The organism is Amycolatopsis sp. NPDC054798 (assembly GCF_053611505.1).
Map to the genome: position 1 here is coordinate 1 of NZ_JBSHAM010000019.1, position 54,852 is coordinate 54,852.

At 70.3% G+C, this 54,852-nt stretch carries 58 protein-coding genes (1 of these 58 only partly in view); 32 read left to right on the forward strand and 26 right to left on the reverse strand.

Annotated features, from left to right (window positions below):
- Positions 1-426 precede the first annotated feature (426 nt).
- Positions 427-1,020, reverse strand: coding sequence for a TetR/AcrR family transcriptional regulator (locus ACWGIC_RS14415; RefSeq protein WP_452076373.1), 594 nt, complete (start codon positions 1,018-1,020; stop codon positions 427-429).
- Positions 1,021-1,111: 91 nt separating this feature from the next.
- Between ACWGIC_RS14415 and ACWGIC_RS14420 the strand changes: the two genes are divergently transcribed.
- Positions 1,112-2,281 carry an MFS transporter gene (locus ACWGIC_RS14420; protein ID WP_452076374.1) on the forward strand — a complete coding sequence of 390 codons (1,170 nt, stop codon included), beginning with the start codon at positions 1,112-1,114 and terminating at the stop codon, positions 2,279-2,281.
- A gap of 1 nt (position 2,282) precedes the next feature.
- On the opposite strand, the gene ACWGIC_RS14425 is transcribed toward ACWGIC_RS14420, so the two are convergent.
- Genes ACWGIC_RS14425 through ACWGIC_RS14435 form a run of 3 tightly spaced genes read right to left on the reverse strand, consistent with a single transcriptional unit; the run spans position 2,283 to position 4,836 of the window.
- Positions 2,283-2,741, reverse strand: coding sequence for a hypothetical protein (locus ACWGIC_RS14425; protein WP_452076375.1), 459 nt, complete (start codon positions 2,739-2,741; stop codon positions 2,283-2,285).
- Positions 2,738-4,147, reverse strand: a complete 1,410-nt coding sequence (locus tag ACWGIC_RS14430; RefSeq protein ID WP_452076376.1) for an ATP-binding protein — start codon at positions 4,145-4,147, stop codon at positions 2,738-2,740. The genes ACWGIC_RS14425 and ACWGIC_RS14430 overlap by 4 nt, the downstream gene beginning before the upstream one ends.
- The gene (locus tag ACWGIC_RS14435) at positions 4,144-4,836 is read right to left on the reverse strand and encodes a response regulator (protein ID WP_452076377.1); all 693 of its coding nucleotides are present in this window, start codon (positions 4,834-4,836) and stop codon (positions 4,144-4,146) included. The genes ACWGIC_RS14430 and ACWGIC_RS14435 overlap by 4 nt, the downstream gene beginning before the upstream one ends.
- Positions 4,837-5,035: 199 nt before the next feature.
- On the opposite strand from ACWGIC_RS14435, the gene ACWGIC_RS14440 reads away from it, so the two are divergent.
- Positions 5,036-5,587, forward strand: coding sequence for a D-alanyl-D-alanine carboxypeptidase (locus ACWGIC_RS14440; RefSeq protein ID WP_452076378.1), 552 nt, complete (start codon positions 5,036-5,038; stop codon positions 5,585-5,587).
- On the opposite strand, the gene ACWGIC_RS14445 is transcribed toward ACWGIC_RS14440, so the two are convergent.
- Positions 5,584-6,792, reverse strand: a complete 1,209-nt coding sequence (locus tag ACWGIC_RS14445) for an RNA polymerase sigma factor (RefSeq protein ID WP_452076493.1) — start codon at positions 6,790-6,792, stop codon at positions 5,584-5,586. The two genes, ACWGIC_RS14440 and ACWGIC_RS14445, sit on opposite strands and share 4 nt — an antisense overlap.
- On the reverse strand, positions 6,789-7,160 hold the full coding sequence (locus ACWGIC_RS14450; protein WP_452076379.1) for a YciI family protein: 372 nt from the start codon (positions 7,158-7,160) through the stop codon (positions 6,789-6,791). Before ACWGIC_RS14450 ends, ACWGIC_RS14445 begins: the two co-directional genes overlap by 4 nt.
- Positions 7,161-7,257: 97 nt before the next feature.
- Here ACWGIC_RS14450 and ACWGIC_RS14455 point away from each other — a divergent pair, with 97 nt between their 5' ends.
- The gene (locus ACWGIC_RS14455; RefSeq protein ID WP_452076380.1) at positions 7,258-7,803 is read left to right on the forward strand and encodes a dihydrofolate reductase family protein; all 546 of its coding nucleotides are present in this window, start codon (positions 7,258-7,260) and stop codon (positions 7,801-7,803) included.
- Between the two features lie 15 nt (positions 7,804-7,818).
- Positions 7,819-8,187 (forward strand): VOC family protein, encoded by a 369-nt coding sequence (locus ACWGIC_RS14460; RefSeq protein ID WP_452076381.1) that lies wholly within the window; start codon positions 7,819-7,821, stop codon positions 8,185-8,187.
- A 181-nt stretch (positions 8,188-8,368) separates the two neighbouring features.
- Here ACWGIC_RS14460 and ACWGIC_RS14465 read toward each other — a convergent pair whose 3' ends face one another.
- Entirely contained in the window at positions 8,369-8,875 is a 507-nt protein-coding gene (locus ACWGIC_RS14465; RefSeq protein ID WP_452076382.1) for an EXPERA domain-containing protein, read from the reverse strand.
- A 51-nt stretch (positions 8,876-8,926) separates the two neighbouring features.
- On the opposite strand from ACWGIC_RS14465, the gene ACWGIC_RS14470 reads away from it, so the two are divergent.
- The 4 genes from ACWGIC_RS14470 (at position 8,927) to ACWGIC_RS14485 (ending at position 11,863) form a co-directional block, all read left to right on the forward strand.
- Entirely contained in the window at positions 8,927-9,751 is an 825-nt protein-coding gene (locus ACWGIC_RS14470) for a DUF1295 domain-containing protein (protein WP_452076383.1), read from the forward strand.
- A 121-nt stretch (positions 9,752-9,872) separates the two neighbouring features.
- Entirely contained in the window at positions 9,873-10,241 is a 369-nt protein-coding gene (locus ACWGIC_RS14475) for a hypothetical protein (RefSeq protein ID WP_452076384.1), read from the forward strand.
- 1 nt (position 10,242) lies between these two features.
- On the forward strand, positions 10,243-11,280 hold the full coding sequence (locus tag ACWGIC_RS14480; protein ID WP_452076385.1) for a hypothetical protein: 1,038 nt from the start codon (positions 10,243-10,245) through the stop codon (positions 11,278-11,280).
- Position 11,281: 1 nt separating this feature from the next.
- Entirely contained in the window at positions 11,282-11,863 is a 582-nt protein-coding gene (locus ACWGIC_RS14485; protein WP_452076386.1) for a YbaB/EbfC family nucleoid-associated protein, read from the forward strand.
- Between the two features lie 4 nt (positions 11,864-11,867).
- Here ACWGIC_RS14485 and ACWGIC_RS14490 read toward each other — a convergent pair whose 3' ends face one another.
- Complete coding sequence (locus ACWGIC_RS14490; protein WP_452076387.1) at positions 11,868-12,536, reverse strand: TetR/AcrR family transcriptional regulator; 669 nt, start codon at positions 12,534-12,536, stop codon at positions 11,868-11,870.
- 136 nt (positions 12,537-12,672) lie between these two features.
- Here ACWGIC_RS14490 and ACWGIC_RS14495 point away from each other — a divergent pair, with 136 nt between their 5' ends.
- The 6 genes from ACWGIC_RS14495 (at position 12,673) to ACWGIC_RS14520 (ending at position 18,572) form a co-directional block, all read left to right on the forward strand.
- The gene (locus ACWGIC_RS14495) at positions 12,673-13,524 is read left to right on the forward strand and encodes a 3-hydroxybutyryl-CoA dehydrogenase (protein WP_452076388.1); all 852 of its coding nucleotides are present in this window, start codon (positions 12,673-12,675) and stop codon (positions 13,522-13,524) included.
- A gap of 19 nt (positions 13,525-13,543) precedes the next feature.
- Positions 13,544-14,698 (forward strand): acyl-CoA dehydrogenase family protein, encoded by a 1,155-nt coding sequence (locus tag ACWGIC_RS14500; RefSeq protein ID WP_452076389.1) that lies wholly within the window; start codon positions 13,544-13,546, stop codon positions 14,696-14,698.
- A 636-nt stretch (positions 14,699-15,334) separates the two neighbouring features.
- The gene (locus ACWGIC_RS14505; RefSeq protein WP_452076390.1) at positions 15,335-15,805 is read left to right on the forward strand and encodes a hypothetical protein; all 471 of its coding nucleotides are present in this window, start codon (positions 15,335-15,337) and stop codon (positions 15,803-15,805) included.
- On the forward strand, positions 15,805-16,440 hold the full coding sequence (locus tag ACWGIC_RS14510) for a DUF3558 domain-containing protein (protein WP_452076391.1): 636 nt from the start codon (positions 15,805-15,807) through the stop codon (positions 16,438-16,440). The genes ACWGIC_RS14505 and ACWGIC_RS14510 overlap by 1 nt, the downstream gene beginning before the upstream one ends.
- Positions 16,440-17,813 carry a hypothetical protein gene (locus ACWGIC_RS14515; RefSeq protein WP_452076392.1) on the forward strand — a complete coding sequence of 458 codons (1,374 nt, stop codon included), beginning with the start codon at positions 16,440-16,442 and terminating at the stop codon, positions 17,811-17,813. The genes ACWGIC_RS14510 and ACWGIC_RS14515 overlap by 1 nt, the downstream gene beginning before the upstream one ends.
- A gap of 6 nt (positions 17,814-17,819) precedes the next feature.
- The gene (locus ACWGIC_RS14520; protein WP_452076393.1) at positions 17,820-18,572 is read left to right on the forward strand and encodes an ESX secretion-associated protein EspG; all 753 of its coding nucleotides are present in this window, start codon (positions 17,820-17,822) and stop codon (positions 18,570-18,572) included.
- Between the two features lie 30 nt (positions 18,573-18,602).
- Here ACWGIC_RS14520 and ACWGIC_RS14525 read toward each other — a convergent pair whose 3' ends face one another.
- Positions 18,603-19,010, reverse strand: coding sequence for a winged helix-turn-helix transcriptional regulator (locus tag ACWGIC_RS14525; protein WP_452076394.1), 408 nt, complete (start codon positions 19,008-19,010; stop codon positions 18,603-18,605).
- 85 nt (positions 19,011-19,095) lie between these two features.
- On the opposite strand from ACWGIC_RS14525, the gene ACWGIC_RS14530 reads away from it, so the two are divergent.
- The 10 genes from ACWGIC_RS14530 (at position 19,096) to ACWGIC_RS14575 (ending at position 28,609) form a co-directional block, all read left to right on the forward strand.
- Positions 19,096-19,947, forward strand: a complete 852-nt coding sequence (locus ACWGIC_RS14530) for an NAD(P)H-binding protein (protein WP_452076395.1) — start codon at positions 19,096-19,098, stop codon at positions 19,945-19,947.
- A gap of 297 nt (positions 19,948-20,244) precedes the next feature.
- Positions 20,245-20,601 carry an ArsR/SmtB family transcription factor gene (locus ACWGIC_RS14535; RefSeq protein ID WP_452076396.1) on the forward strand — a complete coding sequence of 119 codons (357 nt, stop codon included), beginning with the start codon at positions 20,245-20,247 and terminating at the stop codon, positions 20,599-20,601.
- Positions 20,602-20,634: 33 nt separating this feature from the next.
- Complete coding sequence (locus ACWGIC_RS14540; RefSeq protein WP_452076397.1) at positions 20,635-21,114, forward strand: NADH-quinone oxidoreductase subunit B family protein; 480 nt, start codon at positions 20,635-20,637, stop codon at positions 21,112-21,114.
- Complete coding sequence (locus tag ACWGIC_RS14545) at positions 21,111-23,111, forward strand: proton-conducting transporter transmembrane domain-containing protein (protein WP_452076398.1); 2,001 nt, start codon at positions 21,111-21,113, stop codon at positions 23,109-23,111. The genes ACWGIC_RS14540 and ACWGIC_RS14545 overlap by 4 nt, the downstream gene beginning before the upstream one ends.
- The gene (locus tag ACWGIC_RS14550; protein WP_452076399.1) at positions 23,108-24,070 is read left to right on the forward strand and encodes a respiratory chain complex I subunit 1 family protein; all 963 of its coding nucleotides are present in this window, start codon (positions 23,108-23,110) and stop codon (positions 24,068-24,070) included. Before ACWGIC_RS14545 ends, ACWGIC_RS14550 begins: the two co-directional genes overlap by 4 nt.
- Entirely contained in the window at positions 24,067-24,705 is a 639-nt protein-coding gene (locus ACWGIC_RS14555) for a hypothetical protein (RefSeq protein ID WP_452076400.1), read from the forward strand. Before ACWGIC_RS14550 ends, ACWGIC_RS14555 begins: the two co-directional genes overlap by 4 nt.
- A complete protein-coding gene (locus tag ACWGIC_RS14560) occupies positions 24,705-26,177 on the forward strand; it encodes a proton-conducting transporter transmembrane domain-containing protein (RefSeq protein WP_452076401.1) in 1,473 nt (490 codons plus the stop codon). Before ACWGIC_RS14555 ends, ACWGIC_RS14560 begins: the two co-directional genes overlap by 1 nt.
- Positions 26,174-27,628, forward strand: coding sequence for a hydrogenase large subunit (locus ACWGIC_RS14565; RefSeq protein WP_452076402.1), 1,455 nt, complete (start codon positions 26,174-26,176; stop codon positions 27,626-27,628). Before ACWGIC_RS14560 ends, ACWGIC_RS14565 begins: the two co-directional genes overlap by 4 nt.
- A gap of 25 nt (positions 27,629-27,653) precedes the next feature.
- Entirely contained in the window at positions 27,654-27,833 is a 180-nt protein-coding gene (locus ACWGIC_RS14570) for a hypothetical protein (protein ID WP_452076403.1), read from the forward strand.
- A complete protein-coding gene (locus ACWGIC_RS14575) occupies positions 27,830-28,609 on the forward strand; it encodes a hypothetical protein (protein ID WP_452076404.1) in 780 nt (259 codons plus the stop codon). Before ACWGIC_RS14570 ends, ACWGIC_RS14575 begins: the two co-directional genes overlap by 4 nt.
- Here ACWGIC_RS14575 and ACWGIC_RS14580 read toward each other — a convergent pair.
- From ACWGIC_RS14580 to ACWGIC_RS14595, 4 genes are all read right to left on the reverse strand, one after another.
- Positions 28,606-29,841, reverse strand: coding sequence for a pentapeptide repeat-containing protein (locus ACWGIC_RS14580; RefSeq protein ID WP_452076405.1), 1,236 nt, complete (start codon positions 29,839-29,841; stop codon positions 28,606-28,608). The two genes, ACWGIC_RS14575 and ACWGIC_RS14580, sit on opposite strands and share 4 nt — an antisense overlap.
- A 94-nt stretch (positions 29,842-29,935) precedes the next feature.
- The gene (locus ACWGIC_RS14585; protein ID WP_452076406.1) at positions 29,936-30,481 is read right to left on the reverse strand and encodes a DUF6069 family protein; all 546 of its coding nucleotides are present in this window, start codon (positions 30,479-30,481) and stop codon (positions 29,936-29,938) included.
- Between the two features lie 44 nt (positions 30,482-30,525).
- Positions 30,526-31,119, reverse strand: a complete 594-nt coding sequence (locus ACWGIC_RS14590) for an HdeD family acid-resistance protein (protein WP_452076407.1) — start codon at positions 31,117-31,119, stop codon at positions 30,526-30,528.
- Positions 31,120-31,205: 86 nt separating this feature from the next.
- Entirely contained in the window at positions 31,206-32,351 is a 1,146-nt protein-coding gene (locus tag ACWGIC_RS14595; protein WP_452076408.1) for a cytochrome P450 family protein, read from the reverse strand.
- An 87-nt stretch (positions 32,352-32,438) separates the two neighbouring features.
- On the opposite strand from ACWGIC_RS14595, the gene ACWGIC_RS14600 reads away from it, so the two are divergent.
- On the forward strand, positions 32,439-33,509 hold the full coding sequence (locus ACWGIC_RS14600) for a TetR/AcrR family transcriptional regulator (protein ID WP_452076409.1): 1,071 nt from the start codon (positions 32,439-32,441) through the stop codon (positions 33,507-33,509).
- Between the two features lie 7 nt (positions 33,510-33,516).
- On the opposite strand, the gene ACWGIC_RS14605 is transcribed toward ACWGIC_RS14600, so the two are convergent.
- The 5 genes from ACWGIC_RS14605 to ACWGIC_RS14625 form a co-directional block, all read right to left on the reverse strand.
- A complete protein-coding gene (locus tag ACWGIC_RS14605; protein WP_452076410.1) occupies positions 33,517-34,722 on the reverse strand; it encodes an MFS transporter in 1,206 nt (401 codons plus the stop codon).
- Positions 34,723-34,861: 139 nt separating this feature from the next.
- Entirely contained in the window at positions 34,862-36,031 is a 1,170-nt protein-coding gene (locus ACWGIC_RS14610; RefSeq protein WP_452076411.1) for a S8 family peptidase, read from the reverse strand.
- Between the two features lie 61 nt (positions 36,032-36,092).
- Positions 36,093-36,563 (reverse strand): thioredoxin family protein, encoded by a 471-nt coding sequence (locus ACWGIC_RS14615; protein ID WP_452076412.1) that lies wholly within the window; start codon positions 36,561-36,563, stop codon positions 36,093-36,095.
- Positions 36,564-36,573: 10 nt separating this feature from the next.
- Positions 36,574-38,256, reverse strand: coding sequence for a cytosine permease (locus ACWGIC_RS14620; RefSeq protein WP_452076413.1), 1,683 nt, complete (start codon positions 38,254-38,256; stop codon positions 36,574-36,576).
- Positions 38,253-38,936: a tRNA-dependent cyclodipeptide synthase gene (locus ACWGIC_RS14625; protein WP_452076414.1), complete on the reverse strand. Its 684-nt coding sequence runs from the start codon at positions 38,934-38,936 to the stop codon at positions 38,253-38,255. Before ACWGIC_RS14625 ends, ACWGIC_RS14620 begins: the two co-directional genes overlap by 4 nt.
- A gap of 229 nt (positions 38,937-39,165) precedes the next feature.
- Between ACWGIC_RS14625 and ACWGIC_RS14630 the strand changes: the two genes are divergently transcribed.
- Entirely contained in the window at positions 39,166-40,116 is a 951-nt protein-coding gene (locus ACWGIC_RS14630; protein ID WP_452076415.1) for a LysR family transcriptional regulator, read from the forward strand.
- Positions 40,092-41,033 (forward strand): LysR substrate-binding domain-containing protein, encoded by a 942-nt coding sequence (locus ACWGIC_RS14635; RefSeq protein ID WP_452076416.1) that lies wholly within the window; start codon positions 40,092-40,094, stop codon positions 41,031-41,033. The genes ACWGIC_RS14630 and ACWGIC_RS14635 overlap by 25 nt, the downstream gene beginning before the upstream one ends.
- A gap of 60 nt (positions 41,034-41,093) precedes the next feature.
- Here ACWGIC_RS14635 and ACWGIC_RS14640 read toward each other — a convergent pair whose 3' ends face one another.
- The 3 genes from ACWGIC_RS14640 to ACWGIC_RS14650 form a co-directional block, all read right to left on the reverse strand.
- Positions 41,094-44,456 carry a S8 family serine peptidase gene (locus tag ACWGIC_RS14640; protein ID WP_452076417.1) on the reverse strand — a complete coding sequence of 1,121 codons (3,363 nt, stop codon included), beginning with the start codon at positions 44,454-44,456 and terminating at the stop codon, positions 41,094-41,096.
- A gap of 243 nt (positions 44,457-44,699) precedes the next feature.
- Complete coding sequence (locus ACWGIC_RS14645; RefSeq protein WP_452076418.1) at positions 44,700-45,923, reverse strand: MFS transporter; 1,224 nt, start codon at positions 45,921-45,923, stop codon at positions 44,700-44,702.
- Positions 45,920-46,558, reverse strand: a complete 639-nt coding sequence (locus ACWGIC_RS14650; protein ID WP_452076419.1) for a GntR family transcriptional regulator — start codon at positions 46,556-46,558, stop codon at positions 45,920-45,922. Before ACWGIC_RS14650 ends, ACWGIC_RS14645 begins: the two co-directional genes overlap by 4 nt.
- A gap of 93 nt (positions 46,559-46,651) precedes the next feature.
- On the opposite strand from ACWGIC_RS14650, the gene ACWGIC_RS14655 reads away from it, so the two are divergent.
- Positions 46,652-47,536: an ornithine cyclodeaminase family protein gene (locus ACWGIC_RS14655; protein ID WP_452076420.1), complete on the forward strand. Its 885-nt coding sequence runs from the start codon at positions 46,652-46,654 to the stop codon at positions 47,534-47,536.
- On the opposite strand, the gene ACWGIC_RS14660 is transcribed toward ACWGIC_RS14655, so the two are convergent.
- Genes ACWGIC_RS14660 through ACWGIC_RS14670 form a run of 3 tightly spaced genes read right to left on the reverse strand, consistent with a single transcriptional unit; the run spans position 47,529 to position 49,539 of the window.
- The gene (locus ACWGIC_RS14660; RefSeq protein ID WP_452076421.1) at positions 47,529-48,317 is read right to left on the reverse strand and encodes an ABC transporter permease; all 789 of its coding nucleotides are present in this window, start codon (positions 48,315-48,317) and stop codon (positions 47,529-47,531) included. The two genes, ACWGIC_RS14655 and ACWGIC_RS14660, sit on opposite strands and share 8 nt — an antisense overlap.
- A complete protein-coding gene (locus tag ACWGIC_RS14665; RefSeq protein WP_452076422.1) occupies positions 48,314-49,195 on the reverse strand; it encodes an ABC transporter ATP-binding protein in 882 nt (293 codons plus the stop codon). The genes ACWGIC_RS14660 and ACWGIC_RS14665 overlap by 4 nt, the downstream gene beginning before the upstream one ends.
- On the reverse strand, positions 49,192-49,539 hold the full coding sequence (locus tag ACWGIC_RS14670) for a hypothetical protein (protein ID WP_452076423.1): 348 nt from the start codon (positions 49,537-49,539) through the stop codon (positions 49,192-49,194). The genes ACWGIC_RS14665 and ACWGIC_RS14670 overlap by 4 nt, the downstream gene beginning before the upstream one ends.
- Before the next feature lie 58 nt (positions 49,540-49,597).
- Between ACWGIC_RS14670 and ACWGIC_RS14675 the strand changes: the two genes are divergently transcribed.
- Genes ACWGIC_RS14675 through ACWGIC_RS14685 form a run of 3 tightly spaced genes read left to right on the forward strand, consistent with a single transcriptional unit; the run spans position 49,598 to position 51,767 of the window.
- A complete protein-coding gene (locus ACWGIC_RS14675; RefSeq protein ID WP_452076424.1) occupies positions 49,598-49,993 on the forward strand; it encodes a GntR family transcriptional regulator in 396 nt (131 codons plus the stop codon).
- The gene (locus tag ACWGIC_RS14680; RefSeq protein ID WP_452076425.1) at positions 49,990-51,102 is read left to right on the forward strand and encodes a DUF1648 domain-containing protein; all 1,113 of its coding nucleotides are present in this window, start codon (positions 49,990-49,992) and stop codon (positions 51,100-51,102) included. The genes ACWGIC_RS14675 and ACWGIC_RS14680 overlap by 4 nt, the downstream gene beginning before the upstream one ends.
- Before the next feature lie 32 nt (positions 51,103-51,134).
- Positions 51,135-51,767 (forward strand): class I SAM-dependent methyltransferase, encoded by a 633-nt coding sequence (locus ACWGIC_RS14685; protein WP_452076426.1) that lies wholly within the window; start codon positions 51,135-51,137, stop codon positions 51,765-51,767.
- A gap of 396 nt (positions 51,768-52,163) precedes the next feature.
- Here the strand turns inward: ACWGIC_RS14685 and ACWGIC_RS14690 are convergent, their stop codons facing one another.
- The gene (locus ACWGIC_RS14690) at positions 52,164-52,421 is read right to left on the reverse strand and encodes an antitoxin (RefSeq protein WP_452076427.1); all 258 of its coding nucleotides are present in this window, start codon (positions 52,419-52,421) and stop codon (positions 52,164-52,166) included.
- A gap of 208 nt (positions 52,422-52,629) precedes the next feature.
- Between ACWGIC_RS14690 and ACWGIC_RS14695 the strand changes: the two genes are divergently transcribed.
- Complete coding sequence (locus ACWGIC_RS14695) at positions 52,630-53,724, forward strand: CaiB/BaiF CoA transferase family protein (RefSeq protein ID WP_452076428.1); 1,095 nt, start codon at positions 52,630-52,632, stop codon at positions 53,722-53,724.
- 160 nt (positions 53,725-53,884) lie between these two features.
- Here ACWGIC_RS14695 and ACWGIC_RS14700 read toward each other — a convergent pair whose 3' ends face one another.
- On the reverse strand, positions 53,885-54,852 hold the 3' portion of the coding sequence (locus ACWGIC_RS14700) for a cytochrome P450 family protein (RefSeq protein WP_452076429.1). It continues 253 nt past the right edge of the window; 968 of the gene's 1,221 nt are visible here — the last part of the coding sequence; the start codon falls outside the window, past its right edge — the gene reads right to left on this strand; its stop codon occupies positions 53,885-53,887.

The following is a 54,852-nucleotide window of genomic DNA, read 5'->3' on the forward strand; positions in this document are numbered from 1 at the left end:
ATGCCTTGACAAGCACCCCCGAACCGCAGGGGAGGCTTCGTATCGGGGTGCAGGGCCGGGTGTGGCTGCCTGGGTGTTTTGAGTGTGGTGGCGGTGGTTTGGTGCGCGGCTTGAGTTGTTGGTCCGGCTGGGGCGGGCGGCGGCGGGATTGGCGCGCGGCTTGGGTGCTGGCCCGGTTGGGTGTGCGGGCGGCGGTTGGGGGGTGGGTGGGGCTAGCGCCCCAATGTGGCATTGGGTGCATCCCACGCACCCAATGTGGCGTTCGGTGCATCTGACGCACCCAATGCCACATTGGGGCGCACCGGGGCGGGGCGGCTGGGCGGGCTGTGAAGGGTCCCCTGCGGGAATCAGGGTCCGTGAAGGGTTTTCTCACGGAACGGGGGCGAATCGGCGGCCATTTGGGCGAGATCTCCGGATTTCGCCGGGTTACGGGAACAGCGGGACGGTCAGGAGAGTTTGCAGGGAGAGGCGGAGGGAACCGACTGCATCGACTTGCGTGGGGGTGGTGAGCCACTGGACCTGGAGGCCGTCCATCAGGGCGACGAAGGTGAGTGCCGCCAAGTCCGGGTCTACGCCGGGGCGAAGCTCGCCTGTTTCGGCGAGCGCGTGGAACGACTGGGCGATGCTGTCGCGGGCCTCGCGGTAGTGGCGGGCGAAGTAGGCGTGCGCGGGGTGGTCTTCGGAGATCGCCTCGGCGGCGAGGCGCGAGTACAGCTCGACGATGCCCCGGTGGCGGACGTTGTGCTCGGCCAGCGCGATGAAGCGGCGCAGGACGGCCAGACCGGGGGGAGCGGTCAGCTGTTCGCGCACGGCGTCTTCGGCGTCGCGGCGTTCCAGGACGGCGGCGAGCAGTGCTTCCTTCGTGGGGAAGTGGTACAGCAAGCCAGCGTGGGTGATACCGGCTCGTTTGGCGATTTCCCGCAGCGACGATGCGTGGTAGCCGGTTTCGCTGTACACCGCGGCGGCCGCCGAAACGAGGTCGTCGCGGCGGATTCTGCCTTTCAGGTAGCCCTCGCTCACGGGGCGGCGACCGGTTCGGCTTCCACCCGCCCATCATGCCCCAGCCCGATTTTTCCTGCCTGGACCCGACCCCGAAGAGGAGCCGAGCCCGATGACTGAGCTTTCCCCGCCGGCGGTGCTGCCCCGTGCGGCCCGCGTCGCCACCTGGATCGTGTTCGCGCTGTGCGGGTTCGCGGTCGGCATGTGGGTGGTGCACATTCCGGTGATCGAGCGCGCGACCGGCGTTTCGCACACCGCGCTCGGGGCGCTGCTGCTCGTGCTCGGCGGCTCGGCGCTGATCGGGATGCAGGTCACCGGGCCGCTCGCGGACCGGTTCGGGCATCCGCGGGTCGTGTCCGTCGCGGGAGTGCTGGTCGGGGTCGCGGTCGTGCTGCCGGGGCTCGCGGCGAACTGGTGGACGCTCGGGCTGGCGCTCGCGGCGTTCGGGTTCTTCAACGGCTCCCTCGACGTCGCGATGAACGCGCACGCGGTGGTCGTGGAACGCGCCTACCCGCGGCCGATCATGGCGGCGTTTCACGCGATGTGGTCGATCGGCGGTGCGATCGCGGCGGTCGTCGGCGCGGCGGTGCTGAGCGCGGGCGTGCCGACGCTGGTGTCGCTCGGCGGCACCGGAATCCTGTGCATTGTGGTGTCGCTGGTGGTTCGCCGGTATCTGCTTGATTCGTCCGAAAACACTGCCGAAGAGACCGAGGAAGAAGCCAAGCCTGCTCGCACCCCGACGCGCGTGGTGTGGTTGCTGGGGCTGCTCGCTTTCGCGCTGATGCTGTCCGAAGGCGTCGCTAACGACTGGGCGGCGCTGTATCTCCGGGACGGGCTGGGGACGTCCGAAAGCACCGCCGCGCTGGCCTACGGTTCGTTCGCGGTGGCGATGACGGTCGGCCGGTTCGCGACCGACCGGGTCGCCGCGCTGGCCGGGCCGGTCGCCGTGGTGCGCTACGGCAGCGGGCTGGCGGCGCTGGGGCTGGCGATCGCGTCGCTGGCGCCGTGGGTGCCGTTGTCGTTGTGCGGCTGGGCGTTGTTCGGGCTCGGGCTGTCCGGTGGCGTTCCGCAGTTGTTCACCGCGGCGGGGAATCTGGACAAACGCGCGTCGGGGGCGTTGATGGCGCGCGTGGTCGGCGTCGGGTACGTCGGGCTGCTGGCCGGTCCGGCGATCATCGGCGGGCTGGCGCACTGGGTGCCGTTGAACGTCGCCTTCCTGCTGCCGCTGGCGTTGTGCGTGGTGGCGGTGGTGTTGGCGCCCGCGATGAAGCCGCGCGGCTGAGTCAGCCGCCGCACGCCCGGGGCTGCAATGTCTGGCCTCCGCCGGAAAGCGTGATCGTCCCGGACGTCCCGCCGCCGCCCGCCGCGAGCACCGTGCACACGAGCTGCGCGACCGCGTTCGGCGACAATTCCCGGACGTTGACCCCGATCGCCGCCTCGTTCACCCCGATGGCGATCGGCTCGAACGACGGCGGAAGCTCCGTCGTGTAGCCGCCGGCCCGCTCGTCCTCGTCCGGCCCGCGCTCCAGAGCCCGGACCCGGTCCGCGGCGACGTCGCCGGCCCCGGTGCGCACCACCGGCACGACGCGGTCGTTCAACACGAAATACACCGTCGCCGTGTGCCCGGCGTTCCCGTTGGGCGGGCCGCTGGGCGCGTTCTCCCCGATGATCACGCCGCTGGGCCGCACCCCGCAGCCGGCCGCCAGCACCAGGACCGCGATCAACCCCAGCAATCGCTTCACTGCCACACCTCCCGAGGCAGCTGCAAAGTGAACACCGCGCCGCCCCCGGGCCGGTTGCCCGCGGTCAGCTCCCCGTGATGCAGCCGCGCGTTCTCCCACGCGATCGCGAGCCCGAGCCCGCTGCCTTCGGACCGGCTGCGAGCGGTGTCCGCCTTGTAGAACCGGGCGAACACGTGCGGAAGCACCTCCTCGTCCAGTCCGGGGCCGGAATCTTCGACCGAAAGCGTGATCGCCGCCTGGTCGCCGCGCAACCGGACCGTCACCGGTTCCGCGCCGTGCCGCAGCGCGTTCCCCACGAGATTGGCCACGATCACGTCGAGCCGGCGCGGATCGACCCGGGCGCGGATCCCGTCCGGCAGATCGGTCTCCACCGAGAAACCCCGCACTCGCAGCGTCGCCCGGACCGCCTCGGCCACGTCGACGTCGTCCACCTCGAGCGAAGCGGTGCCGGAGTCGAACCGGGTGACCTCGATCAGGTCGTTCACCAGCCGCGTCAGATTGTGCGTTTCCTGGCTGACCAGCCGCACCGCCTCGCCCGCCGCGTCCGGCAGCCGCTTCGCCTCGGCGTCGAGCATGTCGGTGACGGCGGTCATCGCGGCCAGCGGCGTGCGCAGTTCGTGCGACACGTCGGCGACGAACCGCCGGGCGTCGGCTTCCATCCGGCGCAGTTCGCTGACGTGCCGCTGCAGCGAGGCGGCGGTCGAGTTGAACGTCTCGGCGACGCTGGCCAGTTCGTCGCTGCCGCGGACGGCGATCCGGGCGTCGAGGTCGCCCGCGCCGAGCCTGCGGGCCGCGCGCTGCAGTTCGCCCACCGGCCGCAGCACGCTGCCCGCGGCCAGCACGGCGAGCACCAAAGCCACCACCAGCGCGGCCCCGCCGAGAAGCCACGCCTCCCGGGCGAGCCGGTTCACCGCCTCGATTTCCGCGTCGAGGTTGCGCAGTTCGTAGACCTCGATGCCGGACGGGATCGTCGGACTCATCCGGTCGCCGGTCGAGATCAGCAACGGCGAACCCAGCACCAGCTGCGTGACGCCGCCGACGTCCACGCGCTGCCACGCCACCTTGCCCGCCTGCACGGCCCCGCGCAGCTCCGGCGTGATCACCGACGCGGGCATGTCGCCCGCACTGTGGCCGCCGCTCGTGACCAGAGCGGAGATCTTCCGGCCGTTGAGCCGGTCGGCGGCCGACCGCAGCGCGCTCGTGTCCACCGGCTGCCGGGGGAGCGGGTAGAGCTGCTTGAGCTGGGTCGTCATCTCGACGGCGGCGTTGTCCTGGGTGCGCTGCAGGATCCCGTCCCTGGCCCGCACGTATAGGATCCCGGCGACGGCCAGCGCGGTGAACACGCTCAGCAGCGCGAACGCCACCAGCAGCCGGGTGCGCAGCCCCCGCAACCGCCAGCCGGTCACAGCGGCCCGAAGCGATAGCCGAAACCGCGCAGGGTCTGGACGTACACCGGTTTCGCGGCGTCGTCCTCGATCTTGGCGCGCAGCCGCTGCACGCACGCGTCGACGAGCCGCGAATCGCCGAGATAGCCCTGATCCCACACGGATTCGAGCAGTTGCTGGCGGCTGAGCACGCGGCCGGGGGAGGCGGACAGTTCCAGCAACAGCCGCAGTTCGGTCGGCGCGAGCCCGATGACGGTGCCGTGCTTGCTGACCACGAGACCTTCGCGGTCGATCGTGAGGTCGCCGTGCCGTTCCGGGCCCGGCTTCGCGCCCGAACTGCGCGGTTCGCCGCTGGTGCGCCGAAGCACCGCGCGGATGCGCGCCTCCAGCACCCTGGCCTGCGCGGGCTTCACGACGTAGTCGTCGGCTCCGGCTTCGAGCCCGGCCACCACGTCGATGTCGTCATTGCGAGCGGTGAGCATGATGATCGGCAGGTCGCCGGCCGCGCGGATGCGCCGGCACACCTCGAAGCCGTCCATCCCGGGCAGCATGAGGTCGAGGACGACGACGTCGGCCGGGTCGCCGGCGAGCCGGGCGAGGCCTTCCTCGCCGGTCTCCACCGCGTCGACGGTGTGCCCCTGATAGGTCAGGGCCAGCCGCAGGCCGTCGCGCACGGCCTGGTCGTCTTCGATCAGCAGCACCCTCGGCATGTCTCCCACTATCGCAGCCCGCCCGTCCGGCCGCCCGGACAGTCCACAGCGGACAGCCTGGCCCGAGCCTGCCCGGCGCGGTTCGCCGCCCGGTGCGCGCCGTGTCATCGTTCGGTAACAGCGCCGCCGCGGGGAACTGTTACAAAGCTGTCAAACTCCGTGCGCAGTGCGCGCACACTGGGGTCCGAAAGTGGACCCCATGATCGAGTCGCTTCGCCGGTCCCGGGTCCTCGCCGCCGTCACCCGCCTTCTGGCGCTGGCGCTGCTCCCGGCGGCGTTCCTGCGTTCGCCCGGCCGTGCCCGGCACCTGGCCTGCCAGTGGGCGCTCGCGATGCGGTACCCGGCCGAGGACCTCGCGGGCCTGAGCGAACCTGCCCGCGCCGCCTTCACCGCCGCGCGCACCGAGGCGTTCTGGCGGCACCGCCAGCTCATCGGGCTCACCTCCGGCCATCGCGACGCTGCCCACCAGCACCGGCTGTTCGCCGAGGAAGTGCACCGCACCGGCTCGGTCACCGCCGCTCGCCGTCGAGTGCTGCCGCCGCACGAATCCGCGCACGTCCGCGGCACGGCACTGGACGTGCGTCCGCGCGAGGGCGCGGCATGGCTGGAGCGGCACGGGTCGGAATACCGGCTGTATCGCCGCTACGACAACGAATGGTGGCACTTCGAGTACCACGCGCACACCGTGCCGATGCGGCTGCCGAACCCGGACGCACTGCGTCCGCCGAGGATGGCCCGGGTCGCCGGTTAAGGCGATTTCCCCGGTGCGGCACGGGATTCCAGGTATCTCCGTTCCGGGACACTGAGCGTTTTCTGTGCCGCTGAACGGTAATAGACCCGGGCTTGCTCGGGCTCTCCCGCCAGATCGAGCAGATGCGCGCGCACGACGTCGACGCGATGGTGCTCGTTCAGTCCGGCGATCTCGTCCAGCTGCCGCAATCCCTCGCGGGCGCCGTGGACCATGGCGACCGGGACGATCCGGTTCAGCGCCGCGACCGGGCTCGGCGAGACGGCGAGCAGAAGGTCGTAGAGGGCGAGGATCTGCGGCCAGTCGGTGTCCTCGGCGCGGGCCGCCTCGGCGTGCACAGCGGCGATCGCGGCCTCGAGCTGGTACGGCCCGAGCTGGGCGGTGACCAGGGCTTTCCCGATCAGGTCGAGTCCTTCGGCGATCGCCGCGGAGTCCCAGCGGGTGCGGTCCTGTTCGGCCAGCGGAACGGCGGACCCGTCCGGCAGGGTCCGCGCGGGCCGCCGGGCGTCGCTGAGCAGCATGAGCGCGAGCAGCCCGGTGACTTCGCCGTCATGGGGAACCTGGGCGTGCAGCTGCCGGGTGAGCCGGATGGCCTCGGCGGTGAGTTCGACCCGGTTGACGGCGGTCCCGGAGCTGGCGGTGTGCCCCTCGGTGAAAATCAGGTACAGCACCTGCAGCACCGCGGCCATCCGCTCGGCCCGTTCCTCCGGCGGCGGCATCCGGAACCGGGCGCTGCTGAGCCGTTTCTTCGCCCGGATGATCCGCTGGCTCACGGTTTTCTCCGGCACCAGCAGAGCCCGCCCGATTTCCGCGGTGGTGAGCCCGCCGACCGCCCGCAGCGTCAAGGCGAGCTGGGACGCTTTGCCGAGGTCGGGGTGACAGCACAACATCAGCAGCGTCAGCGTGTCGTCGTCGGCTGGTGCCGGTTCCGGCTGCGGTACCGCCAGCCCGGCGGCCGTGTTCTCGCGCTGCCGCCGGGCGGACTCGCTGCGTTCGATGTCGATGCGCCTGCGCGCGGCCGCGGTGATCAGCCAGCTTTTGGGGTTGTCCGGCATGCCCTGCTCCGGCCACTTCAACGCGGCGGCCAGCAACGCTTCCTGCACCGCGTCCTCGCAGAGCGCGAAGTCGCCGAACCGGCGGCAGACGGCGCTGAGCACCTGCGGCGCGAGATCGCGCAGGAGCTGCTCGAAGCCGGGCGGGGAAGTCAGAGACCCAGCTCTTTCACAGTGCGGACCGGACGGACCTCGACCTTGCCGTACCGCGCGTCCGGCACCCGGGCGGCGAGTTCCAGCGCCCGTTCCATGCTCGCGCATTCGACCAGGTAGAAGCCGACCAGATGCTCCTTGACCTCGGCGAACGGCCCGTCGCTCGGCACCGCCTTGCCGTCCCGCACGGTGACGCACCTGGCTTCGGCGGGGTCCGCCAGCCCGTCGCTGAGCACCAGCTCGCCGGACTCTTCGAGCGCCTGGTTGAGCGCGAGGTGACTCCGGCCGAACTCCGCCTTCTTCTCGTCCGGCAGCTCCTCCCAGAGCGCACGGAAACGCGGGTTGCTGTGGATCATGATCAGGTACCGCACGACGGGCCCCTCCGAAGATTTTTCGCTGTGGGTGTCGCCTTCGGCGTTCCGGCTCCGACGTCCCCCGTGAACTGTCCGCTGAGGAAGGAGCATAGTGGTGCGCAAGATCGTGGCCGGACTGTCGGTTTCGCTGGACGGGGTGACCGAGTCGCCGCCGGACTGGATGATGCTCAACCACGAGGCGGACGAGGTGATCCGCGCCAGCATCGCCGGGTCCGACGCCGTCCTGCTCGGCCGGAACACCTATACGGCGTTCGCCCGGATGTGGCCGGAGCTGGGGAACTCGGTCTCGATGGCCGCGTTCCTGAACAACACCCCGAAGTACGTCGTCTCGAGCACGCTCGCCGCGGTGGACTGGAGCGGGTCGACGCTGCTGGGCGGCGACCTGGAGGCCGAGCTGACCGCGCTCAAAAACAAGCCGGGCAAGAACATCCACGTCCCGGGCAGCCCCCGGCTGGTGCGGTCGCTGCTGCAGGTCGGCCTGCTGGACGAGCTGAACCTGCTGATCCATCCGATCGTGCTCGGCTCGGGCGCGCGGCTGTTCGAGGAGCCCTCCGCCCGCGCCGACCTCGCACTCGCGGCTTCCCGGACCTTCGAAAACGGCGTCCTGTCAGTGACCTACCGCCCCGCGCCGATCCGCTAGTCAAAGGAGCGAGAAATGTTCGACACCAGCAAGGCATTCAGCGGTTTCTCCGTGGACGACATCCCGGCCGCACGGAAGTTCTACGCCGAGACTCTCGGCATCGAGATCACCGAGAACTGGGGGATGCTGCGCCTGCGTCTCGCCGAAGGACGCGAAGTTCTCGTCTACCCGAAGGGCGACAAGCACGTCCCGGCCGAGTACACCGTTCTCAACTTCCCGGTCGACGACATCGATCAGGCAGTCGCGGAACTCGGCGCGGCCGGGGTTTCCTTCGAACCGTTCGACGGGGTCGACGAAAAGGGCGTGTTCCGGCTCGGCGGTCCGCTCATCGCGTGGTTCCGCGATCCGGCCGGGAACATTCTTTCGGTGCTGCAGGAAAACTGAAGCCAGAGACCGCGAAAGTGAAGATGCCAGCGCCGTCGGCGGGCTGGCTCCGGTGCTCAGCGACCTCTTCCCGGGGCCTGACCGGGGGCGGCGGTGACCGGGCTGTCGATCGTCGCGGCGGCGATCGACTACCTGGTCGCCGGCGCGGGGGCGGCGTAAGCGGCGGATCTGTCCACAATGGTCAGAACCGCCGGGCGAACGGCAGCGGACGGCGCATCCGCACCAGCAGCAGCAACGGAATCAGCACGTAGGGGAGATTGAACGCGAGGAACTTGCCCGGGTTGCCGGTGCGCGTCGCCGGGTCGCCGAAGAACTCGACGCCGAAGACGACGATCCCGGTGAGCGTGGCGATCATCGTCGCGTAGATCACCGCGAACAGCTGGATCCCGTTGCGGCCCGCCACCAGGCACCAGACGAGCACGACGTAGAAGGGCAGGTAGCCGAACGCGGAGAGCCCGGTGACGATCCGCATCCAGTCCGGCGGATGCATGAACAGCGGATCGGCGTCGTGGGCGTACCAGTAGTTGGAGTCGACGAAGAAGTGGCCGGTGGGGCGCGAGAAGTCGACGCCGATCGTCGGCAGCAGGTCGCTGATCAGCGACGTCACCGTGAAGACCGAGAAGATCACCGCGAAGAAAATGTCGATCTTGCGCTCGCGCAGGGGCAGGTTCGCCGTCGTGGTGCCCATCGGCGGATTGTAGGCCGCCGTTCCGGCGATTTCCGCAGTAAAGTCGCGGGCATGAACGCGTTCCAGGTGTGCCTCTGGGTTTTCGCGGGAGTGTGCGCCGGCTGCTGGCTGCTGTCGGTGCTCACCAGGGAGTACTCCTGGGTGGACCGGATCTGGTCGGTCGTCCCGGTGGCCTACGCCGGGATCTTCGCCGGTCACGCGGGGTTCGCGGACGCGCGGCTGAACCTGCTGTTCGCGCTCGTGTTCCTGTGGGGCGCGCGGCTGACGTTCAACTACGGCCGCAAGGGCGGCTACGCGCCCGGCGGCGAGGACTACCGCTGGGCGGTGCTGCGCGCCCGGATGGCCCCGTGGCAGTTCCAGCTGTTCAACCTCTTCTTCATTACGCTCTACCAGAACGTGATCCTGCTGCTCATCACGCTGCCCGCGTGGACGGCGCTGGACCACCGGACGCCGCTGGGTGCGGCCGACATCGTGCTGGCTGTCGCGTTTGTGGCCTGCCTGGCCGGCGAAGCCCTCGCCGATCAGCAGCAATGGAACTTCCACCAATGGAAGAAACGCGAGACGGCCGCCGGGCGAACCCCCGAACCGCGGTTCGCGCAGACCGGGCTCTTCCGGTTTTCCCGCCACCCCAACTTCTTCTTCGAACAAGCGCAGTGGTGGCTGGTGTTCCTGTTCGGCGTCTCCGCGGCGGGCGCGGTCACTTGGACGATCGCCGGCGCGGTCCTGCTGACGGCTCTGTTCATCGGCTCGACGATCTTCACCGAGAGCATCACGCTCGGCCGCTACCCGGAGTACGCGGACTACCAGCGACGCGTTTCGCCGATCGTGCCGTGGTTTCCGCGCCGGGCAGCTCCCGCGTCCGCGCGCGAGGGATAGCCGGTCCGACCGAAATGTGATGGTCGTCACGTCAATGTCGTGAACCGGCGGCATGTCCGATGAGTCGGAAGGATGCCGTTCGCTCACTAGGGTGACGGTTCATACGACTGGGGGTGGACCCATGATCGGTTTCGAAACCGACGTGAACGATCTGCGCAAGGCGAGCGGGTTCGTGGAGGACGCCGGGCACGCGGCGGAGACCGCGCGCCGCGGGGTGGCCGGGCTGGACATGCCGCAGGCGGCCGGCCCGACGGGCATCTTCGGCGCGTTCGGCGTCGGTCCGGCGACCGCTTTCGGCGGCTCGCTCGGCATGCACCAGGTCGCGGCGGCGTACGAGTACCACCGCTCGAAGGTCGAGGAAGCGCTGGCACAGCTCGCTTTCACCACGCAGCAGGCGAGCGTCGCGCTCGTGCGCGTGGCCGACCTGTACGAGAGCGCCGACGGGGAAGCCCGGATGGGCGTGCGCAACGCGGCGGGGGAGGGGCTCTGACGTGAGCGACCAGGAAAACTACTTCGGGCTGAGCGGCGGTTCGGGCGAGCGTCCGCGTGAGCAGCTGCTCGAAGGCATCTGCGAGGACCTGCAGGAGGGCGCGAACGACGCGCTCGACGGCGTGCTGGCGTTGCGCTACGCGGAGTTCATGCTGTTCGACATGATGGACGGCCTGTACGAGTCCTATCAGGACGAGGTCACGAGCATCTTCCGCGAGTTCTCCGAGGCCGACCTCAAGGACACCGGCGCCGGCCTGCAGTCGTTGATCAATTCTTACGAGCACATCTGGCAGAACCTCGGCCGCGGTTCGATGACGGAGCTGCGCCGGGCGAAGGAACTGATGGGCTCGTGGCGCGGCGAGGCGGCCGAGGACGTGAAGACGTATCTCGACCGGCTGTCGGAGACCTACGACCAGATGGCGACCGAGATCTCGGTGCTGGAGAGCGGCGTCGTCGCGGGCCGGGACAGCGTGTGGGGCGCCCGGGACGACCTCAACACGCTGGCCAAATCTTTCAAGGACGCCGCGGACAAGTACCAGAAGGACAAGGCCAAGGAGGGCGAGATCTCGCTGTCCAAGGTGCTGACGACGGCCTTCACCGTGGCACTGGTCGGGATGCTCGCCGCGGTCGCGACCCCGGCGGCCGCGGGCGCCGGGCTGACCCTCGCCGCCCAGGGCACGCAGGTCGCGATAGCCGGCGCGGGCGCGGGGCTGTCCGAGGTCATGGCCGAGGCCACGGCACGGGTCGAAGGGGACTCCGCGAAGGACATCTTCGAGAGTTTCCTCGACAACGTCGAAAAGCTCCGCTCGGGAATGGGCCAGTCGGCCGGACGGCTCGCGGACAAGATCCGCGAGAAGGCCGACGGCCTGCCCGACATCCCGAAGCCCGCCGACGTGAGCCCCGGCGACTCGTTCGACCCGTCCAACTTCGAGACCTCGAACACCCCGAAGGACACGGAGAAGAAGGTCCGGGACCGGGGCGTCGACATCGCGCCGGACGGTTCGGTGTCGCAGCCGCTGACACCGTCCACACTGGACTGACGTGTCCGGTCCGGAAGAACTGATCCAGGCACTGTCAGCGTTGTCGGTCGAGGCGTCCTCGGCCGACAACGCGGTCACGGCCACGGTCAACACCGACGGTGTCCTCACTGGACTGAAACTGTCCGGCACGGTGCGGAATCTGCCGCCGGAGGAGTTGGCCGCGCTGGTGCTGCACACGTACGCCGAGGCGCAGCGGCAATCGGCGCACCAGACGGCGTCGTTGCTGGCTCCGCTCGGCACGCGCGGGTACGTGATGGACCGGCTTAAGTGGCGGGCCGGGTTCACGCCCGAAGTCGCCCCCGTGGCTCCGCCCGCTGCTCCTCGGCGGCCCGCTCCACCCGTCGAAGCGAAACGGCCTACGGTGCCGGTCCAGTCGAAATCCGTTGCTGCGTCAGGGAATTCTTCCGTGCCGCAGGCAGCTGTCGGGTCCCAGCAAGCGGCGGGCGGCACCTCCGCCGCGCTGGGCGAGGGCGACTATCTCCGCAACCGCACCGCCGACCCCGAGCTTCCGGCGGAACCGGAACGCCCGGTGAGCGACGAGGACTGGTACGAGGGCGGAGTACGGTTCGACGAGGCCTGGTAGCCGCTCAGCCGAGCGTGCCCTCGTCGCCGAGCAGCTTGCGCAATCCGGGCAGCACCGCGGAAAGGTCTTTGCCAGAACGGAAAGCGACGACTGTCGTTTCCGTCTCGCCGGTGTTGCCGAACAGCGCGACCGTGTCCGCCATCGCGGCGTCGAAAGCTGCTTCCGGGTCCGTCGCCTGCCCGCGCAGCCATCGGCGCAGAACGTGGTTGTGCGCGGTCACCACAGCCGCCGCCATGAGTTCGGCGCGCAGTGCGGTTTCTTCGCCACCGCCCATCCAGCGGTGGACGAATTCCTGGAACAGCCGTTGATACTGCCGCGTGCCGGCGATCTCCCGGGCGCGCAGCGCGGGCACGCTGCGGGTGAGCCGGTATCGCGCCAGCGCCAGGTCGCCCTCCGCGACGTAATGCCGCAGCACCAGCCGTGCGGCCTCGGTGACCGCGACGATCGCAGTGCGCGGGTCGGATCCGGCCAGCCGGGCCTCGATCGCGCTCAGCAGCACCTCGTGATCGGGGAAGATCACGTCCTCTTTGGACCGGAACGCGCGGAAGAACGTGCTGCGCCCGACGCCCGCGCGGTCGGTGATGTCGTCGACCGTCGTCTGGTCGTAGCCGCGCTCCTCGAACAGCGCGAACGCGGCCTCGGTCAGCCGTTGCTTGGCCGGTTTCTCGGGCATCGGGCCACCTTTCCGCACTCGCTGCCAGCCTAATCGCCGTGGCGCGCCCGCGAGCAGGGTGAGCTGGACCACCCCGGTCTCGCCTACCCGCCGGTACTGAGTACCGTTATCGTGAAACCAAGTACCGGAGGGATGGGTGAGGCACGTGGAGCTCGTCGGCGTGGTCGGCTGCGGCCAGATGGGGGCGGGGATCGCCGAGGTGTGCGCCCGGGCCGGGCTGGACGTCGTGGCGGTCGAATCGAACCGGGCGGCCGCCGACGCGGGCCGGGCGCGGCTGGAGGCGTCGCTGGGCCGGGCCGAGCGCAAGGGGAAGATCGCGTCCGCGGCCGACGTGCTGGAGCGGATCCGGATCACCGAGAACCTCGACGACCTGGCCGAACGCACGCTCGTCGTCGAGGCGATCGTGGAGAACGAGGCGGTCAAGGCGGAGCTGTTCGGGAAACTGGACAAGATCGTCGCCGCGCCGGACGCGGTGCTGGCGTCCAACACGTCGTCCATCCCGATCATGAAGCTCGGCACCGCTACCGAGCGCCCGGCGCAGGTGCTCGGCATCCACTTCTTCAATCCGGTCCCGGTGCTGCCGCTGGTCGAACTGGTGCCGAGCCTGCTCACCGGCGACGAGACCACCGACCGGGCGCGGAAGTTCGCCGAGGAGACCCTCGGCAAGCACGCGATCCTGTGCCAGGACCGGGCCGGTTTCGTGGTGAACGCGCTGCTGATCCCGTTCATCCTCGCCGCCGTGCGCATGCTGGAGTCCGGCTTCGCGACGAAGGAAGCGATCGACGAGGGCCTCGTGCGTGGCGCCGCGCACCCGCAGGGCCCGCTCGCGCTGGCCGACCTGATCGGGCTCGACACCACGAAAGCGGTCGCGGAATCGCTGTACGAGGAGTTCAAGGAGCCGCTGTACGCGCCGCCGCCGCTGCTGGCCCGGATGGTCGACGCGGGCCTGCTCGGCCGCAAGACCGGCCGCGGCTTCTACACCTACTGAGTTCCGCGAGGAGATCCCGATGAGCTTCGACCTGTTCAAAATCAACGAAGACCACGAAGCGATCCGCGAGGCCGTCCGCGCAGTCGCCGAAGAGCAGATCGCCCCGCACGCCGCCGAGGCCGACGAGCGCGAGGAGTTCCCCAAGGCGTCCTACGACGCACTGGTCGCGTCGGACTTCCACGCCCCGCACGTGCCGGAACAGTACGGCGGCGCCGGTGCCGACGCCCTGGCCACCTGCATCGTGATCGAGGAGGTGGCGCGGGTGTGCGCGTCGTCCTCGCTCATCCCCGCAGTGAACAAGCTTGGCAGCCTGCCGCTGATCCTGGCTGCGAACGAGGACGTCAAGGCGAAGTACCTGCCCCCGCTGGCTTCGGGCGAGGCCGGATTCTCCTATGGACTGTCCGAACGCGACGCCGGTTCGGACACCGCGTCGATGCGTTGCCGCGCCACCCCTTCCGGCGACGACTGGATCCTCAATGGACAGAAGTCGTGGATCACCAACGCGGGAGTGTCCGAGTACTACACGGTGCTGGCGGTAACCGACCCGGACGGCCGTCGCGGCGCCAACGTGAGCGCTTTCGTGGTCGAGAAGTCCGACGCTGGTTTTTCGTTCGGCGCCAAGGAAAAGAAACTGGGCGTCAAGGGCTCGCCGACGCGCGAGCTGCTTTTCGACCAGGTCCGCATCCCGGGCGACCGGATGGTCGGCGAGCCGGGCCAGGGCCTGAAGATCGCCCTGCGGACGCTGGACCACACCCGCGTGACGATCGCCGCGCAGGCCGTCGGCATCGCGCAGGGGGCGCTGGACCACGCGCTGGCGTACGTCAAGGAGCGCAAGCAGTTCGGCAAGCACATCGCGGACTTCCAGGGAATCCAGTTCATGCTGGCGGACATGGCGATGGCGGTCGAGACGGCTCGCCAGATGGTGTACACCGCGGCCGCGAAGTCCGAACGCGGTGATGACGACCTGTCGTTCTTCGGCGCGGCGGCCAAGTGCCACGCGTCGGATGTGGCGATGAGCGTGACGACCGATGCGGTCCAGCTGCTGGGCGGGTACGGGTACACCCGGGACTTCCCGCTGGAGCGGATGATGCGGGACGCGAAGATCACGCAGATTTACGAGGGCACGAACCAGATCCAGCGGCTGGTGATGGCTCGGCAGTTGTTGAAGGGCTGAGGTTCTTCGAGTGGGGAAAGCGGCACCGTCGAGTCGGCGGTGCCGCTTTCGCGTCCGCGGGCGGGTTCGAGAATCCTTGAACGGTCCTGAGGCCAGCGCTGGGTGGGCGCTTGCTGCCGGAGAACGAGGGCTGCTCGGGGCCTGTACCGGCAATTCTGCGTTTCACCTCGGGTTCGGCGGAGATCCCAGTGAACGCGGTCGGGGAAACGAGATCTACTCCGGCGAAACCTGTCGTGGTGGCAGTTATGCAGGTCCACTCCATTATCCATGTTTCTTTTCGAAGCTTCTGGAATGGTGCAACCGGATGCCGTCATGATTCTTCAGCGCTGAACTCCTTGTGGCAAGGGAGATCCTGGTCGGTATGCTTGGCGACCTCGCCGCACAGAAGCTCTCGAGAGTGGAATATTCCTGATGTGCGCATCGCATTCACTGGATCTTGCTTGTAAATCCTGGACAGTCCGTCTCGAATGCTTTTGACCACCAGCCAGCAATGGTGAGTTATCACCCGGTCGGCGGACGACCGGAATGGGCAATTCGCCTTACCTCGCGGTGTGCGGTCGGTTACGGTGAAAGGCGGCCGGTCTCGGGAGGGCTGTGCCTATTCGACGTCGACGTGTCACATGAGGGGTGTGGACCGTGGCTCAACCTGTGCCGGAACCCGGCAACTGGCTGAACGGCCTGGCATTCACCATCGGGGATTCGATTCGCGAGAGCGCCGCGGCGGCGGGCCAGGCCGCGCTGGGCAGCGGACCGGGATCGGGCGGGCAAGGGTTCAGTCTCAGTCACGACGAGGCCGTGCGCATGCTCGCTCTGGCGCGGAGCATCCGGACCGATCTCGGCGTGATGATCCCCGAGGCGGAGCAGATCACCAAGATGAAGCCGCCTGCGGACGAGCCGGCGAGCAAGGAGTTCAACGCTCTCGCGGCGGGTGCCGACGGGAAGGTCGGGGCGTTCCGGTACGGCGTCGGACACATTCAGCGGGAGTGCGCGTACGTCGACGAACTGATCGAACGGCTCGAAGGCGCGCTTCACCTCATTCGCTCGGGCGAGCACGAGGCGGTTGCTGCCGCACAAGGCTCTGCGGCGCGGCACGACGGCTTGGTCTGATGAGGATCCGTGCGCTCTTCGGAGCTGCTGCGGTGATTTCCTTCGCTGCTGTTGCTACTGGTTGCGGAAATGCTCCGTCGGTGCCCGTGAGCGATCCTTCGGCCGGGCCGCCGGGAAGTTCCGCGGTCGCGGCGCTGCCGCATGACGGTGCGCCGAAGGTGGCGGAGCCGTTGCCTCCTTCGGCGCTGTCGGTCGATCCTTGCCGGGTCGGGCTGACGGGGGATCAGGTGACGACGGTGCTCGGTTCGGGGCAGATACAGCGGGACGCCGATGCGGCCAGCCAGTTGGGCGCGTCGTGTGTGTGGTCGAATCTCGAGACCGGCGGGAACACGGCTGTCGCGTACGACACGAAGAGCCGTACGGGGTTGAGCGGCGTCTACCAGAACACGAAGCCGCAAACAGTTGTCTGGCGGGTGCTGTCGCCGGTACAGGGGTTTCCCGCGGTGGCCCATGTCTCCGCCGGCATCGCCCCCGAGAAGTTCTGCCAGGTCAGTGTCGGGGTCACGGACGAGGAAACGGTCGATGTTTCTGTCTTGCTCAGCTCCGCCAAGGCCGGGAAGAAGGACCCGTGCCAGGTGACCGAACAGGTCGCGGGCATGGTGCTGGCGAACTTGAAGCACCAGGCGGGTTCGTGATGGGGTTCTTCGAGGCGGTCGGCAGCGCGGCGAAGGCGATCGGGCAGGCGGCCGAGGACGCCGCGGGCTGGGTCGGGCACCGGCTGGCGGACGTCGGCGGCTGGTTCGGCGATCTCTACGAGGGAAACCTCGGCGAACAGACCGTCTCGCAATCCGATCTGGTCAAGGCGATCACGGCGAGCCGGGGCGCACCGGAATGGCACGAGGGCGGCGACCAGGCCGAGGCGCTGGCGCGGAAGCACTCGGCCGTGAGCGGGCGGGTGCAGCAGCTGAGTTCGGGACTGGAGGCGTCCTGGACCGGCGGCGGGGCGGAGGCGGCGCTGGCTCGGATCCGCCCGTTGTCGGAGGTGTCGGAGGCCGCGTCGCGGACATTCACGTCGAACTCGCGGACGGTGAGCGGCCTGGCGCACGGCTTCGACCAGCTGAAGGCGTCGCTGCGGCCGGTGCCGGAGGTGCCGCCGCACAAGAATTTCCTGGACGAGCTGCAGTTCTGGCGGACGACCGACACCGAGCAGAAAATCAAGGACTACAACGAGATCGGCCAGCACAACCTCGCCAGGTATCAGGCTTACGCGAGCCAGGCGCAGCTTGCCGGCCAGGGGCTGAAGATCGACTACGGACAGCTGGCGGATTTCGGCGACGGCAAGATCGGCATCAGTTCACCGCCCGAGAGCCCGGTGGAGCACGAACGGGGGCCGCACGTTCCGCAGCGACGAGCCGGAGGCCACGAGTCATCAGTCCTGCCTCCGGAGACTCCGCCGGACAGGCACTCGCGGCCGGAGCCGTTCCTGCCGTCGCCGCACCCGCCGCCTTCTTCGCCGGTGCCGGAGATGAGGCCGGACGGATCGCACCCGCCGCTTGAGCGCCGAGCAGGGGGCGGTCCGGACGAGGGGACGACGATTTCGGGATGGACGCCGCCAGAGCCCGGCGGGCCTGGTGTGCAGGGTTGGGTACCGGCATCGTCGTCGCCGAACATCGGCGGAGGGGCCGGCGGCAGTTCGTGGTCGCCGGGCGTTGCCAGCGGGTTCGGGCCGACCGGCGGATCAGGTCCCGCGGGCGGTCTCGCGGGGGGAGGTTCCGGCAGGAGCGCCGGGGGTGCCACCGGGCAGGGGCCCAGGCCCGGCGAGGCCCCCGCGCCTCGTGCGGACGCTAACGGAACCGCGGCCAAGGGCGCGGCAGGAGCGAAGGGGTCGCCCGGGATGGGCGGCATGGGAGCCGGCAGCAAGGGCAGTCAGGGCGAGGCGGACCGGGAACACCAGCGCAAGTACGGGCTGGAGGACGATTCCGTGTTCGATCTCGCCGACGGCGAGGACGACCGCCTGCTCGATCCGCGCACCGGGATGCCGCCGACGCCTCCGACCATCGGCGGCTGAGGCGCGATGACGGCGATCCTCGACAGGCCGGTGCGGATGCCCCGGCCGGCGTTCTTCGTCGCATGGGAGTACTGCGGGCTGGGCAGCCTGCCGGCCGTGGTCGATCCGGACGACGCGTATGCCACCGCGGAATTCGCCGCGGAGCGGGAGCGGCGGGCGATGGCGGCGTTCGCCGGACTGGGGCTGGCCACGCCGGACGGGCGGCTGACCGGAGAGTTCCGCGCCGTGCTGAAACTGCTCGCCGCACCAGCGCGAGAGTGCTATTCCTGGACGGCGTTCAGCGCCCGCCCGGAGGACAACGGCGCGGTTTTCGCCGCCTCCGCTGGAGATGAGGCGGTCCGGCTGATCACCGACTACCGGTCGATCCAGCTCGATCCGATCCCGCCGGAAGGCTTGGCGTCGGCTCTGGTGGACGCGCTGCCGGAGTACCCGGCGGCCCGGATGGCGCAGTTGCGGGTGCCGACGGCCTATCTGGACGACGACGGCGTGGATCCGCTGTCGGAGATGTCCGGACGGGCCGACGAACTGCGGCATCTCCTGCGGGCGGACCGGGCCGCGGTGCACAAGCTCCACGTCGCGATCGGCAACGGCGACGGCCGGGTCCGCAGCACTCCGCTGACGGTGTACGACCTCGTCCGCGCCGGCCGGATCCTGGCGTTCACGAGCGACTCCGGCGAAGGCCCGGAAGCCACTGTGTACAGCGGGGACCGCGCCCATCTCGTGGACGCGCTGAACCGTACCTTCGACGGCTTGGGCTGACTGCTCGCAGTCAATTTCCCGTTCCGCCGGTCAAGCCTCAACCTTGTGCTGCCGATCATGCCGCCTCTGCGCCTTGACCACATCCACCGTCCGCGCCCCGACCCAGTCCAGCAGTCCCTGCAACGGCGTCGCCAGCTCCTGCCCAAGCTCAGTGAGCGAGTAAGTCACCTTAGGCGGCGTCGCAGGCTCCACCTCGCGGTTGATCAGGCCGTCGCGGGTCAAAGTCCGCAAATTCTGCGACAGCATCTTCTCGCTGATCCCGCCGATCGTGTCGCGTAGTTCGTAGAACCGCGCCGGTCGGTCGCGCAGCGAGAGCAGGATCAGCGTGCCCCAGCGGCTGCAAACGTGGTTGAGCACCGTCCGGCCGGGGCATTCGCTGTTGAACGCGTCACCCGGGGCCGCGGCGGCACGGCGTCCTGCCTCGATGCCTACTCCCATGCCGGGAGCTTACCTCGCGGTGCGTACTTACGAAAAGATAGCCCAAAACCTACGGTGAGTCTTCCTGTGGCACAAGGAGGTACTCATGACGTTTCTGGTGATCGGCGCGACTGGCAATGTCGGACGTCAGGTGGCCTTACAGCTGACCGAGCGCGGCCTTCCGGTACGCGCGTTGGCTCGACGGCCCGAGAAGGCCGATCTTCCCGACAGCGTGGAAGTCGTCCAAGGTGATCTGTCTGATGTAGACAGTCTGCGCACCGCGTTGCGTGGGGCCGACTCGGCGTTCTTGATGTGGCCGTTGATCTCCGGCGAACCGGCCGAGGCGATCGCGGACACTATCGCTGGCAGCGCCCGTCGTTTGGTCCTTCTGTCCTCGGCCGCGGCGCGCAGCGGCTCGGATGACGCGATCAGCCAGGTCCATCTCGCAGTGGAGAAGGCGATCGAGCGCACGAGTCTGGAGTGGACGTTCCTTCAGCCGCACGGTTTCGCGACCAACGCGCTCAACTGGGCACCGCACATTCGCAAGGACGGCGTGGTTCGCGGTGCTTACGGCTCGGCGTCCTCGACGCTCATTCACGAGGCCGACATGGCGGCGGTCGCGGTGGCCGCGCTGACCTCCGACGGGCACGCCGGCGCCAAGTACGACCTCACCGGCCCGTCCGCGCTCACCCAGGTCGACCAGGTCCGGGTGATCGGCGAGGTGATCGGCCGCGAGACCCGGTGGGAGGAGGTCTCCCGGGAGGTCGCGCGCGAACTCCTCCTCGAGCGGATCCCGGCGAAGTACGCGGACGTCATGCTCGACGCGTACGCCCGCTTGGCCCAGCGCGAACCCGACCGGCCGACGGCGACCGTGGAAGAGGTCACCGGGGTTCCGGCGCGGACCTTCGCCCAGTGGGTGGCTGACCACGCGGCCGAGTTCGACCCGCCAGTGCGATAAGGGCAGGGGGCGCGCGAAAGGGTTGATGCCGCGGTGCTTCCGGCCGGTGCAGGGGGCAAATGGCCAACGGCGGCGGATCCGGTGCGGCACGTCGTCCGACGAAGGTCGCGCTGGAGTCGGTGAACCGGTACCTGGCCAAGGAACTCAGCCCGCAGGGCAACCTGGTCGCCGCCGGGCGCCCAGGTCCTCACCGGTGCCGCACCCTCGGTAGTGCGCGAGTTCAGCAATTGCTAATATTCGCAATTGCTGAACCCTTCCGCCCCGCTCCCGGGCGGGCCCGGACCGCAGGAGGCGCGCGTGAGCAAGCCGCTCTACCAGCTGAAAGCCGAGTTCTTCAAGACGCTCGGCCATCCCGCCCGGATCCGGGTGCTGGAGTTGTTGTCGCAGCGCGAGCACGCCGTCGCGGAGATGCTGCCCGAGGTCGGGATCGAAGCGGCGAACCTGTCGCAGCAGCTGGCGGTGCTGCGCCGGATGGGGCTGGTGACCACGCGCAAAGAGGGGTCGAGCGTCTACTACTCACTGATCAGCCCGCAGGTCGCGGAGCTGATGGCGGTGGCGCGGGAGATCCTGACCGGCGTGCTGTCCGGGCAGGTCGAACTGCTCGACGACCTGCGGATCGCGCAAGCCGGCAGCACACCTCCCGCGGAGCGCTGACGTGCGCGGGACCCGGAGCGCCGGCGGTGCGCGGTGCTGAGGCTGTGGCGCGCGATCCGCCGGACGGGGCGGGCCGCCGAACCCGCTCCGCCGAGGCCGGAGCCGTTGCCGCGAGCGCGTGAGCTCGGCGGTTCGGTCCAGTTGCGGCACGTGGACGCGGGATCGTGCAACGGCTGCGAGATCGAGATCGGTGCGGCGTTCGGCGCGGTCTACGACGCCGAGAGGTACGGCGCGCGGCTGGTCGCGTCGCCGCGGCACGCGGACGGGCTGCTGGTCACCGGGCCGGTCACGCGCAATATGGCGGAGCCGTTGAAGCGCACGTACGAGGCAGTGCCGAGGCCGCGGACGGTCGTGGCGATCGGGGACTGCGCACGGGATTGCGGCGTATTCGCGGGCGCTTACGGAGTGACCGGCCCGGTGCGCGACGTCGTGCCGGTCGACCTCGAAGTGCCTGGTTGCCCGCCTCGGCCCGAGGCGATCGTCGAGGCGGTGCGAAAGCTGACGGGCCGGTGAACCTCGCGGCGGCAGGGCTCGGGACGGCGGTCGCGAGCGGGGCCGGGACAGCGCTGGTGAGTCTCGTGGTGCCCGCGACGGCCCGGACGCGAGTGTCGGGAAGCGGCACGATGCTCGCGGGTGCGGCCGGGGTCGCGGCTGGTGCGGCGGCACTCGCTGGGCAAACGGCGCACGCCAGTTTTCCGTGGCTGCTGCCGTTGTCCGGGTTTTCGCTCGAACTGGACCGGATGGGCGGCCTGTTCACCGCTGTCACCGGCGGAGTGGCGATCGCGGCGGGGCTGTACGGGATCGGTTACGCCCGGAACGGGCTGCGCGCCCGCACGGTGCGGGCGGTGCAGCCGCTGTTCGTGGTGGCGATGCTGCTCGTGCCGGCGGCGGCATCGGTTGGCACCTTCCTCGTGTGCTGGGAACTGATGGCGGTCACGTCGCTGGTGCTGTTGCTGGCCGAGCACCGGCTGCGGCCTTCGGTCGCGTCGGCGGGCCGGTGGTACGCGGTCATGACGCATCTCGGGTTCGTGACTGTCCTCATTGGACTGTTTTGGTTCGCTGCTCTCGCGGGCGGCGACAGTTTCGCGGTCTTGCGCGCCGCTTCGCCGCCACCAGGCACGGCGAGTGTGATTTTCCTGCTCGTACTGGCCGGATTCGGTTCGAAGGCCGGGATCGTGCCGCTGCACGCCTGGCTCCCGCGCGCGCATCCGGAGGCGCCGAGCCACGTGTCCGCGCTGATGTCGGCGGCGATGGTCAACCTCGGCGCGTACGGCGTGCTGCGCGTCGGGTTCGACCTCCTCGGCGGCGGCTCGCGCTGGTGGTGGGGCGTCGTGCTGGCTCTGGGCGCGGTCTCCGCGGTGTACGGGATCCTCCAGGCGGCCATGGCGTCGGATCTCAAGCGCCTGCTGGGGTATTCGACCACGGAAAACCTCGGGATTATCTTCGCCGGGATCGGCGCGGCCGGGCTGCTCGCGTCCTCGGGCGCCCGGACCGCGGCGGGGCTGGCGCTGGCCGCCGCGTTGCTGCACACCGTGGGGCACGCCGCGTTCAAGACGCTGTTGTTCCTTGCCGCCGGATCAGTCGTCCACGCGACCGGCACGCGCGACCTCGACGCGCTCGGCGGGCTGCGCACCCGGATGCCGTGGACTACCGGCCTGTTCGGTCTCGGCGCGCTGGCCGCTTCGGCGTTGCCGCCCGGCACGGCGTTCGTGTCGGAATGGCTGCTGCTGCAGGCACTGGTGCACGGTCTTCCCGCCGCAGGTGTGGTCACCGCGGTTGCGATGCCGCTCACGATGGCCGCTGTCGCGCTCACCGCTGGCCTTGCGGTGGCGACGTTCGTCAAGGCGTTCGGCATCGGCTTCCTCGCGAAACCGCGCGGTGCCGATGCGGAACGAGCGCATGAAAGCCCAAGGTCGATGCTCGTCGGAATGGGCCTCGCGGCGGTGGCCTGTGTGGTGCCGGCGTTGTTCCCCACGCTGGTGTTGCCTGCGGTGGGCGCGGCGGCGGGCTTCGGCGATCCGGCCGCACGCGACCTGCTCACCGTGCGGCTGAACGGGGTCTCGGGCACGGTCTCCCCGTTGCTGATCACCTTCGGTCTGCTCGGTGGCGCGCTGCTCGTGGTCGCGGCGGTGCGGATGCTCGGGCAGGGCCGGGCGCGCCGGGAAGCGCGGCTCTGGGACTGCGGCGGTGGTCCCGCGACGGCCAGGGCGGAGTACACCGCGACGTCGTTCGCCGAACCGCTGCAACGGGTTTTCGACGATGTGGTGCGCCCGGAGACCGATGTGGACGTCGGCCACTACGACGAGGCGCGCTATCTCGTGCGCCAGGTCGCCTACCGCCGGGAGGTGCCGGACCGGATTGAACGGGTGCTTTACCGGCCGGTCCTTGTCGCGGCCGCCGCGTGGGGCCGCGCCGGGCGGCGGCTGGCCACCGGCAGCGTGCACCGATATCTCGGCTACGGCTTCTCCGCGGTGGTACTCGCGCTGATCCTGCTGGCGGTGACGCGATGACCGGGTTCGCCGCCGCCGGAGCGGTCGTGCAGACAGTGCTCGTGGTCGCCGGGGCACCGGTGCTGACCGGCCTGATGCGGCAGGTCCGCGCCCGGCTGGAGGGACGCGCGGGCTCCGGAGTGCTCCAGCCGTGGCGTGACCTTCGAAAACTGTTGCGGCGCAAGGAAGCGCTGACGCCGCGCGGCACCGGTCAGGTCTTCCGGACCGCGCCGGTGCTGCTGATGGCGACGACGCTGCTCGTCGCGTTCGCGGCCCCGTTCGTCACCACCGCGTCGGCGCTGCCGCCGGTGGCCGACCTCTTCGCGGTGGTCGCGCTGCTGGCGCTCGGCACGGTCGCGCTCGCGCTCGCCGGGCTCGACACCGGCACCGCGTTCGGCGGGATGGGCGCGAGCCGCGAGATCACCGTCATCGCGCTCGTCGAGCCGACGCTGCTGGTCGCGATCCTGGCGCTGTCCGCGCGGGCGGGCAGCACCGATCTCGCCGCGATCGTTTCGTCCACAGTGGACGATCCGGCGCGGGTCGGGTCGCCGGTGAGCCTGCTGGCCGCGGTCGCGCTGGCGATCGTGGCGGTCGCGGAGACCGGGCGGCTGCCGGTCGACAACCCGGCCACCCACCTCGAGCTGACGATGGTGCACGAGGCGATGGTGCTGGAGTACGCCGGGCCGGACCTCGCGCTGGTGGAACTGGCGTCCTCGATGCGGCTGGCGGTGTTCCTCGGTCTGCTGGCCAACCTGTTCGTGCCGTGGGGGATCGCGACCTCGGCGTCGCTGCCCGCGCTGCTCGCGGGAGCTGCGGCGTTCGCGGGGAAGGTCGGTCTGCTGGGCGCGTCGCTCGCGGCCGCCGAGGTGTTCTTCGCGAAGCTGCGGCTTTTCCGGGTTCCGGAGCTGCTGGCGGGATCGTTCCTGCTCGCGCTGCTGGCGGTGGCCGCGTCCTTCGTCCTGCCGGGAGGTGCTTCGTGACCGAGCTGCTTTACCTGGCCTGCGGGCTGTTCCTGCTGACGGCCGTGCTGGCGCTGTGGCGGCGCGAACTTCCGGTTCTGGTGCGGGTGCTCGCGGCGCAAGGCGTCGCGCTCGCCGGGATGGCCGCGTTGCTCGCCGGCTCGGCCGAGGCGGGACTGGTCGCGGCGGGACTGCTGGTCCTGCGGGCCGGCGTCCTGCCGTGGCTCGTGCGGCGGGCGATCGCGCGCCAGGGCCCGGACCGGCGCGAGACGCGTCCGGTCGTGAACGTGACGGCTTCCTTGCTGTCGGCCGCTTTGCTCGCGCTCGTCGCGTACGCCGTGTCGCGGCCGCTCGTGGAACTCGATCCTTCTCCGGCTTCGGCGGCCGCGCCGGTGGGCCTGACCGTGGTCCTGATCGGGTTCTTCGTGCTGGTGACCCGGCGGCGCGCGGTGTCCCAGCTCGTCGGATTCCTGGTGCTGGACAACGGGATCACCGCGACCGGCCTGCTGCTCGGCGCGGAGCCGGGGCTGCTCGTGGAAATCGGGGTTTCGCTGGACGTGCTGCTGGCGGTCCTCGTGCTGCAGATCCTGTCCGGCCGGATGCGGCAGCTGTTCGGCGGCACGGACCTCGGCGAGCTGCGGGAGTTGCGCGACTGATGGCGATCCTGGTCGTAACGGCGCTCGTGGTGCCCGCGGTGACGGCACTGGGATTCCTGGTGCCCGCGTGGCGGCGCGGCATGCTGTGGGCGGGCGCGGCGAGCGCCGTCGTGGGTCTCGCCGTGGCGGTCGCGCTGGCCGTCGCGGTGGTGCGCGCCGGTCCGGTCAGCGCGCTGGGCGGGCTGCTGCGGGCCGACGCGTTGTCGGCGTTCTTGCTGGTGGTGATCAGTGCGGTCGCGATTCCGGCGACGCTGGCGACGCCGGGGCATTTCGCGACGGAACGCGCTGCGGGCCGGGCGACCGCACGCACCGCGTCGAGGCACGGACTGCTGGTCCACTTGTTCCTCGCCGCGATGACGCTCGCCGTTCTCGCCGCCGGCCTCGGGCTGCTGTGGGTGTCGATCGAAGCGACGACGGTCGTGACCGCGTTCCTCGTCGGCCAGGGCCGGACCCGGACCGCGGTCGAGGCGGCGTGGAAGTACGTGGTGATCTGCTCGGCCGGGCTCGCGCTGGCGTTGCTGGGCACGCTGCTGCTCGGGTACGCGTCCGGGCACGCCGGCGGCGGCCTCGATCTGGCTGGCCTGGCTGCTGGGGCAAGCGGCCTCGACAATGGCGTAACGCGGATCGCGGTCACCCTGCTGGTGCTCGGGTTCGGAGCGAAGGCGGGGCTGGCTCCGCTGCACGCCTGGTTGCCGGACGCGCATTCGCAGGCGCCCGCGCCGGTGTCGGCGTTGATGTCCGGGGTGCTGCTCGCCGTCGCGTTCTACGCCGTGCTCCGGGTGAAGGTGATCTCCGACGCCGCGCTCGGCGCCGGGTTCGCCCGCGGCCTGCTGATCGTGATGGCGCTCGCGTCGCTCCTCGTGGCGGCGACTTTGCTGCTCGCGCAACGCGATTACAAGCGGATGCTGGCCTATTCCAGCATCGAGCACCTCGGGCTGGTGTCGTTCGGCGCGGCGGTCGGCGGCCCGGTCGCGACGGCGGCGGTGCTGGTGCACGTGCTCGGCCACGGCCTGGTCAAGGCGGTGCTGTTCCTGGGCGCGGGCCGGGTCGCGCAGGGGACCGGCACGAGCCGGATCGACCGGGTGCGCGGGCTGGCCGCCCGCGGTCCGGTGCTCGCCGGCTGTCTCGGCGCCGGGGTGCTGGGGCTGGCCGGGATGCCGCCGTTCAGCCTGTTCGCGAGCGAACTGGGGCTCGCCCGCGCCGGTTTCGCCGGCGGGCTCGGCTGGGCGACGGCGATCGTTCTGGTCCTGGTGCTGGTGGTCGCGGCGGCGCTGGCCGGGCACACGACGCGGATGCTGCTGGGCGAACCACCCGGCGGCCCCGGTGCAGCGCGCGCTCCGGTCGCGGTGCCGCGGGCGACGCGGGTCGCGCTCGTTCTCCCGCTCGCGGCCGCGGCGGTGCTCGGGTTCTCGACCGGCCCGCTGGCGTCGTTGCTGCACGCGGCCGCGCTGGCCGGGGGAGGGGGCTCGTGAACGTACGGGAAGCGGCCCCGGCGGAACTGCCCGCGGCGGCGGAATCGTTGCTGGCGGACGGGTTCCGCGTCGCGCTCGTGTCCGGGCACGACGACGGCGACCGGTTGCGCGCGGTGTATTTGTTCCTGGCTCCAGGCGACCGCCGGGCCGAAGTGCACGTGCGGCTCCCGCCGTCCGAACCGCGGCTGCCGAGCCTGGCCCGGCTGTCGTTCCCGGCGGGCCGGTTCGAGCGCGAGATGCGGGACCTGTTCGGCATCGTGCCGGAAGACCATCCGTTGCCGCGCCGGCTGGTCCGGCATTTCCACTGGCCGCGCGGCTGGTACCCGATGCGGGCCGGGGCCGGTGCGCCGCCGGAGTTCGGCGAGGCCGACGGGCCGTACCCGTTCCGCGCGGTGGAAGGGGCCGGGGTGTCGGAGATCCCGGTCGGCCCGGTGCACGCCGGGATGATCGAGCCGGGGCACTTCCGGTTTTCGGTGTCGGGCGAGACGATCCTGAACCTCAAGGCCCGGCTGTGGTTCGTCCACAAAGGACTGGAGGCGCTGTTCGCCGGCCGGGAGCCCGAGGCCGGGATCGAACTGGCCGAAAGGATCAGCGGCGACACCGCGGTCGGGCACGCGCTGGCCTACTGTCTCGCCGTGGAGGACGCGCTGGGCATGGAGGTGTCCGCGGACGCCGCACGGGTCAGGGCGATCCTGCTGGAACTGGAACGGATCCACAACCACGTGGCCGATCTTGGCGCGCTGTGCAACGATGTCGGCCACTCGGTGCTGAACTCGCACGCACAGACGGTGCGGGAGAAGCTGTTGCGGCACAACGAGGAAGTCGCCGGCCACCGGCTCCTGCGCGGCGGCGTCCGGCTCGGCGGGGCACGGCTGGTCCGATTGCCGGACGTGGCGCGAGTGCGGGCTTTGGCCGCTGAAGCCGAGGAGATCGCTTCGCTGGCGGTGGAGCATCCCGTGGTGCGCGACCGGTTCGCGGGCACGGCGGTGCTTTCGGCGCGGCAGGCGGAGGATCTCGGGGCACTCGGGTACGTCGCGCGGGCCAGCGGTCTTCGCCGCGACGCGCGGTACGAGCACCCGTTCATCGATTTGGGCGAGCCGGTGCGCCACTCGCGGACCGACGGCGACGTGCTGGCCCGGTTCCTGGTGCGGGTGGAGGAAATCGGCCATTCGGCGGAGCTCGTGGAACGGCTGACCGGATCGCTGGGCAGCCGGCAGGAAACCGCGGCTCCCGGCGGTGCGCGGTCCGGAGTCGGGATCGCCGAGGGCTGGCGCGGCACGATCGTGCACCGCGTCGAACTCTCCGCCGGAGTGCTGAGCCGCGTCAAAGCCGTCGACCCGAGCTTCTTCAACTGGCCAGCGCTGCCGGTGGCTCTCGTGGACACGATCGTCCCGGATTTCCCGCTCGCCAACAAGAGTTTCAACCTCTCGTACGCGGGCAACGACCTGTGAATCCCCCCCCTCTACCGGAGACAGCATGCCGAGTGAATTCGTCAGGGAATTGAAGCGGGGCGTCGCGGCGGCGCGCCAGGCCTTGGAATCCGCGGGCGAGGACGACGCGGACACCCACCGCGCGCGGCTGGCGGAGCTGCGGGACATCGCGCGGCACAACGAAGTCGACCTCGGCAGCCCGGACGAGGGCGAGACAAGCCGGTGAACGGGCTGGCAGTGGTGGGGGACAGCGCTCCGGGCGAGCCGGAACCCTCGCTCGCGCTGCTGAGCGCCGACGCGCAGGCGATCCGGGAGCACACTGGCGTGCCGGCGTCGGCGTTCGCGGTGCGTTCGCGGAACGCGGGCGAGCTGTCGGTCGCGCTGCGGTCGTTGCCGGACGACGTCGAAGCGGTGTACTTGACCGGGACCGAACCGGCGAAAGCCCGTGCGGCGCAACGGGACATCGCCGCGGGCGGCGGAGTGCCGGTGATCACCGAGGAGGAAACCGCGAGCATCGCGACGGCCGCCGCGGTGCTTGTCCGGTCGCGGCGGCTGCACGTCGCGCCGTTCGCGGCGAAAGTCGTGGTGGCGGGCTCGGACACGATGCCGTTGCTCGTGCCGCTGCTGGTCGCGTCCGGGATCGGGGAGGTCGTGGCCTGGCGGCGCGACGACGCGGACCGGTACCCGCTCGCCGAGATCGCGCGGAACGCGACCGCGGTGGTCGATCCGGCCGGGGAACTGGGCGGATCCGCGCTGGCGGCACCGGAACGAAGCGCGCGGCTGCTGCCGCTGCCCGGGCTGTTCGCGGCGTTGCGGCGGGGACTGGTCGCGCGGCCGGTGAACGATCCGCTGTATCAGCTGGACGTGCACCGGGCGTGCGCGCACGCGCTGACGACGCTCACGCCGGTGGACCGGTCGCTGCCGGAACTGTCCGATCCTGATTTGGCCGTGCGGGTGCTGGACGCGATCGAGGAGGCGTTGCGGCCGCCTCGGCGGCGTTAGACGGTGTCTTCGAGGCTCAGCTGGTCGGATTGGAGTTGCGGGGGCCGGTAAGGGGCTCCGTTGAGGGTGGTGCCGTGGAAGCCCACGTCACCGTCGAAGTTGGCGTTTTCGAAGGTGGTGTAGTTCGTGAAACTCACCTGGTCGAACCACGCTTCGTTGCCGAAACGGGCACGGTCGAAGTATGCGCTTTGGGTCGCCGCCTCGTCCTCGAACACTGGGGCGGTCATGAAACCGGCCCCGTCGAACCTCGCGCTGCGCTCGAATTCCGCACCGCTGAACCGGGCGACGCCGCGGAGCAGTGCTTGGTCGAAACGTGCGGCTTGCTGGAATTTCGCGTGGCGGAACATGATTGTTCCGACGAATTCCGTGTTCTCGAAGCGTGCTTCGCCGCGGAAGACTGCGCGACCGAGATCGGCGCTGCCGGAGAAGGTGGCCCGGACGAACCAGGCTTCGTTCTCGAAGACGGCATCGTCGAACCGGGTCGTGCCGGTGAACGTGACCTCGTGAAACCAGGCCTCCCCGATGAACCGGGCGCCGGTGAAGCGGGCGTTGTGCAGCGCAGCGCCGTTCAAAGTGAAGTCGAACAGCACCGCGCCCGACAGATCGAGTTCCACCCCGCTCCAGAACAGTTCCTGCGGAGCGTCGGGAATGAGGTGCTGGACCAGCAGTCGCTGCGCGGTGAGCCGGACCTCGCGTTCCTGCCGTGGCTCCGGGTCGGTGCTGCCGGCAGGCAGGTCGTACGGCATGCGCAGATAGGCGCTCAGCACGTGGACGATCGTCGGGCGCAGCCGCGCGTTTTCCTGGGCGAGCCGGTCCAGCGCGTACAGTCCGGCCAGCCGGACCGGGGCTTTCTCGGCGCCGAGCTGCTCGACGGACTTGAGGTAAAGCTCGTTGATCCGCCGCTCGGTCGCGTCGTGCCGGGCGTCGTCGTTCGCCTGCTCGCGCAAGCGCAATTCCGCGCGTTTGGTCGCGAGGTCCCGTTCAGCGGTTTGCTGACGGCGGGCAGCCAGAAGAAGCGCCAGCGCGCCACCGGTGCCGACCACGATGGTGCCCACGGTCCGGATGCCGTCCAGCCGAACGCGGTCCGCCTCGGTGCCGTGCCCGGACCAGGCGAAGAGAATCCAGCACGCGCCCGCCGCGATCGCGGCCACGGCGATCGCGCAGATGAGGATCGTTCGGCTGGAAAGGACGCCGTCAGCGCGGGATTCGTCCCGGTCGTCAGACGGTGCCATCCCTCCATGATCAGCCTTCAGCCGACGGAAGAAAGCGGCAATCGGGGTGGAACCCGCTCCGCCGTCCGGATGGTTCGCGAAACCCCGAAACCATTCAGCGGTCGTAATACGTGGTCGGCCCCTCCGGCCATTGCCGCGTAGGCGGAGGCGGCTGCTGCTCCGCCCGGCTGCTCTTCTTCCGCCGATGCAACGTCCGCGCACTGGCCGCCATGCTGCTCACCAGCGAAGCGATCACCAGCCCGATCACCAGATTGATCGCCGCCGTCGCGATCTTCGCCTCCATGCCCACCGTCAGGGTGAGCGGCAGGACCACTGCGATGGCCGTCACCAGCACCATGATCCAGCCGAAGAACTGCCCCGGCGCGGGGGTCGCCACGCTCAGCAGGTGCATCAAACCGGTCGCCAGCAGGGCGACAGCGGCGGCGGAGATGGCGTACGTCGGCGTACTCGCCTTGCCCCACAGGCCGTCGCCTTTCGGGGCGAGTACTGGCACGTCGAAGATGCCTCGCGCGATCAGCAGGCCCACCACCGCCACGAGCGCCGCGACGACCGCGGTGGCCACTCCGCCCGCCCACAACCTCGCTGCGTCGATGCCTGGCCGGGTGTCCTCCCCGTAATCGCCGGGGTAATGCTGCGCCATCGGCAGTCCCTCCGTCGCAAAACCGGTCGCTGACGATTGTCGCGCTAGTTCGGCTGCTCTGCCGGGTCGGCGGACTTCGCCAGCTTCCGCAGCCGCAGCGACAGGACTACCAGGGTTACCCCGTAAATGACCGCGTAAATCCCGATCAGCAGCGCTACTCCGAACGCGCCCGCGATCGGGTGGAACAGCACGAGCACCCCGGCGATCACCGAAAGCGCGCCCGCGACGATCAAAAACGCCTCGCCGGTGATCTGCTTGCGCAGCCGGATCGCGGCGACGATTTCCATGATCCCGGTGACTACCGCCCACGCCCCGACGAGTGTCGCCAGCACCAGCACGGTCACGCCTGGCCACACCAGCGTCATGATCCCGGCGACGACGCCCAGCACGCCGAGCAGCGCATACGCGAACCGGTGCGTGCCGTCGCCCGGCCGGAACGCCTGCATGAGCGCGCCGACGGCGTCGATCAGCACGTAGATCCCGAACAGGAAAGCCAGCGCCAGCACGGTGATCCCCGGCCACACCAGCGCCAGTACGCCGAACAGGACGCCGAGGATCCCGCGCGTGAGCACGAGCGGCCACGCGCGCCGCGGGTCGAGCACCGCGAAGCCGAGGACGGGCGGAATGGGCGTGGACATGGATTGCCTCCCGGGTGTCGTGCTGACCTGGCGAAACGGTAGCCGGACGGGGGCCGCGCCGCCGGGACCTCACCCGATCGAGGGCGCTACCAAGCGACCGTCAGCCCGGCGAGCCGCCACGTCCCGGGGTCGGGTACCCGCTTCGCCTCGAGGACACGCAGCCCGGGGAACCGGTCCAGCAACGCGGTCAGCGCCACCTCCGCCTGCACCCGCGCGAACGACGCGCCGAGACAGAAGTGCGGGCCGTGCGCGAAACCGAGGTGCGCGCCGGCCGAGCGGCGGACGTCGAATCGGTCCGGATCGGCGAAGACGCGCGGATCCCGGTTCGCCGCCGCGATCGAGGCGGTCACCGGCTCGCCCTCACGGATCCGCACTCCGTGCAATTCCAGGTCTTCGGTGGCCCGGCGGGGAATCGTCAGCAGCTGCGAACCGCACCAGCGCATCAATTCCTCGACCGCGCCCGGCCACAATTCCGGTTCCGCGCGCAGCAGCGCGAGCTGATCCGGGTGCACCAGCAGGGTTTCCACGGAATTGGCGATGAAGTTCGCCGGAGTCTGCCCGGCCAGGACGAGCTGCCAGACGAGCGCGACGGATTCCGTTTCGCTCAGGCCCGCGCTCGTCAGATGCGCCAGCAGCGCGCTGTCCGGATGCGCGACCAGCGTTCGCGAGCTGTCGATGATCCCGGGCACTGCGGAGGCGAACTCGCCGCCGGACACCTGCACGACCGCCGCGCCGTATTCGTGCCAGCGCGGCCGTTCGGCCTCCGGAACGCCGACGAGCGCGCAGATGACCTCCATCGGCAGTGGCTGGGCGAACTCGGCCAGCAGGTCGATGGGGCCTCCCGCGGGCAGCGCGTCCAGGTACCGCGCGACGATCTTCTCGATCTCCGGCCGGAAGTCCAGCGCGCGGCGGGCGGCGAAGGCGGGGGTGGCGAGGCGGCGCAGCCGGGCGTGCTCGGCTCCTTCCATTTCCTGCATGGTCCGCAGGTAAGGACGGCAGTGCTCGGGCACGTCCGGACGCTGGTAGCTGGCCTCGCTCAAGGCGAACCGCTGGTCAGTGAGCATCGCGCGCGCTTCGGCGTGCCGCGTCAGCACCCACATCGGCGGGAAGCCGGTGCCGGTCAGCTTGGCGACCGGGCCCTGTTCGCGAGCGGCTCCGAACGCAGTGAACGGGTCGTGCAGGACGGCCGGATCGGCCAGGTCGAGTTCGGGAACGGGGGACGAGGGGGACACCGCAGCCTCCAGATGTTCTGTTCAGATGATCTCATCATATGAATGATGGCGGTATCTTGGCAAGGAAGCGGACCGGGAGGACTCACGATGGCTCGGCTGACCAGGGCGCAGACGCAGGAGCGCAACCGGGCGAAGGTGCTCGCCGCCGCGCGCGACGAGTTCACCGAACGCGGGTTCCGCGACGCCAAGATCGACGTCATCGCCGAACGCGCCGAGCTGACCCGCGGCGCGGTCTACTCCAACTTCCCCGGCAAACGCGCGCTCTACTTCGCCGTGCTCGCGGCGGAAGCGGAACGGTTCGCCGCCCAGCCGCCCGAGCCGGACCCGGGCCTGACGCCCGCGGAAGTCCTCGGCGCGTTCGCCCGCGCCTGGGTCGCCCGGCTGCCGCTGGCCACCGACCCGGACGCGCGCCTCGGTGTCGACCTGCTGCCGGAAATCCTCGCCGACGAACTCACCCACCGGCCGTACGCGCAGCTGCTGCGGTTCGATGCGATCGTGCTCGGCCTTGCACTGGAAAGGCTTTCGCCGTCGTCCGGACGATTGGTGCGAGTGGCGGAAGCGGCGCTGACGACTCTGCACGGGGCGAGCCAGCTCGCGGCCGCGGCACCCGGTTTCGGGGAGCCGTTCCACGTCGTGCGCGTGTGCGAAGCGTTGCCGACGCTGGGTTTGGCCGACACCTGGCCGGAGCCGCCGATCGTGCCGCAAGCGCGGGCCGCCGGGGAAACCTGGTCTCCGCCAGAGGTTTTCGACGCGTTGAGAGAGCGTCCGGTCCGCATCGACGGCGACGGAGTGGTCGCGGTGGTGGGCCTGCACCGGCTGTCCGCGGTGGAGGAAGCCTTGCGCGCGGCCGGGGAGGTCACGCTCGTCGTGGTGACCGGTCAGCCGGGGGAGCTGGTGCCGTTGACCAATCTGGTGCTGGCTGATCTGCGAGGGTCGCTGAAGCGGTCGTGCCCGGAATCGGCGTGGCCGGACGTGCGGGTAGTCGTGGACGAAACCGGTGCGGTGGCCGCGGCGGCTGGAGTTTCGGCGGTGAGCGACGCGACCGAGACGGCCATCCGGGTCCACAATGGACGGATTCTGCTTCGCGCGGAGGGCTTCGGTGCCTGCCACGCCGCCGCGACCGGCACGGTGCCCGCTGAGTCCGGGGAAAAGAGGTAGCCGGACTTCACTGGCGCGGAAGCACGAAGCCAGCAAGGAAAACCGGCACGACCATCAGTGCGACGGCCGCCCAGGGCAACGCGCCGGGCGCGGCGCCGAGCACAATCCCGCCGATCAGCGCACCGCCCGCGACGGCGCCGTTCCAGCTCGCGATGGTCAGCGACTGCGCGACGTCGGCCCGGCGTCCGGCCAGTACCGCGGTGACCGCTTGGAAGGAAGTCGGCGCACCGCCGAAAGCCAAGCCCCACAACGCACTCGCGGCGAGCAGCAGCACCGGCTCGCGTCCGCCGAGGACCAGTATCGCGAAACAGCAGGCGGCGGCGCCGGCGCAGCACGTCAGCACGGCGCGAGGATGCCGGTCGAGGGCGATCCCGACCACCCACAGCCCGGCCACCGTGGCGACCCCGAACAGCAATAGGCCGGTGCTTAACAGCGCGAGATGTCCGCGACCGGCGTAGAACGGCCCGAGGTAGGTGTAGAACATGTTGTGCGCCAGGGAAAACGCAATCACCAGAAGCAACAGCGGGCGCAACCCCGGCGTGCGCAGCACCGTGCGGAGGCTCGTCCGGGCTCCCGGTTCCTCGCCGGACAGCGGCGGAACCACCGCCACGATCCACCACAGCAGCGGCGCCGCGACGAGCGCCATCCCGGCGAACACCCAGCGCCAGCCGACGAGATCGCCGAGCGCGGCACCTGCCGGGACGCCGAGCGCGAACCCGACCGGCGTGCCCGCCATCGCGACGGCGAGCGCGCGGCCGGACTGGTGCGCGGGCACCAGGCGCATGGCGTAGTTCGCCACCAGCGACCACAGAATCCCGGTGAGCGCTCCGGAAACCACCCGCGCCCCGAGCACGAGCGCGAACCACGGGGCCAGCGCGACCGTCAGGTTGGCCGCCACGAACCCGGCCACCAGCAGGAGCAGGAGTTTCCGGCGGGGCATCCGGGCCGACGCGGCGGTCAGCGGCAGCGCGGTGATCGCGGTGGTGATCGCGTACACCGTCACCAGCTGTCCCGCGGCGGCCGGGGACACCCCGAGGTCGGCCGCCGCCGGGAGCAGGATCCCGGCCGGGACGACCTCGGTCAGGCAGCCGAGGAACACCGACGTGGCCAGCGCCAGCAGCGCGGGCAGGGGGAGGGCGGTGCGGCCGGGCGGCGCCGTGATGTCCATGGTGGTCCCTGGGGTCGTGGCGGCCAGCCCGGCCGCGCCGGTCACGCGGTCTTCATCAGCAGGTTCTGGGATGCCTCGTCGGGATCGCGGTTTGGCGACCGCATCGGCTGCGCACCGTGAACACGCCGTTGAAGTGTGCGGCGGGGGTGCGGCCGGGTGGGGTCGCGGCACCCGGCCGCACCGGCTACGCGGTGTGCAGCAACAGGTTGTGCGAACCCTCGCCGGGATCGCCGACCTTGTCCTTCGCCGCCGCGTCGGTCAGGCCCTTGAGCACCGCGTCCGGGGCGGCGTCCGGGTGCGCGGACAGGTACATCGCGGCGACCCCGGCCGCTTCCGCCGAAGCGATCGACGTCCCGGAAACCACGCTGGACGCGCAGTCCCCGGCGTTGCTCGCGGTCTGGATGTCCTCGCCGGGCGCGTAAAGATCCACGCAGCTGCCGAAATTCGACGACGGCACCCGGCGGTCGGCCGGATCGGTCGCTCCTACGGTGATCCCGGTGGTCTGCCGGGCAGGCGTGATGTCGCAGGCGTTCACCCCGGTGCCGCCGGTGCCGTTGCCCGCGGCGGCGGTGTAGGCGAGACCGTTCTGGGTCATCTTGTAGAGCTGGATGTCGAGGACCGTCCCGCTGGGACCGGCGAAGCTGAGGTTCAGCAGGGCCGGGCGCTGCGCGTTGAGGTTCACCCAGTCCAAAGCGGACAGGATCTGCTCGGATGTGCCCGTGCCGTCGCAGCCGAGGGTCCGCACCGATTCGACCGAAGCCTCTTTCGCGACCCCGTAGCGGCGGCCCGCGATGGCGGCCGCGACCTGGGTGCCGTGTCCGTTGCAGTCCGATCCGCTCAGGTCCCCGCCGGGATCGACCGCGTCGTACGCGGCGTGCGCGCGTCCGCCGAAGTCGTGGTGGCTCGTGCGCACCCCGGTGTCGAGCACGTACACGTGCACGTTCGCCGCGGTGTTCGGGTAGGTGTAGCTGCCGTCGAGCGGGAGGTCGGTCTGGTCGATCCGGTCCTGTCCCCACGAAGGCGGGTCTTCCTGGGTTCCGGCCGCGGTGTAGACCTGGTTGTCCCCGACCGTGGTGACCGCGGCGTCGGTCAGGTACTTGTCGTGCTGCTCGCGGGTCGCGGAAAGGGAAAACGCTTGCGAGACCGAGTAATAGACCCGGCGCAGCGTGCCGCCGTACTTGGCGATCAGCGTGTTCGCGGCGGCGGTGACCTTGTCCTTGTCTTTGTCCATCGGCTTGAGCCGCACGATGTACACCGCGGTGTCGCCCGGCGAAGCAGAGGCAGCCATCGGCACCGAGCCAGCCGCGATGGTGAGAAGCGCCGCCAGCACGACGGCTTTCGGGGTGCGTTTCATGGTCGTCCCTTCGGGGAGCCTCCGCCGGGATCTGGGGGCATCCCGGCGGAGGCAGGCGATATCAGAGGTTGTTCAGCCAGGTGCGCAGGTCGTCCGGGCCGCTGCCCTCGTCGAAGCCGACCACCCGGCTGCCCTTCTCCTGGCCGCTGGAGATGTCGATCAGCGTCGGGATGTACTCGATGCCGTACTTGTCGGCGATGTCCTTGTTCTGGCCCTGCTCGCTCAGGTCCACCTTCGCCCAGATCCACTTGCCGTTGTCGGCCGCGTGGTATTTCTCCAGGTAGGGAGCCATCTTCTGACAGGGGCCGCACCAGCTGGCGTAGAAGTCCAGCACCACCGGCTTGGTCTTGGACATCTCCATCACCTGGTCGTAGTTGGCCGAGGTCACGTCGATGACGGTCTCGTCCTGCGGGGCCAGCGAGACGTAGGACGCCGGGGTCTGCGCCGCGTTCGCCGGTGCCGCCGCGGCACCGCCGAGGACCCCCGCCGTGATCGCCGCGACGGCTGCGAACATCCGGATTCTGGTTCCCATGTTCTCTCCTTTATTCGGGGTGGTTGACCGGCACCGGCGCGGGACGCGCCGGGGCTTCGGGGGCGGGGCCGGTTTCGGTGGGATGGCCGGCTCCGACCCAGTCTTCGATTCCTTCGCGGTACTTGCGGACGTCGCGGTAGCCGAGCTCGAGCAGCCGGGCTCCGACGAATTCGCTGTTGCGGCAAGGGGTGTTGGCGCAGTAGACGACGATCGCCGCGCTCTTGTCCGGGACCACCCGCGGGGCGTGCTCGTCGGTGAACCGCGCGGCCTGCTCGTAGGGGAAGCCCGGGATGTTGCGGGCGCCGGGCAGGTGTTCGCGGGCGTAGTAGTCGGCGGGCATGGTGTCGACGACGATCACCGTGCCCTCGTCCATCGCGGTTTTCAGCTCTTCGCGGCCGATCAGCGGCAGCATGCCGGTTCCTCCCGGGTTCCGGCGGCGGGTCAGCAGGCCCGCCGCGAGGTAACTGACGAACGCCACGACCACCGAGTTGATCGTGGGAATCCCGAAATCGAAGACGAGCGCGAACGCCGTCCCGAGCGCCCAGCTGACCAGCGCGGCCGGCGCCCAGTTACGGCCGGCGACCGCCTGGCCCCGGCGCAGGGCGGCGAAAACGGGACGGCACCGGCGAAGCACGAAGTACTCCGCGATCAGCACCCCGGCGACCGGCGGGGTGAGCACGCCGACCGCGGTCAGGAACCCGGCGAAGTGGTCGGCGATGCCGAGCGCGGACGCCGCCGTGCCGAAGACCCCGAGCACCAGCACCACGTGCACCCGGCGGACCTTCCGGTCGAACAGCACATCCACGACGTTGACCAGGCCGAGCGAGGAGGAGTACAGGTTCCAGTCGTTGATCTTGAGGATCGCGGTCGCCAGCACCAGCGTGCCGAGCACCCCCGAGGAGGAGGTGACGATGCCGACGACGTCCGAGGTCGCGGCGGCGTGCGCGAGCAGCACGCCGATCAGCCCGATCAGGTACTCCCCGAGCGTCACGCTGAGCACGGTCTGCTTGACCACGTCGCCGCGGGTGCGGTTGAACCGCGTCATGTCCGGGGTCATCAGCGCGCCGAGGATGAACGCCCCGGACACCAGCGTGGTCGCCGCGCCGAGCGACAGGGGCGGTCCCGGCGGGGGAGCGGAAATCAGGGCCGCGAGCGAATGCGTGTGCAGCGCGTCGAACACCGAATACCCCGCCAGCACAAGGAAAGCGGGCACGGTCAGGTAGGCGGTCCAGGCCATCAGGCGGAAGCCGTAGACCGTGATCACGGTGATCACCAGCCCGCCGAGCAGCGCCCAGCCCCACTCCGGCAGCACTCCGCCGAGGGCGTGCATCCCGTGCGCGAACACCCCGTTCTGCACGCCGAACCAGCCCGCGAGACTGATCGCCACCAGCAGGCCGACCAGCGCGGAACCCTTCCGGCCGAACCCGGCCCAGCGGGCCAGCACCGAGGTGGACAGCCCCTCCCGCACCCCGGCGATGCCGAGCAGCACGGTGATGACCTCCAGCAGCACCGAACCGATCGTGATGGCCAGCACCGCTTGCCAGAACGTCATGCCGTAGCCGAGCAGCGCGCCGACGATGAACTGCTGGAACGACGAGACCTGCCCGAACCGCTGCACGGCGACCGAGGGCCAGGACCGGCGGGCGGCGTCGGGGACGCGGGTCAGAGAATAGTCGTCGTGGCGATCGCTCATCGGCCGGTCGCTTCCAGCGCGGCTTCGGCGACCACCAGGAAACCCTGGCCCGCCTTGGGCTGGAACGCGAATTCCCGGTCGAAGAACTTCTGCAGAAACGGCACCCGCTGGTGGTAGACGAACATCGACCGCGGATTTCCGGTGACGATCCCGGAACCGGCGAACAACGGGAGTTCGGCGAGGAAGTAGCGGACCGCGAGCCGCAGCGCCCGCTCGTCCGGCACGTTTCCGGTCCGGCCCTGCAGCACCCAGGTGGAAGCGCCGTAGCAGGCGGAACGGAATGCGCCGTCGGTTTCGAAGTGGTTTTCCGCCTCGGCCAGCAGCCGCCGATAGGCGGGCAGTTCGCGCAGCCGGGCCATGCCGAGGATCCGGCTCTCCGGGTCGGGCACGTCCAGCGCCCGCAGCGCGGCGGCGATCTTGTTGTGCACGTGGCAGGACTGCCGGTGCGCTTTCTGTTTCGCCCTGGCCGGCGGGTATCCGAGCGCTTCGAGTGTGTAGGCGGTGACCTCGTCCGGCACGAAAAAGCAGAACTCGGCGAAGCGGTCCGCGGTCCACGCGGCGAGCCGGGTCAGCCGTTCCGCGGTGAAATAGCCGTTGAACGGGCTCACCCCGACACAGGCGTGCCGGACGTCCGGATACAGGCTGGCGCAGCCGGAAGACAGCGGAGTCGCGTCGAACATGGGAACCCTCCACCTTTTCTCGTCTCGATTCCGCGATTTCTCCCGGCGGGGCGGGACTGGTGCGGCTCACTGTGCCGGGATCGAAGCGGCGCGGGTAATGCCTGCCGGTTATGCCGTCGCGGGACGGCGGGCGGCCGCGGTTCGGAAAGAGGTTTTCCTACTTTGGTCGGGCAATCGCCACACTTTCGCCGGTGCACTCGCCGCGGGGGAAGTCATATCGTGGACTTTCGTGGAGTTGGAACTGAAGCATTTGCGCCACCTCCAGGCGATCGCGAAAGCGGGCAGCCTCAACCGCGCCGCCGTCGAACTGGTGCTGCCGCAGCCCGCGCTCAGCCGCGAACTGCGCCGGATCGAGGAGCTGCTCGGCCGGTCGCTGTTCGAGCGCGCCCGCGCCGGGGTGCGGCCCACGCCGTTCGGGCAGCTGATCCTCGACTACGCGGACGGGATCCTCGCGCGCACCGCCCGGATCGGGCCCGCACTCGCGCAGCAGGGCGCCCAGCGGGCCGGCGCGCTGCGAGTCGGCTGGTCGGAAACCCCGCTGTCCGGCTCTCTGCTCCGCGCGCTGGAGACGGCCGGGCTCGGCGACCGGGCGGAGATCCGGACCGCCGAGTCGACCGCGGAGATGGTCGGCTGGTTCGGCCGCGGCGAACTCGACCTCGCCGTGCTGTCCGAGCAGTGCGAGGTGCCGCTGCCGGCGAACACCGGCCGGATCGACCTCGCCGAGGACCCGCTGCTGATGATGCTCCCGGACTGGCATCCGCTGGCCGCCCGGCACACGGTGGACCTGGCCGAACTGGAGCACGAGCGGTGGATCTCCTCGACCGGGCCGGACCGCTGCCGCGAGTTCCTGGCCCGGGTCTGCGGCCCGTACGGGTTCGCCCCGGTGATCGCCCATCACGTGCCGGTCTCCGGCCCCCGCGACGAGATCGTCCGCTACCAGGGCGACGTGACGCTCATCCAGGCGTCCCGCCCGCTGGCCCCGGGCGTGGTGCACCGGCCGGTCCGGGAACTGCGGATGCGGACCAGCCATTTCCTGCTGTACCGCGAGGACAGTCCGGTCGCCGCGCGGGTGGGCCTGCTGGCCGGTTTGGTCCTCGACACCTATCACGACGAGCGCGGCGCGAACGGCCCGCGCGCGATTCCGAAAGAACTGCCGTGGCTGACCGCCCGGACGAGCTGATCCGTCCGGACATCGAGCTGCGGCAGCTGAAACTGGTGGTCGCGGTCGCCGAAGCGGGCAGCGTGGCCGCCGCGGCGGCTGTGCTCGGAAGCACCCCGGCCAAGCTCGCGCTGCGGATCAAACGGCTGGAGCGGATGATCGGCGCCGAACTGCTGGCCGCGGAACCGGCCGGGAAGCTGTTCACCGAAACCGGCGAGCTCCTGCTCGAACACGCCTCGGTCGTGGTGCCGCAGTTCGACCGGATGCTGACCGCCGCTCGCGCCGGCCTTCAGCAGTCCGCCGCGCGAATCCGGATCGGCTCCGTGCCGACGCCTGTGCTGCCGCGGCTGATCCGCGAGGTGAGCCACCGCAATCCCGAAGCAGAACTGGCGGTCCGGACTGGCGAATCGGCTGCGGAGCTCGCCGGAGCGCTGCTTCGCGACGAGCTGGACCTCGGCGTGCTGCGGCAGGACGCCGTGCGGGAACATGCCGCCCTTGAGTGGGTGTCGGTAGCCACGGAACCGCTTGTGGTCGGCATTCCTTCCGGACACCCGCTAGGCGTTCCGGACTCGCTCACCCCGGCCGCGCTGTCCGGTCAGAGATGCGTTCTCCTTGACCAGACTGTGCAGCCCCGGACGCGCGCGCTGCTCGCGGCCTTCGCCGACGCCGGTGCCGATCCGCGGCTCTGCTACGCCGAAAGCGATTGGGCGGCGTTGTGTCTCGGTTACGGAGCCGGAATCCTGACCGTGACAGCTCCGCCGGTGACACCGATGCCGGACACCGCCTACCGCCCGCTGCACTGCGCGGCCACGAACTCGACTCTTGTGCTCGTCTGGACCGACGGCGGACGAGTCGCCTCCTGCGTGCCACAGGTCCGTGCGGCGATGACGCTCGCGCATGCCGAATTCCTCCGCACGCTTGTCCATTGCCGTCCGTGAAGGACTCCTTGAGGGAATCTGATTCCCTCAAGGAGTCCTTCACGGACCTCACGGAACGCGTCAGCCGATGCGGTAGCTGTACGGCAGAGTCGCCAGCACCTCACCGGTTCCGACCTGCGGCAGACCGGTCACGCCGGTCGGCAGCGAAGGCACGGTCACGATGTTCAAGTGCCCGGAAACCTTTTGCCCGCGATCGCCGGACGGCCTGATCGTCACCTGGATGGTCGCGGTTTCGCCCGGTTTCACCAGCTGCGGCGTGCCTCCGGTGCCGTTCGGGTCCACCGACTGCCCGTACGGGTCGCCGGTCGACGACGTCACCGAGCTGTCGAAGCCCGCGGTCTCGATCGACGCCGTGTAGCTGGAATGCCCGGCGGGCGCGCCCTCCGGACCGAACGGGCCGATCTCCTGCACGTCGGCGTACCAGACGCCCTTGGTGACGTACCCGGTCTTCTCGCCGATCGTCGCGACCGACACGGTGCTGCCGTTCTGCGCCGACTTCAGGTCGCCGAGCACGTCGATGCCCGCCGCCGAGCCCTGGATTTCCGCCTGCGCGGGCACGGTCGAGGACGTCGCGACGGTGAACTTGCTCGTCTCCGGCGGGATCGAGTACACCGGCGCGTTCGTGTTCAGCTCCGGCAGATCGACCTCGGTCGAACCCTGGATCGGTTGCGGCTGAAGCGTTTGCCGGGCGGTCGTGCGCGCGTCGACGCCGATCGCGATCGGCTCGACCCCGGCGTTGCGGACCGTCACCGGCACGGTCACGGCCTTGCCCGCCGCGAGCGACGCGGACTGCGGCAGCGCGGGCGCGCTGGCCGAGACCTGGTCGAAGCCGACGGTTCCGGTGAACGGCTGGTCGATCTGCTTGCCCGTCACCGGGTTCTGCACGACGAGCACGAGGTGCCAGCGGCCCGGCAGAGGGTTCGCGTCGACGAGCTGCAGCCCGGTGCCCTGCTTCAGCGTGGTGGCCGAATCGAGGTAGGCGTTGCTGTTCACGTCGGCGAGTTCGCCGTTCGGGTCCACCAGGACGCCGTCGAGCAGCGTGCCCGGATCCTGCAGTTTCACCGCGACGTCGAGGTCCCGCTTGCCGCGCGGCACGTCGAATTCGTAGGAGAACGTCTGCGCGGGCGACACGGCACGGGCGTTGCCGCCGGTGATCGTGCCGCTGAAGGAGCCAGGGCCGTTGTTCGTCGGGATCAGCGCGCGCAGCACGGCGGACACGCTGGTCTGGTGGCCGTCGGAGCTGCCGAAGGTGATCGAGTAGTCCGCGTCGCCGCCGCTGCTCGGGGTCTGCAGCGAGACGTGCACCGGCTTCGTCTGGCCCGGCTTGAGCTCCAGGATCTGCGGCGACACCTGGCCGTACGGGACGGTGCGCTGCGCGGTGGTCGCGAGCTGGACGTCACCGGTGTAGCCGGCCGGTCCGGACGCGGAGTACAGCACCGCGGTCCACGTGCCCGCTGCCGGCCGCGTGACGTCCACGTTGGCGTAGTTCGCCGTCGCGGCCCCGCCCTGCGGACGGCTGTTGGCGACGAAAGTGCCGTCCGGCGCGAGCAGCGTCAGCCGCACCACCGGGGTGACCGACTGGCCGTTGACCGTCTTCGGGCTGCCCTGCCAGGCCATCCGCGCCAGCAGCCGCTGCGCGCCGTTCGGCACGGAGAACGTGACCTTCTTGTACGCCCAGTTCGTGCCGTTGAAATACGGGAAAGTCGGCAGCTTCGCGGCGTCGAACGCGGTGGTCTGCGTCTGCGTGCCCATCGGGGCGAACGTCCGCGTGCCGGTGCTGACCGTCAGCGGCTTCGTGCCCGAGTTGGTGACGTTCACCGACGCCTGCTGCGTGCTGCCCGGCGCGCCTTCCAGCGTCAGCTGGTCGGCCGACAGCGAGATGTTCGACGAGACTCCCGCCGGGGCGCCGGTCGAACCGGGAGCGGTGAGCGCCGCTTCGACCGCCGCGCGCGCGTCGAGAAGGCCAGCGCCCTGCTCGTCGGCGGGGAGGTTGAGGTCGCGCGCGGTGCTGGTGATGATCTGCTTCACCTGTGCGGGCGTCGGCGACGCGCCGTGGTGCGCATTGCGGTAGCTCTGGATCACCAGTGCGGCGACCCCCGCGGTCAGCGGGGCGGATTCGCTGGTGCCGCCGAAGGATTCGAGGTCGGTCGGCTGCGGCACGGTGTTGAAGTTGCGGCATTCCGCGTACGCCGGGGAGCAGTCGGCCCAGTTGCCCTCGCCGGGCGCGACGAGGTCGATGGTGCGGCCGTTCTGCGTGATGCCGGACGAGGACAGCGCGGAAATGTTGTCGCTCACCCATTTTCCGTTGGAGAACGGGAAAGCCGCGTACCCGGTCTGCGCGTACAGCCGGTTGTCGGTCGTTGCGCCGGTGGAGATCACCAGCGGGTCGGTGGCCGGGCTGCCGATCGTGGACGTGGTGCCCGCGTCGCCGCTGGAGGCGGTCACCGTGACGCCCGCGGCGACCGCTTGGTCGTTGAAGACCTGGAACAGGTTGCGGGAGCTGGAATCCGGGTACTGGTTGAGGCCGAGCGACTCGTTGATCACGTCGACGTGGTCGACGGTCACCGCGTAGTCGATCGCCTGCAGCACCGCGGAGTTCGTGGCGGTCTTGCCGAAAACGTTCAAGCCCACCAGGCTCGCGCCCGGCGCGACACCCTTGACGACGATGTTGCAGCCCGCCGGGAGCGGGTGCTTTTCGTTCACGAACTTCGACAGGTCATGCACCACGACGCCCTGCGCGGCGATCGACGAAGCGTCGCCGAAGGCCTCGGCCCCGGAGTCGGTCGTGTTCGGACCGTCCCCGGAGAAGTCCTGGTAGTCGGAGAACACGTGGCTGCCGTCGGGGCGGATGAAGTCGGCGTAGTTCGGGTCCATGTTGTCGGCGAGGAACGCGACCTTCACCCCGGCTCCGTTGGCCAGATCGGACGCGCTTTTCCCGCCGTTGGTGCTGTACGCGCGGATCGACGTCAGCGCTTCGGGCTCCAGCAACGGTTTCGCCGGGTCGGACGGACAGGTCGCGTTCGGCAGCGCCTGCGCGGCCGGTCCGCCTGCCTTCGGCGCGGCGGCCGGTGCGCTCGGTTTGGCGTCCGGCAGCGTCACCTTGCTGTCCGGCAGCACCTGTGCGACCGCCGGGTCGTGCGCGAGCTGCGCGGCCTGTGCGGGCGTGACGGTGGCGGAGAAAGCGTTGCCCAGTGCGAAGTGCTTGACTTTGGCCGGTGCCGCGCCGGTGAGCTTGGCAAGCACCGAATCCTGTTCTTGGGTGGCTTTCGCGCGACGAGTGTCCGAGGCCGCCTTGGTGGGCGGCGCGCTGGGCAACTGGTCCGCGAGGACCACGATCACCGATTGCGGCGCGGTGCCGGCCGGAGCGGCAGCCTGCGCCGGCTGGGTGATCCCGGCCAGCACCAGACTGCCGGTCGCAGCCATGACCAGGGCGCGAACGGATCGCGAGGAACGCCCCATGTGCAGTTCCCACTTCCTGCTAGAAGGGTTCGTGAGTTACCGGCCCCGACGAAATCGGGCGCACTCGTGCCGCGCTCGATTTCCCGACAGCAGAACTCTTTCCGAATCCTTCACGATCCACAAGAGACAATAGTGGGAAACAAACCCGGCAAACGGGACCGAATTTCCGCGCGGCCGCGCATTCGGTCCCGTTTGCCGGAATCGAGGTCAGTCCTGGGGCAGGTGCCGGCGCGAGTGCCGCGTCACCACAAGGGTTCCCGCGATGGCGGCCAATGCGACACCGGCGAGCAGCACCGGGTAGCCCGCTACTCCGTTCAGGGCTGCTAAAAGTGACGGCAAGAGAAATCCGGCATAGGCCAGTGCGTAGTACACCCCGGTGAGTTCCGCGATTTCGCCCGGCCGGGCGAGACGTTGCAATTCCAGCAGACCGGACACCACGACGATGCCGTAAGCGGCGCCCAGCACGACTGCCGCGCCGAGCGCGATCCACGGCGATTCCTGGGCCGCGGCGACGACGCTCAAGACGAGGCCGACGCAAAGCACCGTCATCCCGGTGAGCACGGCTCGCGCGCTGGTGGCGCGGTCGACCCGCTTGGCGATCGGCTGGATTCCCACCCCCGCGCCGATCGCGCAGACGGTGAGCAAAGTGGAGTAAGCCAGCGCCCACGACCCGGTTCGGTGCTGGACGAGCTGCGGCAGGATCGCGTAGGCCACGCCGCACGAACCGAAGATCCACGGCGCGGCGGGCAGGATCACCCGGCGGAACCGCGGATGCCGGGCGGTGGCGGGCAACGCGGCGTGGACCGAATCGGACCGGGCGGCGAGTGTTTCCGGACTGCGCGTGACCGCGGCGAGCGAGACCAGCGCGAGTCCGATGTGGACCAGATAGGGAAGGACCATCGGCCACGGTCCCCACTGGGCGAGCGCCCCGGCGACGCCCGGCCCGATGCCGAGCCCGAGCGTGAGGCACAGCGCGGCGCGGCGGGTGCCGAGGTCGGCCGCGCTGTACGGGTCGGCGTCGGCGAGTTCCTTGATCCAGGTGGAACCCACGGCCATCGCGACCGCGATCGCGACGCCGGAGAGGAGCCGGCCGGCGGCGATCCACGCCACGCCGAGCGGGCCGAGTGCCAGCAGCAGGCTCGCCAGCAGCGACAAAACGGTCCCGGCGAACATCACCGGACGGCGACCGTACCGATTGGACAGTCCGCCGGACAGCAGCAGTCCCGGCACGAGGCCGAAGACGTACGCGCCCAGCAGGGCATCGACGGTGAACGCGGAATAGCCCGCGGCGTGGTACATCACGAGCAGCGGGGTGAACTGGTTGCCGCCCCAGCCGCACGCGAACACCGCGGCGGCGGCCGGGAACCAGGCCGGGCGGGCGGTCGTTTCGGGTGTTTCGGGCAGGGGAGCGCGATCAGCGGTGGTGGTCATCGACGGTGCACCGAATCCAGGTGTGCTCGCAGGGCCGGGGCGAAGGTGCCGGCCTTCGTCTCGGCCGCCGCGATGATGGTGAGCAGTTCTTCGTGTTCGCCGACGACCTGCGGCAGCCGGGAGGGGATCGGCGCGAGCGCGTGGACGTTCATCCGGCGCTGCCGGTCGGCGAGCGTGGTGTAGAAGCCGAGCAGCAAGGTATTGCCGCCGGCCGCGACGATCGTCCGGTGGAACAGTTCGTCGGCTTCGGCGAACGCGGGCACGTCGCCCGCTTCCGCGTGCCGGCGCTGGGTGTCCAGCACCGTGCGCAGCTGGTCGAGCGCGTCCGGGATCAGCTCCGGACGGCGGCCCAGCCGGTATACCGCGGCGCTTTCGACCGCCTCGCGGGCTTCGAGCACGTCCTCGGCCTCGCCGGGGGTGATCGGCACGACGATCGCGCCGCGCTTCGGGATCAGGTTGAGCAGTCCCTCGACCTGCAGCCGCAGGAACGCCTCGCGCACCGGCGTCCGGCTGACCCCGAGGCGTTCGGCGATCTCGCCCTCGGAAAACAGGTGGCCGCCGGGCAGTTCGCCGGTGAGCACCAGTTCCTTGGTCAGCTCGTAGGCGCGGTCGGCGGCGGGCTTCGAGGCGTTCACGGCTGCGACGCTAACATGCATCCCAGCTTGTATCTAAGCTGTTGTGACCTGCGGCTCAACAGGTCTGTCGGTGGCCTGTGGGATGCTCCGGGAGTGCGATTGCTCCTCAATGCCCGACCGACCGTGCGGCAAGCCGTCGACGCGGTCCGCGCCGCTCTCTCCGGCGGCCTCGACCCGGACCAGGACCCGCCGCGGGCCGTCGTCCCGGTGCCCACCGGCCAGTTCCTGCTCATGCCCGCCTTCTGGGACCGCTACGCCGGGGTCAAGGTCGCGTCCGTCGCGCCGGACAACCCGGCGCGGGGCCTGCCGCGGATCCAAGGCCATTACCTGCTGATGGACGGCCCGACGCTCACCCCGATGGCGCTCCTGGACGGTGTCGCGCTCACCTCGGTGCGCACAGCGGCCGTCTCCGCGGTCGCGGCGGACCTCCTCGCCGTGCCGGACGCGGAACGGCTGGTGGTGTTCGGGACGGGTCCGCAGGCGGAAAGCCACATCGAGGCGTTCCGGGCGGTCCGGCCAGTGCGCGAGGTGGTGGTCGTCGGCCGGAATCCGGAACGGACGCGAACCTTTGCCGCGCAGTACCCGTTCGCCCGGGTGGGCACGGCGGACGATGTGGCCGAAGCCGACCTGATCGTGTGCTGCACGTCCTCGCGGACTCCGGTTTTCGATGGCGCGAAGGTGCCGGAACACGCCACGGTGGTGGCTGTGGGCTCGCACGAACCGGAGGCGCGGGAAGTCGACGATGTCCTGATTGGACGGTCCACTGTGGTCGTCGAAGGGATCGGTTCGGCTACCCGCGAGGCCGGGGATGTCGTGCTGGCAATGGAATCCGGTGTGCTCACGGCGGATGAGCTGGTGCCGCTCGCGGCGCTGGCTTCGGGGCGGAAGGTGGTGCCGGGTCCTCGGCTGTTCAAGAGCGTCGGGATGGCTTGGGAGGATCTGGTGGTCGCGGCGGCGACTTACGAAGCTGTCACGTGACATCCCGGCGGAGCGGGAACGCGACCGCCAGCCCGGCCGCGACCAGTGCGTACCCGAGGAGAACGAGCGCTCCGCCCGCGGTGGGCAGCAGATGCCCGCCCGCGTGGCCGGTTTGCTGTGCCAGCGCGTCGGTGAGGTAGCCGAATTCGGTGAGCGCGGCGGTCGCTCCGCCGGGCAGGTAGGGGTAGATCGTGTTCACGCCGGGAATCGCGAGAAGCGCGATTTCGGCCACGTACAGATACCCGATCACGACAGCCAGCGCCGCGACGTGATTCCGCAGCAGCGCCCCGATCCCGACGCCCAGCACGGTGTAAATCGTCATCGCGGCGGCTAGCCGGAGGAGTAGTTCGGCGACTGTCGCGGGCGCGAGACCGACTGTCACGCCGTGGACGGCGGCGCTTCCGTAGAGCGCGAGCCCGGCGGCGGCCGCGGTGACGGTGCCGTAGCAGAGGCCGCCGATGGCGAAGGCCGCGAGTTTCGCGGTGAGGATCCGCCAGCGGCGCGGCGCGAAGAGGAACGTGACGGTGATCGTGCGGTGCCGGTATTCCGACGTCATCGCGACGGCGCCGAAGACGGCGGGGAACAGCACCGTCACGGTCGCCATGCCGAGCACGTTCCGCACCCCGGCGGCGGTGTCGAGGCCGGGCATCGGCGGCTGGACGTGCTGCGGGCCGATCAAGCCGATCAGCCCGACCAGGCCGCCGCCGCACACCGCGGCGGTGAGGAGCGCCCACAGCCACAGCCGGGTGGAGCGCAAGCGGCGGAGTTCCGCGGCGATCATCGGGGCGCTCCGCTCGTGAGGGCGAGGAAAACCTGTTCCAGACCGGGCTTTTCCGGGGTCAGCTCGTGGATGCGCAGCGTCGCCGCGGCCGCCCGGTCCGCGATCTCGGCGGTGCGGAGACCGGTGACGCGCAAGAGGTCCGGCGCGATCCGGTCGGCGGTTCCGCCCAGCACGCGGGCGAGTTCTCCGGCGTCGGGCGAGCGGACAAGCGCGACGGGCTCGGCCGCCGCGGTCAGCTCCGCGAGGGGCCCGGCGGCGACGAGCCGGCCGTCGCGGATGACCACTGCCCGCCCGGCGATCTGCTCGAGTTCGCTGAGCGCGTGACTGGAGATCAGCACGGTGCGGCCGCTCGCGGCGAATCCGGTCAGCAGATCGCGCAGCCACGCCATGCCTCGCGGGTCCAATCCGTTGCCGGGCTCGTCGAGCACCAGCACTCGAGGGTCGCCGAGCAACGCGGTCGCGAGACTGAGCCGTCGCCGCATGCCGGTGGAATAGCCGCGGGCCGGCCGGTCGGCGAAAGCGGTCATCTCCAGCTGCTCCAAGACCTCGCCGACGCGCCGGCGAGGCAGCCGGGCCATCGCCGCGTAGACGCGCAGGTGGTCGCGCGCGGAGCAGGACGGGTGCGGTTCGGCCCCGTCGAAGACCGCGCCGACCGTGCTCGCCGGGCGCGGCAGTTCGGCATACCGGACGCCGTCGATCGTCGCGGTTCCGGCGCTCGGCCGGACCAGGCCGAGGAGCATCCGCATCGTCGTGGTCTTCCCGGAACCGTTCGGCCCGAGGAAACCGGTGATTTCCCCGGACGGCGCGGAAAACGTCAGATCCGCGACGGCGGTCGTCGCGCCGAACCGCTTGGTCAGGTTCTCGGCCTCGACGCTCATGCGCGGGCCTTGATCGCGTCGGCCAGCTCGGCCGCGTCGGGCAGGCTGAGGAGCAGTTCGCCGAACTTCCCGCTGTCGAGGACGATCCGCAGCGCCGGCTGGGACCGGCGCACCGACACCAGCTGCCGCGTCCCGGTGCCCAGCCCCCAGACGCCGACCTTGAACACCCCGCTCACCAGCATGCCGATCCGGCCGCCGCGCGTGCGGGCCAGCGGGTTCCCGACGAGTTCCGCCGTCCGGACTTCGGCCAGCGGGACCGTGATCTCGTCCCGCCGCACCGCGAGCCGCTCCCATCGGGCGAACCGCACCCGGAGCCCGTCGCCGACGATTTCGGCCGTCGCCATCGCCACCACCCCCATGAGTTATCTGTTCTATGAGATGTATAGCAGATATCCTGAGCGGGTGCTGCTGACTTTGGATCTCGACAGCGAGACGCCGATCTACCTGCAGATCCGCGACCGGGTGGTGGAGGCGATCGCCGAAGGCGACCTCGCCGAGGGCGACCCGCTGCCCTCCACCCGGCAGCTCGGCGCCGACCTCGGCATCAACTTCCACACGGTGAACAAGGCCTACGACCTGCTCCGGGCGCAGGGCCTGATCCGGGTGAACCGCAAGAGCGGCACGGTGATCCGCCGCGACGCCCGGTCCGGCCCCGCCGAACCAGGATTCGGCGACGAATGGCAGGACCGCCTCCGCACTTTGCTCGCCGAAGCGGTCGCGCTCGGGCTGGACGAGGACGAGGTGACCGCCCGCTGCGGCGCGGTGCTCGAGTCCTTTCGCGTCAAGACCGCGCCGTGACCTGGTCTGTGTACCTGGACCTCGCGGTGGTCGCGCTGGTGGCCGGCGCGTTCTGGGCGGCGCCCGCGCTGGCCTGGCCGACGCTTCCGTTCGGAGTCCGGATCCCGGCGGCACGCGCCGCGGAGCCCGAGATCGTCCGCGCGCACCATCGCTACGCGCGCGGGGTGCTGGTGGCAGGCACTCTCGCGTTCGTCGGGGTCGCGTTCGCCTCGGTCTGGCTGCGTTGGCTGTCGGCAGCCTCGTTCGCGACGCCGGTTCTCGCGATCGCCTGCAGCGGCCTCGGATACCGCGCGCACCGCACGGTCGCCGCCGCGAAACGCTCTGGCGACTGGTATTCCGGCACCCGTCAGGCAGTCACGACCGACACTTCGCTGCGCACCGCTCCAGTGCGTCCACAATGGAGCTTCCTGGTGCCGGCGTTGGCGCTGCTGGGAATCACGGCGGCGATCGGGGCGTGGCGGTACGGCAGTCTGCCCGCGACATTGCCGACGCCGAACGGGGTGATCGTGGATTCCGCCCGGCGCGGTGCGACCACGATCGGCCGTGCGTTCGCGACCGTCACCGCGCAGCTGCTGATCATCGTTCTCGTCGGCCTGCTGGGCGTCGCACTCCCGCGGGCCCGGCCGGAACTCGACGCCGCGCAGCCGACCGCTTCGGCCGCCCGGTACCGCGCCTATCTCGCCGGCGTGCTGCGACTGTTGTTCGGCACTGCCGGGTGTGCGGCCGCGAGCCTGCTCGTGGCGTCGCTCGAGGTGTGGGAAATCGCCCCGGCCACGACGGGCACGACTGTCGTCAGCTATCTCCCGCTCGCCGTGGCTGCGGTCGCGTGGGTGGTCTTCGCGTTCCGCGTCGGCGACGCTGGACATCGGCTGCCTGCCGAAGAAGAAGACTCCCGGCGCGTCCAGCGCGACGACGACCGGTACTGGCGCCTCGCGGGCATGGTCTACGTCAACCGCGGCGACCCGGCGGTTCTCGTGCACCGGCGGACGGGCGTCGCCTGGACGCTCAACCTCGGCCACCCGATCAGCTGGGCGATCCTCGCCGTCCTCGCCGCGGTCGCCGCGCTGGCCGGATTCGGCGTCATAGAACTGCCTTCCCGGGGCAGTTAGCCTGGTCACCTCGACGGCGAGGGGAGACTGGCATGTCCGAGGAGCTGACCACCGCGGCGGAACTGTTCGACGCGATCGGTGCCGGGTATGAGGAAGCGTTCGGCCACCGGCCGGTCGTGGACGCGGCAGTGCGGGAGCTGATCGAGGCGCTGCCGCCGTCGGCGCGTGTGCTCGACGTCGGCAGCGGGACCGGCCGTCCCGCCGCGGCGGCGCTGGTCGCCGCGGGACATCGGGTGACCGGGATCGACGTGTCGGCGGAGATGGTGCGGATCGCCCGCGAGCAGGTGCCCGGGGCCGAGTTCGTGCAGGCCGACGTGCGGGAATGGGACTCGGAACCGGGGACGTGGGACGCGGTCTGCGCGTTCTTTTCGTTCGTGCAGCTGCCGAGGGCCGAGACGGAGCGCGTCCTCGGCCGCATCGCCGGCTGGCTGGCTCCGGGCGGACGGTTCGCGCTGGTCACAGTGCCGGGTGACATCGAGGATCTGCCGATCGACTTCCTCGGCCACTCGATCCGGGTGACGAGCTTCCCAGTGGACGCGCTGGTCGACCGCGTGCGCGCGGCCGGGCTGGAGGTGACCGGTACCCGGGAGGAGACCTTCGAGCCGGGCGAATCGGGGGCGGCACCGGAGGAGCACGTGCTGATCTCGGCCCGCAAACCCGGCTGACCGAATGCCGGAAAGGCGCGGCGGACCACGGGGTCGTGAAACAATTTCGGATGGCGGGCGAGCCGCACGGAAAACGGGGCGGCATTTCCGCGCGGACCGGGTGAACACACCGGAAATCGCGCGGGAAATGCCGCCCCGTGCCGTTCGATGCGGCCGGTTTTCCGCTGAGGCCGGATTGATCGTGGCTGCTGCCTGGCTATTGCCGGTCCAGCGCCGCTCAGTCGCCTCGGCCGGATTGGCCTGATCGCGGCCTGGTCAGTGCCGCTTCAGCGCCGCTCAGCCGCCGCGGCCGACAACCGCCGGTGCGCTCGGCACGATAACCCAGGCCACCCCGGTTCTCGCTGCTGCTGCGCGCAGACGCACCCAGCGCGGGAACTCAGGCCGAACCAGCCGTCGCTACTGCTGCTCGCCCGGCTGGCCGCCCTGGTCGAAGCCGCCCTGCGGCTGCCCGCCGCCCTGGTCCTGGCCGCCTTCCTGGCCGCCGCCGAAGTTTTCCTTCAGTTTGTCCGCGCCCTGGCGGATCTGGTCGCCGTGCTTGCCGCCGGTTTTCTCGTCGGCGAATTCGGCCGCCTTGTCGACGCCCTGGCTCACCTTGTCCGGGTTTTTGCCCGCGAATTCCTGGACCTTGTCCTTGGCCTGGTCGAAAAAGCTCATCGAAATCCTCCTTGATCCATTCGTGATCCATGGATACCAGCCGGGTACCCGGACAGCGCGGCCGCGAGACGCCAGTCCCCGGTTCGGGTGAGGCGCGGTGCCGGTTCTGCCCGGGTCGGGCCACGGGTGGGTTACCCCACACGCTCGGGTCCGGGCCGGACCGGCCGGTAGGGTCGCCGCGGCAGGGCGCCGAGGCCGAGGAGGACGTGTGGCGGGACCGTTGAGCGGGCTGAAAGTCGTCGAACTGGCCGGGATCGGGCCGGGGCCGCACGCTTGCATGGTGCTCGCCGACCTGGGCGCGGACGTCGTCCGGGTGGAACGGCCCTCCGGATCGCTCGACCTCAGCGGCGGCAAGCCGGACCCGCTGCTGCGCGGCCGCCGCTCGGTCGCGGCCGACCTCAAGACCCCCGAGGGCCGCGAACTCGTGCTGCGGCTCGCGGCGAAAGCGAACGTGCTGATCGAGGGCCTGCGCCCGGGCGTCACCGAACGGCTCGGCGTCGGCCCGGACGACTGCTTCGCGTGCAATCCCCGGCTGGTCTACGGCCGGATGACCGGCTGGGGCCAGGACGGCCCGCTCGCCCAGCGCGCCGGGCACGACATCAACTACCTCGGCCTCACCGGGGTGCTGCACGCGATCGGCCGCGCGGGCGAACGTCCGGTGCCGCCGCTCAACCTGGTCGGCGACTTCGGCGGCGGGTCGATGTTCCTGATCGCGGGCGTGCTCGCGGCGTTGTGGGAATGCGGCCGGACCGGGCGCGGCCAGGTCGTGGACGCGGCGATGGTCGACGGCGTGAACGTGCTGTCCCAGATGATGTGGGCCTTGCGCGGCCTGGGTTCGTGGTCCGACGAACGCGGCACGAACCTCCTGGACGGCGGCGCGCCGTTCTACGACACCTACGTCTGCGCGGACGGCCGCTACGTCGCCGTCGGCTCTCTCGAACCGCAGTTCTACGCGGCCCTCCTGAACGGCCTCGGCCTGGCTGACGAAGACTTGCCGCCGCAACTGGACCGCGACGGCTGGCCTACGCTCCGCGCCACCTTCACCCGTGCGTTCCTCAGCCGCACCCGCGACGAATGGGCCGAGGTATTCGACGGCACCGACGCGTGCGTCACGCCGGTCCTCGCTCCCGACGAGGCCGCCAGCCACCCGCACATCGCCGCGCGGTCGGGCCTGATCACGCTGGACGGAATCGTCCAGCCCGCTCCGGCGCCGCGGTTTTCGCGCAGCACCACGGATGTGCCGTCGCCGCCGCCGGTTCCGGGCGCGGACACGGAAAAGGTGCTCGCCGACTGGGGCGCGTAGTTCGGCGAGACGGCCTGGTTGCCGAGGTCTTCGGTTCCGGCCTTCGTGCAATACCAGCGCGAGGTCCGTGGCGTAGCAACCGGGCGGCTAAAGCGGCCTGATGACCGTCCGGTCTTCAGCCAGCGAGACCAGGAACCACCCGCACCGCAGTCCGCGGCGGCTAGTCCCGCAGCCGCACCGGCAGGGTCACGTGCCCGTTGGTGATGAACGACGGCACCGGTTCCAGCTTCTCGCCGGGCACTGCCAGCGCCAGGTCCGGGAACCGCTCGAACAACGCGGGCAGCCCGAGTTCCGCTTCCATCCGGGCGAGCTGCGCACCGAGGCAGTAGTGCACGCCGTGGCCGAACGCGAGCGTCGTTTTGTCCTTCCGGGACAGGTCGAACTCGTGCGCATCCGGGCCGTGGTAATTCTCGTCGCGCCCGGCCGGGCCGAACGACGCGAGAATCGGGTCGCCCGCGTGGATGGTCGTGCCCTCGACCTCGATGTCCTCCCGCGCGAACCGCAGCGGCAGGTGCGAAAGCGGTGCCTGCCAGCGCAAAGTCTCGTCGACCACGTCCGACCAGGTGCGCGTTCCCTCGAGAAGCTGCCGCAGCTGGGCGGGATGGGTCAGCAGTGCGGTCACGGCCTGGTCGAGCAGGTTGACCGTCGTCTCGTGACCGGCGGTGATCACCAGGATCAGCGTGTCCACCAGTTCCGCTTCGCTGAGCCGGGAGCCGTCCTCGTCGCGGGCGGTGATGAGCGCGGTGGCGAGGTCGTCGCCCGGCTCGGCGCGCCGCTGTTCGACAAGGTCGGCCAGAATTCCGTACAGCAGCTCGACGTTCGCGGTCGCTTCTTCCGGGGTCGCCGACGTCGCGAAGATCCCGGCCACCGCGGTGCGCAGGCCCGGCCGGGCTTGTTCGGGGACGCCGACCAGACCGCAGATCACCTCGATCGGCAGCCGGTAGCAGTACTGCTCGCGCAGGTCGGTTTCCGTCGGCCCGGCTTCGAGATCGGCGAGCAGGCCGTCGACGATTTCGGCGACCACCGGGCGCAGCGCGGCGATCCGGCCGGGCGCGAAAGCCTTGGACACCAGCGACCGCAGCCGGCGATGTTCGGCGCCGTAGGCAGTGAACATGTTCTGCACCGAAA

Excerpts from the sequence above, each read along its gene's own strand:
- ACWGIC_RS14420 (WP_452076374.1), top strand. The coding sequence starts at position 1,112 with ATGACTGAGCTTTCCCCGCCGGCGGTGCTGCCCCGTGCGGCCCGCGTC.
- ACWGIC_RS14435 (WP_452076377.1), bottom strand. The coding sequence starts at position 4,836 with ATGCCGAGGGTGCTGCTGATCGAAGACGACCAGGCCGTGCGCGACGGC.
- ACWGIC_RS14440 (WP_452076378.1), top strand. The coding sequence starts at position 5,036 with ATGATCGAGTCGCTTCGCCGGTCCCGGGTCCTCGCCGCCGTCACCCGC.
- ACWGIC_RS14460 (WP_452076381.1), top strand. The coding sequence starts at position 7,819 with ATGTTCGACACCAGCAAGGCATTCAGCGGTTTCTCCGTGGACGACATC.
- ACWGIC_RS14465 (WP_452076382.1), bottom strand. The coding sequence starts at position 8,875 with ATGGGCACCACGACGGCGAACCTGCCCCTGCGCGAGCGCAAGATCGAC.
- ACWGIC_RS14470 (WP_452076383.1), top strand. The coding sequence starts at position 8,927 with ATGAACGCGTTCCAGGTGTGCCTCTGGGTTTTCGCGGGAGTGTGCGCC.
- ACWGIC_RS14475 (WP_452076384.1), top strand. The coding sequence starts at position 9,873 with ATGATCGGTTTCGAAACCGACGTGAACGATCTGCGCAAGGCGAGCGGG.
- ACWGIC_RS14490 (WP_452076387.1), bottom strand. The coding sequence starts at position 12,536 with ATGCCCGAGAAACCGGCCAAGCAACGGCTGACCGAGGCCGCGTTCGCG.
- ACWGIC_RS14500 (WP_452076389.1), top strand. The coding sequence starts at position 13,544 with ATGAGCTTCGACCTGTTCAAAATCAACGAAGACCACGAAGCGATCCGC.
- ACWGIC_RS14510 (WP_452076391.1), top strand. The coding sequence starts at position 15,805 with ATGAGGATCCGTGCGCTCTTCGGAGCTGCTGCGGTGATTTCCTTCGCT.
- ACWGIC_RS14515 (WP_452076392.1), top strand. The coding sequence starts at position 16,440 with ATGGGGTTCTTCGAGGCGGTCGGCAGCGCGGCGAAGGCGATCGGGCAG.
- ACWGIC_RS14520 (WP_452076393.1), top strand. The coding sequence starts at position 17,820 with ATGACGGCGATCCTCGACAGGCCGGTGCGGATGCCCCGGCCGGCGTTC.
- ACWGIC_RS14525 (WP_452076394.1), bottom strand. The coding sequence starts at position 19,010 with ATGGGAGTAGGCATCGAGGCAGGACGCCGTGCCGCCGCGGCCCCGGGT.
- ACWGIC_RS14530 (WP_452076395.1), top strand. The coding sequence starts at position 19,096 with ATGACGTTTCTGGTGATCGGCGCGACTGGCAATGTCGGACGTCAGGTG.
- ACWGIC_RS14550 (WP_452076399.1), top strand. The coding sequence starts at position 23,108 with ATGACCGGGTTCGCCGCCGCCGGAGCGGTCGTGCAGACAGTGCTCGTG.
- ACWGIC_RS14560 (WP_452076401.1), top strand. The coding sequence starts at position 24,705 with ATGGCGATCCTGGTCGTAACGGCGCTCGTGGTGCCCGCGGTGACGGCA.
- ACWGIC_RS14570 (WP_452076403.1), top strand. The coding sequence starts at position 27,654 with ATGCCGAGTGAATTCGTCAGGGAATTGAAGCGGGGCGTCGCGGCGGCG.
- ACWGIC_RS14580 (WP_452076405.1), bottom strand. The coding sequence starts at position 29,841 with ATGGCACCGTCTGACGACCGGGACGAATCCCGCGCTGACGGCGTCCTT.
- ACWGIC_RS14585 (WP_452076406.1), bottom strand. The coding sequence starts at position 30,481 with ATGGCGCAGCATTACCCCGGCGATTACGGGGAGGACACCCGGCCAGGC.
- ACWGIC_RS14590 (WP_452076407.1), bottom strand. The coding sequence starts at position 31,119 with ATGTCCACGCCCATTCCGCCCGTCCTCGGCTTCGCGGTGCTCGACCCG.
- ACWGIC_RS14600 (WP_452076409.1), top strand. The coding sequence starts at position 32,439 with ATGGCTCGGCTGACCAGGGCGCAGACGCAGGAGCGCAACCGGGCGAAG.
- ACWGIC_RS14610 (WP_452076411.1), bottom strand. The coding sequence starts at position 36,031 with ATGAAACGCACCCCGAAAGCCGTCGTGCTGGCGGCGCTTCTCACCATC.
- ACWGIC_RS14615 (WP_452076412.1), bottom strand. The coding sequence starts at position 36,563 with ATGGGAACCAGAATCCGGATGTTCGCAGCCGTCGCGGCGATCACGGCG.
- ACWGIC_RS14620 (WP_452076413.1), bottom strand. The coding sequence starts at position 38,256 with ATGAGCGATCGCCACGACGACTATTCTCTGACCCGCGTCCCCGACGCC.
- ACWGIC_RS14625 (WP_452076414.1), bottom strand. The coding sequence starts at position 38,936 with ATGTTCGACGCGACTCCGCTGTCTTCCGGCTGCGCCAGCCTGTATCCG.
- ACWGIC_RS14640 (WP_452076417.1), bottom strand. The coding sequence starts at position 44,456 with ATGGCTGCGACCGGCAGTCTGGTGCTGGCCGGGATCACCCAGCCGGCG.
- ACWGIC_RS14645 (WP_452076418.1), bottom strand. The coding sequence starts at position 45,923 with ATGACCACCACCGCTGATCGCGCTCCCCTGCCCGAAACACCCGAAACG.
- ACWGIC_RS14660 (WP_452076421.1), bottom strand. The coding sequence starts at position 48,317 with ATGATCGCCGCGGAACTCCGCCGCTTGCGCTCCACCCGGCTGTGGCTG.
- ACWGIC_RS14665 (WP_452076422.1), bottom strand. The coding sequence starts at position 49,195 with ATGAGCGTCGAGGCCGAGAACCTGACCAAGCGGTTCGGCGCGACGACC.
- ACWGIC_RS14670 (WP_452076423.1), bottom strand. The coding sequence starts at position 49,539 with ATGGCGACGGCCGAAATCGTCGGCGACGGGCTCCGGGTGCGGTTCGCC.
- ACWGIC_RS14685 (WP_452076426.1), top strand. The coding sequence starts at position 51,135 with ATGTCCGAGGAGCTGACCACCGCGGCGGAACTGTTCGACGCGATCGGT.
- ACWGIC_RS14690 (WP_452076427.1), bottom strand. The coding sequence starts at position 52,421 with ATGAGCTTTTTCGACCAGGCCAAGGACAAGGTCCAGGAATTCGCGGGC.